Genomic DNA, 57671 nt, shown 5'->3' with positions numbered 1-57671 from the left:
TCCCGTGCGTGCCTTCGTGAATCGGATTGAGGCGATTGTCGCGATAGAGCCGCTCGACCGCGTAGTCGCGCGTGTAGCCGTAGCCGCCGTGCACCTGGATCGCGAGATCGTTCGCGGCGAGGCACCACTGCGACGGCCAGCTTTTCGCGATCGGCGTCAGGATGTCGAGCAGGCGCGTGGCATTGGCGCGCACCGCCGCATCTTCATGTGCGCGCCCTTCGTCGACCAGCTTCGCGCAGTAGAGAATCAGCGCGAGGCCGCCCTCGACATAGGCCTTCTGCGCGAGCAGCATGCGCCGCACGTCCGGATGCTCGACGATCGGCGCCTGCGGCGCGGCCGCATCCTTGCCGGCCGGCCCGAGCGGACGCCCCTGCGGCCGGTTGCGCGCGTAGTCGAGCGCGTGCAGATAACCCGTGTAGCCGAGCGCCACCGCACCTGCACCGACACCGATGCGCGCCTCGTTCATCATGTGGAACATGTAGGCAAGGCCGTGGTTCGGCTTGCCGACCAGATAGCCGATCGCGCCCGCACGCCCTTGCGGACGATAGCGCGTGCCTTCGCCGAAATTCAGCAGGCAGTTGGTCGTGCCGCGATAGCCCATCTTGTGGTTCAGTCCGGCGAGCACGACATCGTTGTGTTCGCCGGCGGCGCCGCCGTCGGTTCCCGGCAGGTACTTCGGCACGATGAACAGCGAGATGCCGCGCGTGCCGGGCTGCAAGCGGCCGTGTTCGTCTGGAATCTTCGCGAGCACGAGGTGGACGATGTTCTCCGCCAGCTCGTGTTCGCCGCCGGAAATCCACATCTTGTTGCCGGTCAGCCGGTAGCGCGGGCCGAGCGGCGAATCGCGTTCGAAATCCGCGCGAGTCGCGATGTCGGACAGCGACGAACCGGCTTGCGGTTCGGACAGGCACATCGTGCCAAGGAAGCGCCCTTCCAGTTCCGGGCGCGCGAACGCGTCGATCTGTGCCGCGCTACCGTGCGCGACGAGCAGGTTCGCGTTGGCGACGGTCAGGAACGGATAAGCGGCGGTCGCGATGTTCGCGGCCTGGAAGAACAGGAACGATGCGGCTTCGACCAGCTTCGGCAACCGCATGCCGCCGAGCGCCTCGTCGTGACCCGCGGCGATCAGCCCGGCGTCCGCAAACGCTCGCACGGCCGGCTCGACTTCCGGGATCAGCGTCACACGTTCGCCGTCGAAATGCGGTTCCTCACGGTCGGCGCGCGCTGCGTGCGGCGCGAACAGGTCGGTCGCAATCCGCTCGCTGGTGTCGAGCACCGCATCGAAGGTCTCGCGGCTGTGCTCCGCATAACGCGGCAGCGCGACGAGCGCTTCGGCATCGAGCCAGTCGTACAACAGGAACGCGAGATCGCGTCGCGACATCAACAGGCTCATCGTGCTGCCTCCCGGGTGCCGGCCTTGTCAGCCGAATGAATGGATCCGTGGTTGCAAGTGCTGGCAGGAATTTAGCACGGTCGTTCGCAAACAACAACGACGGACGCGCTACGCCGCGTACCCGGGATTACGCCGATCGAGCCGGCGCAGCAGCCCGGGCCAGACGAGCGCCCCGGCGCCCATCCCTCGCGTGACCGCGGCGATCTGCTGCTTGATGCCGTCGAGAATCGGTTGCGCGACCGGCAGCAGCGCCGAGCCGCCTGACTGCGCGCGGACCTGGATCATGCACGCCGCTTCGAAGAAGTACATCGCGACGAACGCGTCGGCCGGCGTGGCGCCGACGGTCAACAGCCCGTGGTTGCGCAGCATCAGGTACGTGTTGCCGCCCAGGTCGCGCACGAGGCGGGATTTCTCGCCCTCGTCGAGCGCGATGCCCTCGTAGTCGTGATAGCCGAGCGATGCCAGCACGCCGAGCGACTGCTGCGACAGCGGCAGCAAGCCCGCTTCCTGCGCCGACACGGCGACACCGTTGATCGAATGCGTATGCATCACGCACAGCGCATCGTCGCGGGCCGCATGCACCGCGCTGTGTATGGTGAAGCCGGCCGGATTGATCTCGTACGGCGACTCGGACACCTTGCGTCCGTCGAGATCGACCTTGACCAGCGACGACGCCGTGATCTCGTCGAACATCATCCCGTACGGGTTGATCAGGAAATGGTGCTCCGGGCCAGGCACGCGTGCGGAAATGTGGGTGAACACCAGATCGTCCCAGCCGAACAGCGCGGTGAGGCGATAGGCCGCCGCCAGGTTGACCCGCGCATCCCATTCGGCGGCAGACACCGCCTGCTTCAGGCTGACATCGGATGAGGCCACGTCGACACTCCTTGTTTAGGGATTGCTTCGAACCGGGCCGCACGATGCGGCCCGGCGTGGGGGATCGCGTCAACCCGCCTGCCGCTTCGCGAGCTGATCGGCGACGGGCAGGCTGCGGATGCGCGTGCCGGTCGCCGCGAAGATCGCGTTGGTCAGCGCCGGTGCGACGGGCGGCAGGCCCGGCTCGCCGACACCGCCAAGCGGCGTCGCGAAGTCGTCCGGCGCGACGAGATGCACGCGGATCTCGCGCGGCGCCTCGTTCATTCTCAGCACCTGGAAGCCGTTGAAGTTGCTCTGCTCCGGATGGCCGTCCTTGAACGTGATCTCGCCGTGCAGCGCGATGCCGAGCCCCATCACCACCGCGCCCTCGAGCTGCGAGCGTACGCGCTCCGGATTGACCTGCGGCCCGCAGTCGATCGCGATGTCGACGCGCGGCACCGAGATCTTGCCGTCCGCGCCGACCTGCACCTCGCACACCGCGGCCGTGTACGACACGAAGCTGCGATGCGCGGCGATTCCGAGCCCGTGTCCCTTCGGCAGCTTGCGTCCCCAGCCGGCTTCGCGCGCGACCGTCTCGACCACGCGCCGCAGTCGCCCGGTATCGACCGGATACAGCGCCGGATCCTCGCCGTAGTTCACGTTCTTCACCGTGATGTGCGGTTCGAAACGCCGTGCGGGCCCGATCAGCTCGAGCAGGAAATCCTTCGGGTCGCGGCCGGCCGCGTGCGCAAGCTCCGACACGAAGCTCTGGATTCCGAACGCATGCGGAATGTTGTAGACCGAGCGGAACCAGCCGATCCGCGTGTGCGCTTCCGCGGCCGGATTCTCGATCCGCACGTTCGGAATCGCGAACGGCAGATCCGCGATCCCTTGCGCAAGCTCGCCCGGCTGCTCGTGCACGACACCCGCCCTGAAGGTCGACTGGATCGACGGCGCGACCGTGCGATGCTGCCATGCGACCACCTTCCCCGACGCATCGATCCCGCCGTCGAATGCTTCGAGCGACACCGCGTGGAAATAGTCGTGCGCGATGTCGTCCTCGCGCGTGAACGTCAGCTTGACCGGCGCGCCGACCGCCTTCGACAGCAGCGCTGCCTCCACCACGTAGTCCGGTTTCGACTTGCGGCCGAAACCGCCGCCGAGCAGCGTCACGTTGACCGTCACGTGCTCCGTCGTCAGCCCGAGCGCCTTCGCGATCTCGTCGCGCGTGGTCTGCGGCGCCTGCGTGCAGGTCCAGACTTCGCAGCGACCGTCGGCCACCCGCGCGACGGCCGCGGGCGGCTCCATCGTCGCGTGCGCGAGATGCGGGATGTAGTACGTCGCGCGCACGCGTTTCGCGGCGCCGGCGAGCGCCGTGGCCGCGTCGCCGTCGTTGCGGATCACGTCGCCCGGCTGCGCGGCGGCCGCTTCGAGCGTCTTGCGATACGCGGCCGAGTCGTAGTTCGCGTTGGGCCCGTGCTTCCAGTCGATCTTCAACTTCGAGCGCGCCTGGATGGCCGTCCACGTATCGCGCGCGACGACGGCCACGCCGCCGAGCGGCTGGAAGCCGGACGGCAGTGGCGGCGACGCGAGCTGCACGACCTTGACGACGCCCGGCAGCTTCTCTGCGGCCGATGCGTCGAACGACCCCACCGTGTCACCATAGGCCGGCGGTCGCGCGACGACCGCATACAGCATGCCGTCGAGCCGCGTGTCGATCCCGTAGTGCGCGCGGCCGCCGACGATGTCGCGGCCGTCGATCAATGCGGTTTTGCCCTTGCCGATATAGCGGAATTCGGCCGGCGCCTTCAGCATCACGGTGGCGGGATCCGGCACCGGTAGCGCGGCCGCTTTCGCCGCAAGTTCGCCGAAGCCGAGCTTGCGCCCGCTCTTCATATCGACAACCTCGTGCACCATCACCTTGACCTGGCGTGCATCGACGCCCCACGCCGTCGCGGCGGCCTGCTCAAGCATCGTGCGCGCGGCCGCGCCCGCGCGGCGCAGCGCGGCGAAGCTCTGGCGCAGGCTGCGCGAGCCATCGGTATTCTGGTTGCCGTAGCGCGGCTCGTCGCCAACCGCCTGCGCGACCTTCACACGCGCCCAGTCCGCGCCGAGTTCATCGGCCACCACGAGCGCGACGCTCGTGCGAACGCCCTGCCCCATTTCGGAGCGGATGCATGTCACGGTGACGGTGCCGTCCGTTGCGATCGCAACAAACAGGTGCGGATCGTCGCGCAGCCCGTGCGGCATCCCGGCGCCACCATATTTCGGATTCGCGCTGACGGGCGGCTGAACCGGCGCGGCCGCGCGCGCGAGCGACGGCACGCCGAAGGCAAGCAACAGCCCGCCGGATGCAAAGCCGAGCAACAGCGCGCGGCGGCTTTCGTTGTGGACGGAGAGTTCGGATACGCTCATGCGGCACCTCCGCGGCGCACGGCCAGCCGGATCGCCGCGCGAATGCGCGTATAGGTGCCGCAGCGGCAGATGTTGTCGGACATCGCATCGTCGATGTCGGCGTCGGTCGGACGCGGATTCGTCTTCAGCAGCGACGCGGCCTGCATGATCTGCCCGGACTGGCAGTAGCCGCATTGCGCGACGTTCAGTTCCTGCCATGCCTGCTGCAGCGGGTGCGTCAGGTCCGTCGACAGTCCCTCGATCGTCGTCACGCGCTTGCCGGAAGCGGTCGCGACGGGCGTGATGCACGAACGGATCGCGACGCCGTCGAGATGCACCGTGCACGCGCCGCACAGCGCCATGCCGCAGCCGAACTTGGTGCCGGTGTAGCCGAGGACATCGCGCAGGTACCAGAGCAACGGCATGTCGGGATTGCCGTCGAAATGCTGTTCGCTACCGTTGACGGTCAGCGTGATCATCGTTCACCTCCTGGTTGCGACGCCCGCGTCGGACAGGCATCGAGTGGGGATTCGAACGGCGCGGCGCACATTCCGAACAACCAGGCAGGCGTGGCGCCGTTTCGTGGACCGTGTCGCCCGCAGACACGATCGGGCCGATGCCGCAAACGAGGCTGTCGTCCGGTTGCCTTCGCAACATTTCGATGACATCCCGGTCAACCGCTCGTCCGCATGGATCGCCGATCGCATTATCGAACCATTTCGAATTTGCCGTCGGATCGAGGCGATTCGAGAGTTTTAGGCAATCGGGGAAGGACGTTCAGCCGGGAATGGAGTGTTGCGACGGGTCATGCCTGTCGGTGATGTCGCCGGTGGCTTGCGTGTCGGCGTCTCGATGCGCGGCGGAAGGCGTTTCTTTCTCGTTCTCGCACGCCGCCCAGAGCGATCGACGGGCCGAGGAACGGGAAATTGTCGATCGCGAAATCACGTAAATGCAAAGGTCCGGCCGGCCTCCCGGCCGGACCGGACCCTCGCACGACCGCACCGAACGGTTCGGACGTTACCGCGCGATCACGTTCATCGCGACCGCAACGCCTGCAACCCCAGCGTAAGCGCGTTATGCGGCATCTCCGCGGCACCCATCGAAAAACTCGTCGTCTTCGCGGTCGCCCCCGGCGTACGCATCAGCGCGTGAACGATCCGCTCGCTCGCATGCCCATCGCCGTACGGATTGCTCGCGCGCGACATTTCCCCGTATGCGCTCTCGTTGTCGAACAGCCGCGACGCCTCCCAGACGATCCGCTCCTGATTGGTTCCGACGAGCCGCGCGGTGCCGGCCTGGATCGCTTCGGGCCGCTCTGTCGTATCGCGCGTGACGAGCACCGGCTTGCCCAGCGCCGGCCCTTCCTCCTGAATGCCGCCCGAATCGGTGATGATGAAATGCGCGCGGGACATCAGGAATACGAACGACAGATATTCCTGCGGCTCGATCAGGTAAATGTTCGGCAGGCCGCCGAGCAGCGCGCGCGCCGGCTCCCGCACGTTCGGGTTCATATGCAGCGGATAGACGAACTGCGCATCGCGATAGCGGTTCGCGAGCGTGGACAACGCCTCGCAGAAATGCCGGAACGGCTCGCCGAAGCTCTCGCGGCGATGGCCGGTGATCAGCACGACACGACGCGACGGTTCGAGGAACGGAAAATTCGCGGCAACCTTCTTCGTCAGCTCGGTGTTGTGGTCCAGCATGCGCCTGACCTCGTGCAACGCATCGATCACGGTGTTGCCGGTCAGCACGACCGAGCCCGCCGGCACGCCCTCGCTGAGCAGGTTGTCGCGTGCTTTCCCGGTCGGCGCGAAATGCCACGACGATACCGCGTCGGTCACGCGGCGATTCAGTTCCTCCGGCCACGGCGACCAGATGTCGCCGCTGCGCAAGCCGGCCTCCACGTGCCCGACCGGCAGGTAGCGGTAGAACGCCGCGAGACTGACCGCGAGTGTGGTCGTCGTATCGCCGTGCACCAGCACGACGTCCGGGCGCAATTCATCGAAGACCAAGCCGATCGCCTGAAGAATACCGGTCGTCACGTCGGTCAGCGTCTGACTTTGACGCATCAGGTTGAGATCGTAGTCGGGCTTGATGTCGAACAACGTCAGCACCTGGTCGAGCATTTCCCGATGCTGTGCGGTCACGCATACTTTCACGTCGACATCCGTTTGCGCCTTCAGCGCGCGCACCAGCGGCGCCATCTTGATGGCTTCCGGCCGAGTCCCGAACACAAGCAAGATCTTTTTCATCGTTATCCTCGTTTAGCCGCCTCGCGCCGAATGACCCTGCTCGTGGCGCGAAGCATGTATTCAGGCGGCGCCTCCCGTACTCGCACGCGGTGCAGCGGTGTCGCGGGGCGAGCGCGCCGTCCTGTCCGCGCGGTCTCCGCCACGCGAATCGTCGTACTACCGGCGTCCCGTCGCACTTGATCGGTCACGTCATGAGTCGTTCCTCGCAGCGTCGAGCCTCGCGTCTGTTCGTCACGTCACTACGACTACAGCAATATTCAAACCAGCCGCCCTGCGGCCGGGTTCGGTTCGCACGGTGCGCGAGGTGCACATGCAGCGAGTTTCGGAATGTTTCACAACTGCTACGAGCTCGCATCGCCCGGCGAGCTCGACATCGACAAACATCCGGTCGGTTGCGCGATCCATCCGGCACGTCGTCCGATCAATGACGAATTCATTTCGGGCGTCAATTGCGCGTCGGACCTCACGCATCTTTCGAAACGCTTTGCGTCGCCTCGGTTCGCTACTTTTTCCGTGCAGCGCGCGGCACGCGATCGACCGCGTGGCTCGGGTCATACACGAAGGGTTTCCCCGATACGCGGCGTCGTTCGCGTCACACGAATCGACGGACGCGAAATGTTGCGGATCTGAAACGCAGATTCGGCACCGGGCGGCTGCATCGGAGTCCGCTCCATCCGGTGCATGCGGCAGCGGGACCCTCCCCGGCGTCCCGGCCAACGCACATGCAACGCACGACACATAACGCGCCGACCATGCAAAGCCGCGCCCTGCAAGGCGGCACGGGTTCGGCGGGAAAATCGCTCGCCGCATGGCGCGTGCAGGCGCGACATCGACCGCGCGCGGTCGCACCGCCCGCACACGAGCTGATTCGTCGGTGAATCAAAAAACGCCGCCTCCGCCCGGGCCGCACTCGCAGGCAGCTCCCCCGCTCCTTGCTGCACGGCGCATCGCGGCTGATGGCTCACACCTTGCTTAATGCAAGACAGGTGTGTCCCGAAGTACTCGCACGACAGCGGACAGACGGAGGCGCCAAAGCAACGAAGCCGGGAGGCGACGCGACGCGTCCGCCTGGGGCAAAAGACAGCCGCCCCTGCGCGACGAACCTGCCGTCGTTTCCCGCTGACATCCGCGCGATCCGCGGGCCGCCTTCGAGCGCTCATGCGACGAACCGGCTCGTGAGCGCGAAAACGGCACCAGCCTCACGTTCACCAGCGCCAGGGTGCACTGAGCCACAACGTCGACACGCTCGCCAGGCGCGACGCGGCCAACGCCGCACCCGGCGACGATTGCGAAGGACCACCCGCGCAGGAGCCCCCGATCATGAACCGGCCCGCGCTGTTCCCGGCCGCACGCGCATGCGTGGCGACCGCCGCCCGGCTGCGCCGCCTGTGGCGCGTCGCCTGCTGTGTCGCCGTGTGCGGCTTCGCGCTGCACGCGAGCGCCGTCGAGCTCCAGCTCAGCGGGCTGTACCAACGCCCCGACGGGGCGATCACCGTACGCCGGAACGGTGCCGGCATCGATCCTTATTTCGCGGCGAAGGCGCTGCTCGCCGCCTCCGACGCGCGACTCGACGCGCGTCAGGCCGCACTCGCGTGGATCGCCTGGCTGTTGCCGCGCCAGCGACCGGACGGCGGATTCGATCGCTACTGTGTGAAGAACGGCCAGTACAGCGCTTGCGCCGAAGCGGACACCGACGACGCGATGATGGCGACCTGGATCGAACTGCTCGCCCGTTTCGCGCCGTCCGACGGCATGCCCGCCGCATGGGAACTCAGCCTGAGCCGCGCAGGCGCGCATCTGGACACCCTGCTCGACAAGCCTGCCGGCGTCTACCAGATCTCGTCGTCGCTGCACGTCGCGCTGCTGATGGACAACGTCGAGGTACACAGCGCATTCCGGGCGCTCGCGGCCTACTACTTCCGGCGCGCCGACTACATGCACGCAGGCCCGTGGAGCCAGCGCGCCGACCAGCTCGAGTCGGCGATCCTGAAGGTGTTCTGGCTCGGCGCGCAATCCGGTTTTCGCTCAAGCACGCAGCGAATCGGCGGTACGAGCTTTTATCCGGAGAAAGTCGCACAGATCTTCCCGCTTCTGTCCGATATTCAGGTTCCCGAACAATCCAACAAGACAATCTACGCGCAATGGATGCAGAAGTACGGCAAGACGTGGCAGCACCTCGCCGGCACCGATTATCCGTGGGGCTTGATCGCGCTCGCCGCATTCAAGATGAACGACTGGAGCACGGTCGCATGCTGGCATGCGCGATCCGGTCCGTACCGCCACGGCGCACACTGGAACGTACTGGAGGAGTCGCTGTATCTGGCATTCGAAAGCAGGATGGCCGAGCCCGTCACGCCCGCTCAATGCGGATTCACGACGGCGACGGCAACGCCAACGGCAACCGCGTCGCGCTGATGCAAGGGCGCACGCGGTCCATGATGATCGACATGGAAGGAGACATGTAATGTGTGGCATCGTCGGCGCGGTCGCGCAACGGGACATCGTCCCGATTCTGATTGAAGGTTTGCGTCGCCTGGAATATCGCGGCTACGATTCATGCGGCGTCGCAACGGTCGTCGACGGCCAGGCGCGCCGCGAACGCAGCGTGTCGCGCGTCGCCGATCTCGACGCACACGTGCGCAGCACCGGCCTGACCGGCAGCACCGGCATCGCGCACACCCGCTGGGCGACGCATGGCGCACCGGCAACGTGCAACGCGCATCCGATTTTCTCGCGCGACGAGATCGCGCTCGTGCACAACGGCATCATCGAGAACCACGAAACGTTGCGCAAGCAACTTTCAGACGAGCACTACGAGTTCGACGGCCAGACCGACACCGAGGTCGTCGCTCACCTGATCCACAGCAAGTATCGCGGCGACCTGCTCGCCGCCGTGCGCGATGCGACGTCGCAGCTTCACGGCGCCTATGCGATCGCGGTGTTCAGCAAACACGAGCCGCAGCGGCTGATCGGCGCGCGGGCCGGCTCCCCGCTCGTCGTCGGCGTGAAGGACGGCGAATGCTTTCTCGCGTCCGACGCGCTCGCGCTCGCCGGCATCACCGACCGCTTCATCTTTCTCGAGGAAGGCGACGTCGTCGAGTTGACGGCAGGCGGCGTGCGCGTGCTCGATCGCAGCGGCGCGCCGGTCGAGCGCGCGATACAGACCGTCTCCTCAGTGCAAGGCGTGGTCGAACTCGGGCCGTACCGGCACTTCATGCAAAAGGAGATTTTCGAGCAACCGCAGGCCGTGGCCGCGACCATCCCGGATGCGGGCCTGTTCGATCCGGCCGTATTCGGGCCTGACGCCGCGCGGGCGTTCGAACAGATCGACAACGTGCTGATTCTCGCGTGCGGCACGAGTCACTATTCCGGCCTGACCGCGCGCCGCTGGCTCGAAACGATCGCGCGCGTGCCCGCGCAGGTCGAAATCGCGAGCGAATACCGTTACAGCGACGCGCTCGCCACGCCGAACACGCTGGTGGTGAGCGTGTCGCAATCCGGTGAGACCGCCGACACGCTCGCCGCGCTCAAGTACGCGCAAGCGCTCGGCCATATCGACACGCTGGCGATCTGCAACGTGCCGACCAGCGCGATGATGCGTCAGACCGGCCTGCGGTTCCTGACGCGGGCCGGCCCGGAAATCGGCGTCGCGTCGACCAAGGCGTTCACGACGCAGCTCGTCGCGCTGTTCATCCTCGCCGTGACGCTCGGGCGGCTGCGAGGTTACGTCGACGACGCACAGCTTGCGCGCTACACGATGCAGTTGCGACGGCTGCCCGACGCGCTCGACGACGTGCTCGGGCTGGAGCCGCAGATCGAGCGCTGGGCGGCGGAATTTGCGCAGCACGAGAATGCGCTGTTTCTCGGGCGCGGGCTGCATTACCCGATCGCGCTCGAAGGCGCGCTGAAGCTGAAGGAGATTTCGTATATTCACGCGGAAGCGTATCCGGCGGGCGAGCTGAAGCACGGGCCGCTGGCGCTTGTGACCCATACCATGCCCGTCGCGACGATCGCGCCGAACGATGCGCTACTCGAGAAGCTGAAGTCGAACATGCAGGAAGTGAGGGCGCGCGGCGGGCAGCTTTATGTGTTCGCCGATGCCGATACGCGGATCGATAATAGCGAAGGTGTGTCGGTGTTGAGGATGCCGGATTATTACGGGCTGTTGTCGCCGATCCTGCATGTGGTGCCGTTGCAGCTGCTTGCGTATCACGCGGCGTGTTTGCGCGGTGCTGATATCGACAAGCCGAGGAACCTGGCGAAATCGGTGACGGTGGAGTGATGGGGTTGTGTAACACGGGGCGGGTGGCAATCTGGATTAGAAGCGTTTACACGTAAACGCTTCTACCCCGTAAGGAACCAGTTTTCGGCTCCAAACGCTTGTTTTTTCGACGTAAAGGGCAACGCCACCTGTTCAGCCGCGCGAGCCAATATGACATTGGCCCTACAGCGGATCGGGTCATGGGATACCGGAGGCCATACCTCCCGCACAGCAGCAGACCAGTTAGCACCCGATTTTCGGGGCGCGTGCTCCGCGTTCAGCTCGCGATACACTTGTTGCTTCAGCATCCGACTGCACGTGCAAAGATGGGCGTTATCTATCTTGATCACAACTTCGTCTCCGACATTGCGGGGCATACTCGCGTCGCCGACGCGGATGCTGAACGCGCTCGCGCCACGGAGATCGTCAGGACGGGAGAGCATCGTTTCGCGGTATCGGTCTGGAACATGTACGAGACTGCGCGGGCTGGCCGTCAGGAAACGAAGGACGGCTGCATTGAGTTCATCACGGACGTCCGGCCGCTCTACTGCGCAAACCCGCGTCTCGTTCAGGTGCAGGAGGTCGTCGGATATGCGGCCCACCGGTACAACGATCACCCATACCGCATCGAGGAGGTCAGTCCATTCTTCGACACGCCCGCACAAATGTGGTCGACCTTCGCCAGCCCCCGCACCCCCGCGACCCCTTTCGTAGGCGAGAGCTTCCGCGACGGTGTGGAGATGATGACTCGTTCCGACCTTCGCCGACATCTTGACGCCGAGCTTGATGATGGACCAGCAGCAGCTGAGGCTGACCGTCAAGCGTTCGTCGAAGGCGTTGTAGAACGCGATGAGCAGTTGATCGACCGGCAGTGGTTGATGGAACTGCTTCCCGAGCGGAATCAGGCCGACAACGCATGGATCGATCAGCGGCGACGCGAAGCGTTTGTCAGCTTCCTCCTTGCGCACATCGACGACGCGTACCTCCACTGCCCGGCGTTCCACGCAGAGGAACAAACCTATCGGCATCGAGTCGCAAGTCAGCGCAGGCTCAGGCGATCGGACGGCATTGACGTTCAGTTTGGCGTGCTGGCGGTCGCTTACTGCGATGTGATCGTCACCTCGGACGGGGCCTTCCGGGAGATGCTTGTCGCCGTAGCCGCGAGGATCGGTTCCCCGTGCAGGGTACTTTCGCGACTGGCCGAGATATAGGCCGATTGACTTGACAGCAACACGCTTGAATGCCGTGCTGCACGGATCACTACACTTGCGCCGCCAACAGAAAAAAGGGGACAACCTTGACGACGGACGCGCATTTTTTTCAGATCACACAGACAGCCGCACTCATGTGCGAGCACCTACCTATTCCCGACAGCGTCGATTTCGTCGCGTTCGTCGACCGGTGGCAGACTCTCATCGGCGCGTTCGTTGGCGGCATGCTCGGCGTGGTGGCCGCGTTCATCGTTGCATTCAAGCAGACGCACCGCGAATGGTTCATAGCGGCTTCGTCGGTCCTACCTGAACTGATGAGCCTTCAGGCCACCAACGACGGCATCCAGCACGTTCTCGCGACAAGCCATCAGACGAAGCGCCAAAACAAGCGGACTACTTGCCGCCTGCTCCTCAAGCAAAAGCCGACTCCGACCGTGTTGCACAGCCCGACCGTCCGGCAGCTTTACGACATCGACTCCCGCTTGTATGCCCACCTTTCGCACTGCGCCATGATCCACGAGCAGCTTGAACATGCGCTGGACGTGTTCAAGCAGGTCGACAACGATGCCAAACGGCCCCACATGTCGATAGACGAAGTCGTCGCTGCGGAGGCTGCCCTTGACGTGCGAACATACGTGGCAACCTTGGCGTGGGACTACTGCGTAGAGCACGCCTCTCTTGCAAACTACTATCTCGACCGCTTCGTATTCAGGCGCTGGCCGATGTGGTTATTCCAGTTGCGAATGCGCGTTCTGCCAAACGATCTCGACCAGCGCTCGGCGTACCTGCTCAAGAACGGCAAACTCTGGAGCGAATCGAAAGAAGAAGCGAAATCTGCACTCGACGAGAACACGCCGATCTAGGCAACTGCGGATTCGATGTTCGCGAGCGTGACAAACTGCACGTCGTCGCGACGGAATTGCTGTGCCGCAGCATGTCCTCGCGGGAATGGCTTCGTCAGCGCTAAGAACTGTCAAGCGGGCACGGTCGAAGCTGACAGGCTACGCATGCGAGCTTGCAGGCGGCGATGAAAAAATCGGTCCGCCCCAAACAATCTAGGAGGCCCCCCGGTGATCGGAAATGCCTACACGGCGCCTACACATCGCCCGAAGACAATATTGCCCGCCACGGGATTTCAAACTAACCCATTGATTCCATTGGCCCGCCCTACACGATTCGAACGTGTGACCTACGGCTTAGAAGGCCGTTGCTCTATCCAACTGAGCTAAGGGCGGTCGAGGAGAAAAGACACGGCCTGACGCGGACCGCATTCGGCACGGGGCTTTGAGTGAAAATAGCAGCAACGACACCACCCAACCCAACGCCCCGAAACAAAACGGGCCCGGCATGAAACCGAGCCCGAAATTATACCCGATCATCGCGTCACATCACGCGAGACCGGCCATCGCAGCATCAAACCGGCTGCGGATGCAGCATGAACCAGCCGAGGCAGAACACGCCGGCGATCACGCAATACACGCCGAACGACGCGAGCCGGCCACGCCCTTCGAAATAGCGCATCAGGAACCGCACGCTCAGGTACGCGGCGATCGCCGTCAGCACGCCGCCGAGCAGCGCATCGGCGAGCTGGTCACGCGCGTGGAACAGCTTCGGCAGTTCGAGCACGCCCGCCGCGAAGATGATCGGCGTGCCGAGCAGGAACGAGAACTCCGCCGCCTTCTCCGCCGTCAACCCCGCAGCATTGCCGGCGATCATCGTCAGCCCGCTGCGCGAGAAGCCGGGAATCAGCGCGCCGATCTGCGCGAGGCCCACGAAGAACGCCTGCTTGAACGTCATCTTCTCGGGTGCCTGATGCGCGCGGCTGCGCTGGATGCGATCGCCGAGCCACAGCAGCACGCCGTTCACGATCAGCGCGATCGCGACGATCCGCAGATCGTGAAACACGCGTTCGATACGCTTCTCGAGGAGCAGCCCGACGATGCCGGTCGGGATCGTACCGATGATCAGCGCCCACATCAGGTGCCCGTCGTCGTTCTTGCGGCCGCCGAGCTGCGCGAAGAAGCCGCCGATCAGCGCGACCCAGCGCGCGCGGAAGTACCACAGCAGCGCCAGCGCGGTGCCGAGGTGGAGCGCGACGAGGAACGGCAGCAGTTGCGGCGCGTGCTTGTCGATATGCATGCCGAACAGCGCCGGCACGAGCAGCGTATGGCCAAGGCTGCTGACGGGGAAGAGTTCGGTGACGCCCTGCAGGACGCTCAGGAATACCAGAAACCAGAGACTCACGCGTCGGTCCTTTTAGTGGAGATTAAGCGGGAAGAAAGACGGACGACGCAATGCGCGTCCGAAAAAACGCGCCCCGATTATGCCGAGCCAGGATTACTGCGCCAAGGCATTTGGCCGGATATTGCGGCAATGCACACAAACGCTTGCAATTTGTAAGCGCTCAGAAAGCAAAAAGCCCGCCATTTGCATGGCGGGCCTTTCGACTTCGGCAGGAATTGCCGTCAGCGGCCGAGCTGATAGAAAAATAATACCGTGCTGCCGGTGAACATGCCGAACAGTGCGAGTCCCATTGCCATTGCCAGATCCATGGCCCCCTCCACGAAGTGTCATGACCCGGCAACATCACCGGTTTAGACGCATTATCCAGACCGTTGACAATGTTAAAAACTCGCAATTTCCCGAGAAGGGTTTTCCCCGACCGGCCGCGGCCCGATAATGGAGCGCACCGTGTCCCGTCCACCTGCCCAACCCGATTCGCCATGCCGATCTTCCAGCAACACGACATTCACGAACTTCACGCCGGCCCGTCGCTCGTCCGGGTCGCCCCGCAATTCGGCGGCCGCCTGCTGTCATGGCACGTCGACGGCGAACCGGTCATCTTCTGGCCGGAAACGGCCGACTGGAGCAACCTCGCGCGCGTGCGCGGCGGCAATCCGCTGCTGTTCCCGTTCCTCGGCCGCCACCGCGTCGACGGCGAGCTCGGCCGCTGGCGCGACACCGCCGGCGTGGTCCGCGACCTGCCGATGCACGGCTTCGCGCGCGATCTGCCGTTCGCGGCGCATCCGTCGGCCGACGGCGCCGCCTTGTCGATGACGCTCGACGCGAACGACGCGCTGCGCGCGAGCTACCCGTTCGATTTCCGGTTCGAAACGACCTACCGGCTGGCCGACGCGCATACGCTCGAGGTCGCGCTCACGACGACCAATCGCGGCGACACGCCGCTGCCCTACTATGCGGGCCACCACTTCTATTTCGCGTTGCCGCACGGCGAACGCGCCGACACGACACTCGAGCTGCCGCCGACTCGCATCTGCCAGCAACGCGCAGACGGCTCGATCAGCCCGCTCGAACCCGGTGAAGCGCGCTACCGCCTCGACGATCCGGACATCCTCGATCGCTTCCACTGCCTCGACGGCGAGCCGTCCGCGCCGGTGCGCATCGTGATGCCGGGCCGCCGCCGCGCGATCGAGATCGCGCTCGACGTGCCGGGCTCGATCCCGTGGTACGCGGTCACGACCTGGACCGAAAAGCCGGATTCGGACTTCTACTGCGTCGAGCCGTGGCTCGGCCTGCCCGATGCGATCCACAACGGCCTCGGGCTGCGCATGCTCGCGCCCGGCGCGACCGAAACGGCAACGCTGCGAATCCGCGTGATCCCGCTCGCAGGCTGAAACGGCGCGCGATGGCGTCGACCAAGGCCCCAAACTGCGGTGCGCGGGTCGAACCCGTTAAAATCGGACGTTTTGTGTTGCCTGCCGCGTCGTGCGCGGCAGGGTCTTGCGAGGTTCAATGTTCGGAACAACAACGAAGCGACTCTTCGCAGCCGCCTGCGCCGCCCTGCTCGTCGCGTGCGGCTCCGCGCCCGTCGGCCCCGGGTTCTACCGCGTCGAGCGCGGCGATACGCTCTACAAGATCGCGCGCGACAACCGCACGTCGGTGCAGAACATCGTGCGCTGGAACCAGATGACGAACCCCGATGCGATCGAAGTCGGCCAGGTGCTGCGCGTCGCGCCGCCGCCCGGCACGACTACCGCATCGACGCCGTCGACCACCGGCACCGGCAGCGCGGGCCGCGCCCGCCCCGCGCCTTCCGCGCCGGTCGAATCGACCGTCAAGCCGGCCACGAGCATTTCGCTGGTCTGGCCGGCGGCCGGTAATGTGGTCCGCCCATTCGACGGCTCGAAATCCAAGGGTATCGACATCGCGAACTCGCCGGGCACGCCGGTGATCGCGGCCGCGCCGGGCGTCGTGGTCTATGCGGGTAACGGGCTGCGCGGCTACGGCAACCTGATCATCCTGAAGCACAACGCCGACTACCTGACCGCGTACGCGCACAACCGCGCGCTGCTGGTGAAGGAAGGCCAGTCGGTCACGCAGGGGCAGTCGATCGCGGAGATGGGCAACAGCGACAGCGATCGCGTCGCGCTGCATTTCGAGTTGCGCTACGGCGGCCGCTCGATCGATCCGTCACGCTACCTGCCGGCGCGCTGAGCGCACGACAGCCGGCACGCGATGCCGGTGTGCATCGCGTGCCGTCTCGGGCAAAATCGGGAAGGTCGAATCAGCGCTTGCGCAGACGGCCGGTAAACCGGCCGGACAGCGGATCGACGTGACGGGCAAACTCCACCAGCACGCCGATTCCGATCAGGCTGAACCCCGCAGCAATCAGAAGCAAATCCATGGTCCTATCACTGTTGTGTCGTGATCTTATGCGTCATTGTGGAATCGTGCACTGAGCCGTGGCAATTGGACGAGTCCGAACATTCCCTATCAGCAGTCACCATTGTCGATTCGTCTGCATGAAACCCTGATGTAATCCGTGTGCCCGACGCCACGCTCGACACCCAGGAGACAACCCGATGCTGCCCGCCGCCGACCACTACGACGACCTGCTCTCCCGCTTCCGGTGGGCCGTTCCGGCCCGCTACAACATCGGCGTGGACGTCTGCGACAAATGGGCCGACGGCAGCGGACGGCTCGCACTGATCCACGAAACCGCGCAAGGCGACGTGATTCGACTCACGTTCGACGACCTGAGGAATGCTTCTAACCGGCTCGCGAACAGCTTTGCGCGCGCCGGCCTGCGACGCGGTGACCGGATCGGCATCTTTCTCGCGCAGGGTCCGGAAACGGCCATCGCGCATCTTGCCGCATACAAGCTCGGCGCGATCGCGGTGCCGCTCTTCACGCTGTTCGGCGTCGATGCGCTCGAATACCGGCTCGCGAACAGCGAGGCATCCGCGCTCGTCACCGACGCGGCCGGCTACGCGAAAATCGCGCCGCTGCGCGCGCAACTGCCGGCACTGCATACCGTCTACTGCATCGGCGACGATGCACCCGACGCGCCGGGCGTGCTGCGCTACGACGCGGCGCTCGCCGCCGAAACGCCCAACTTCGAGCCGGCCGACACGGCCGCCGACGATCCGGCGGTGATCATCTATACGTCCGGCACGACCGGCAAACCGAAAGGCGCGCTGCACGCGCATCGCGTTCTGCTGGGCCACCTGCCGGGCGTCGAGATGTCGCAGCAATGCTTCCCGCGCGACGCGCGCCTGTTCTGGACGCCCGCCGACTGGGCATGGATCGGCGGCCTGCTCGACGTGCTGCTGCCGTCCTGGCATCACGGCGTGCCCGTGCTCGCCCGCCGCTTCGAGAAGTTTGACGGCGACGCGGCGTTCGCGCTGATGGCACGGCATGGCGTGACCCACGCGTTCCTGCCGCCCACCGCGCTGAAGCTGATGCGTGCCGTCGCGGCGCCGCGCGAGCGCTACGCGCTGTCGCTGAAATCGGTCGCGAGCGGCGGGGAATCTCTCGGCACCGAGCTGACGGCCTGGGGGCGCGACGCGCTCGGCGTGACGATCAACGAGTTCTACGGGCAGACCGAATGCAACATGGTGCTGTCGTCGTGCGCGGCGCTGTTCGATGCGCGACCGGGCGCGATCGGCAAGGCGGTGCCCGGTCATGCGGTCGCGATAGTCGACGCCAACGGCACGCCGCTGCCGCCCGGCGTCGAAGGACGCATCGCGGTGCGCCGCCCCGACCCGGTGATGTTCCTCGAATACTGGCGTAATCCCGGCGCGACACGCGACAAGTTCGCGGGCGACTACCTGCTCACCGGCGATACGGGCGTGATCGACGCCGACGGCTTCGTGCGCTTCGTCGGCCGCGACGACGACGTGATCACGAGCGCCGGTTACCGGATCGGGCCGGGCCCGATCGAGGACTGCCTGCTCACGCATCCGGCGGTGCGAATGGCGGCCGTCGTCGGCGTACCCGACGCGACGCGCACCGAGATCGTCAAGGCGTTCGTCGTGCTCAACCCCGGCCACGTCGGCGACGATGCGCTCGTCAGCGCACTGCAGGCCCATGTGCGCACACGGCTCGCCGCGCACGAGTATCCGCGCGCGATCGCGTTCGTCGACAGCCTGCCGATGACCGCGACGGGCAAGATCGTGCGCCGCGCGCTGCGCGACGCGTAAGGCGCCCACCACCCGCTCGGCCCGCCAGGCCGGATGGTTTATAGTGGCGCCACGCAGTCTTTCCAAGAAACCGATGTCCTCTGAACGCCAATCCGCCGCGGGCGCGTCGCACAGCCCGCTCTACGCCAAACTCCTCGGCGAGACCGCCAAGATCGACTGGTGCGATCTCGAGCGCTTCTTTGCGCAGGGCAAGCTGCTGTCCGTCGCGCGCGACCTCGATCTCGTGAGCGTCGCGGAAGCGATCGCCGGCGACGAAGCCGAACAGGTCACGCGCTGGCTGTCTGCCGGCCTCGTCGCGCGCATGCCGGCTGAAACCGCCGCCGACTACGCGGCGCGCAACCCGGAGCTGTGGGCGGTCGTCGTGTCGCCATGGGTCTGCGTGCAGGAACGCGCCTGACGCGTCCGCCATGTCCGAATCCGCGTTACCGCACGGGGCCGCCACTGGCTCGGCCACCGTCACGCACCGGCGCGTCCTCGCGCTCGCCTTCCCGATCGTCCTTGCGAACCTGACCCAGCCGATCCTCGGCGCCGTCGACACGGCCGTCGCCGGCCACCTCGACGGCGCGCAGTATCTCGGCGGCGTCGCGCTCGGCGGGCTGTTCTTCAATTTCGTGTTCTGGGGCTTCGGCTTCCTGCGGATGGGGACGACCGGCCTCGTCGCGCAGGCGCACGGCGCCGGCGATGATGCAGGCATCCGCCTGAACCTGCTGCGCGCGTTGATCGTCGCATTCGCGCTCGGTGCCGCGGTGCTCGCGCTGCAGGTGCCGCTGCTGTCGTTCGCGCTGAGCGCGCTCGGCGGCAGCGATGCCGTCCGCGCGACGGCCCTCGCGTACAGCCACGCACGAATCTGGAGCGCACCGTTCGCGCTCGCGAACTACGTCGTGCTCGGCTACCTGCTCGGCGTGCAGCGCGTCCGGCTCGCGCTCGTCGCGCAGGTGTTCATCAATGCGGTGAACATCGGCGCCGTGCTGCTCTACGTATATGGCTTCGGCTGGGGCATTGCCGGCATCGGCGCCGCGACCGCCACCGCGGATGCGTGCGGCTTCGCGCTCGGCGCGTGGATGCTGTGGCGGCTGCGGCCGCGCGGCCTCGGGCCAATCGCCGCGCGTGCGCTCGCCGACCGCGCGGCGCTCAAGCGGCTGATCGCGCTCAATCGCGACATCTTCCTGCGCACGCTGTGCCTGCTCGGCGCATTCGGCTGGTTCGCGCACCTCGGTGCGAAACAGGGCGACGCCACGCTCGCGGCGAACGCGCTGCTGCTGAATTTCCAGACCTTCATGGCGTACGGCCTCGACGGCTTCGCGCATGCGGCCGAGGCGCTCGTCGGCGCGGCTGCCGGCGCGCGCGACCGCCGCGCATTCCGGCAGGCCGTGCGCGTCACGCTGTTCTGGTCGGCACTCGGCGCGCTGCTGTTCGCGCTCGTTTACTGGGCCGCCGGCGGCTGGATCGTCGCGCGCCTGACCGATCAGGCCGAGATCCGCGCAGTCGCGCTGCGCTACCTGCCGTGGGCCGCGATCTCGCCGGTCGTGTCCGTCTGGGGCTTCCTCCTCGACGGTGTGTTCATCGGCGCCACGCAGACGCAATCGCTGATGCGCGCGATGGTCGTGTCGTTCTCGATCTTCATCGCGGCCACGCTCGCCGCCGTCGGCACGTTCGGCAATCACGGCCTCTGGTTCGCGCTGCTGCTGTTCATGGCCGCGCGCGGCGCGACGCTCGCGCGCTACCTGCCGGGGCTGTTGCGGCGCATGGGCGCCGACGCGCACGCCGCACCCGCGGCCCGCGCCTGACCGTCGGCCAGGCCGACCGTTACTGAGTCGGCTTCGGCGGCGGCGCGTCGAGCATCGACGGCGGCGTCATGTCGGTCGGCACGCCGTGATAGTCGGCCGGATCTTCCGGCGGGTGGCCGCGGCGAGCCTGACGAGGATCGGTGGTGCAGCCGGCGAGAAGCGCTGCGGCCAGCACGGCCAGCATGAAACGGGGCATCGGGTATCACTCCGGAAATCGGCGCGCCCATCGCGCGCCAGGACCGCGCCGAGTCTAGCGGAAATCCGGTTTCGGGGTCGCGCCGCGCATGTCCTACTATGTACGCATGGCGCTGTGCCGTGGAAAGGAGGCTGCCATGTCGTCTGAGGAAATTGCGGGCCTGATCGGCCTGTTTATCGGCCTGATGGTGCTGGCCGCGCTGTCGTACTTCGAGGCGCGCGAATACAAGCGCAGCCATGACGGCGAAGGGATGATCCACCACTGGATGGCGGAACACCACCTGCTCGACTGGCGGCGCAAGCACTGAGCGAGCCGCCCTGCCATCCGGTCGGCGTCGAACCCGAGCCGTTTGCGAACGTGCCGCCCCGTGGCACGGCAGGAGTCGCGCATCGTCGAAATTAACAGGGCCGGATACACTCACGTTGACTGAATACACGAACGCCGTCGCGCGACAGACTGCTGCGCGACGGCGTTCGCATGTGCGCGCCCAGGACGGGCGCGACGCGATTCAGACGGCTCAGCCCAGGAAGTGGCGGGCGTAGCGCGCGTTGATGTCGGACAGGCGGAACAGCGTCAGGAAATCCGCGCAGTTGAAATCGGGATCCCAAGCCGGCGCGCCGCAGATCTTCGCGCCGAGGCGCAGGTAGCCCTTGATCAGCGGCGGCGGCGCCACGACGGTGCCTGTCTGCAATTCGTCGACCGGCAGTGCGGTATGCGGGAACGCGCGGTACTCGGGCGCCGTCAGCGAGCTCGCCGACAGCGACTGGTACAGGTTTGCAGCATAGTGGCCGCCGTCGGCCATCGACACGCTCGCGCAGCCGAGCATCGTCTCGTAGCCGTTCTGCATCATGTACGCGCCGAGGCCACCCCACAGCGCCATGATGACGGCGCCGCTACGGTAGTCGCTGTGCACGCACGAGCGGCCGACCTCGACCATCTTGCCGCGCAGGTGCGTGAGGCGCGACAGGTCGAATTCGCCTTCGGCATACAGGCGGCCGACACGCGCCGCCTGGTGCGGCGGCAGCACGCGGTACGTGCCGACGACCTTCAGCGTATCGAGATCGCGAACCAGCAGGTGGTCGCAGTACGCATCGAACGGATCGACGTCGAGACCGGAGGGGCCGCTGACCTGCGCGCCCATCTCTTCAGCGAACACGCTGTAACGCAGGCGTTGCGCTTCGCGCAATTCGTCTTCCGTGCGGGCCCACGCAGCGCGCAGGCGATACTCCGATGTGACGGTTTCAGCAGCGCGCGGCAGGTGGCGCCGCGACGTGTCTAGGGGCAGCGAGGCAAAGGGGAGCGTAGGCGTCGGCAGTTCTCGCATTAGGCTTTCCTGGTCGTAAGGAATAGGACGACATGCCCGCCAATGTAGTAATCGGCCGTGACCGTTATGTGGCACGACCGTGTCCTTTCAATGACGTGTCGCCGAATTGACTTTAGCAGAAAGCTTGCGAAACCGTCTGATGAATCCCTTTAACCCCCGTCAGGCCTGCTTCACACCAGTTCCGGCGTCAATACCGCCCGCAGCACGGCCTGCCGGCTGCCGTCACGCGTGCGGCTCGCGAGCCACACGATTGCGCCCTTCTTGATACTCCAGCTGTCGTCGCTGCCGGCGATCAGTTGCGCGGCGACGCTGCCGAGCGTCGGCTGGTGCCCGACGATCACGACCGTCGGCGCGATGCCTTCCGGCCAGCCGGCTGCCGCCAGCACGTCGTCGACGCTGCCGCCCGGCGCGAGCGCGTCGACGGTCCGGTACTGGTCGGTCAGCGCCTCGGCGGTCTGCACGGTGCGGGCCGCCGGGCTCGCGAGGATCATGGCGTTCGTCTCGAGCCGGCCACGCAGCCATTTGGCCATCGCCTGCGCGTCCTTGCGGCCACGGACGGTCAGCTGGCGCGCGAGATCGCTCGTCGCGTAGTCTTCGGCTTCCGCGTGGCGCCACAGGATCAGGTTCATCATGATGTTCTCCTTGCTTCGGCGAGCGGCCCCGCGCACGTGCGTGCGGGCCGGCCGATCATCGTGCGAATTGTCGCAAATCGTGGCCGGTTCACCGCCGCGGCATTTACCCGCATATCGCGATTGACCGAATCAGTAATTAGACGATACAATCTTTGGCTCGTCGGAGCGTAGCGCAGCCTGGTAGCGCATCTGATTTGGGATCAGAGGGTCGTAGGTTCGAATCCTATCGCTCCGACCAAAGGAATCAAGGGGTTAGCTGATGCTAACCCCTTTTTCTTTGGGTTCCGTCGGGCCATTGCTACTATCTTGCTACCATCTAGGGCGATTTCCATAAGAGGAACCGCGCCCGATGGCTGCCCGTCTTGTCCCCGCCCAGCACCATCTTTTCATCGCCCGCGCCGACTGGCGCAATGCCGAACAATATCCCAAAGCGACCCTCCGCGATCCATCCATCTGGTCTTGGGAACTGAACCGCGCCGGGAATCGTGGAGGCTGGTTGGTTTAAGTTAATGCAGGCACGTCAGCGGTATTTCTGAGTTGCCTGTAGTAGTTTGCCTCAGCCTCAGCGGGCGGGATATACGATCCTGTATTGGTTTGAGACCACCTTGATATCGACGACGCTCAGCTCGTCGTTCAGTGGAGCACTTTGCACACCAATGACCAGCTAAGGCCGAAGCAGCCGTGGCCTCAAACTTATGGCCTGCGGCACAGACGAAACGGTAATTCGCGCGCTTTCCGCGATACCGCTTACTCAGGCACCAGCCTCCAGCCGAGCTAGCAGTCTCGTGGATTCGGGTCATCGTCTGCTCAACCCAGCATTGACGACATCGCAGTGGGCCGCGCGTCCCACGGATAAGGCGCCAAAGACTTGCTCCTGACTGAAAGGAAACGTGATTGTTCTTGCAACGGAACCGGTACTGACTAGGCGCCCCCTGCCACGCACGAGTTAACAGCGTGAATCCTGCGGTTGCGAGGTACTCGCGAATATTTGAGATACGATCTTGCCGGTTTCCATTCATCGATAATCAAGCGTTGCATGCGTCAAAGGCGATCTACTGCACGACCAAATTCAAACAGTCAACTGGAATCCAAAACACTGCGGCACACCCCGTGTTATGTCAGTCAAGGCTTGAAATCAAATGGCAACCACATGTACCAAGATGCCCCTGTCGCGCAATCGGAACACCATGATCCTTGATATTCGGATCACCCTCTTCGATTACGTTCGGATCAACATCGGGATGTAAAGGGCACGTTATTTTATCTCCCTTTCTTGCAACCCCTCTTCCATTTATTGCCACAACCCGCGACGCCTCAACAACTTCCCCGCCGTGATCAGTTGAATCCCCAATTCGAATAGCATTCAGCACACCCCCACTCCTTAGTTGAAAAATATCACAAGATATAAATCGAGAAACATCTTCACCTATCCTTATACCCTAAAAATTACTCAGTCCGACCAGTCAGTTGCGAACATTCCTTGATTGGCGAAATTTTTCCAACTTGCTTCTCGTACACAATACACAGCGGCTTCTTTACGCTAGCCGCCAATCTCCGGCCACCACATGCCGAATCAGCGGTTATCACTCCACCCTTATCAACACACACGCTCCCGGACTGCACAAGATGAATTTCGCTTTGCAAATTTACTCTTCCATCGACCACCTTATAAACCCTTCTCCACAATCCGTCGGCCTGTTCGAAATCAAAGAAATACTCCGCCTTCCCAACATAATCTGCCCCAACGGGCAAATATCCAGCGAATGTCGCCTTGCCAGCCTGCAGCGCGTAGACATTCATCTGGGCATTATTCCCCAACCTTCCAGGATTAATCATAACCAGCGTTACATCAGATTCAGCCAAGTGATCTACGCCCCACTCCGCCCCAGCGCAGTTATCCGAATCGTCCAACTTCTGATCAATCAATGCATCGGCTTCTCCACCAACCTTATCACCAGCGAACACCTTAATTTCGGGTCGATCGACCTCACAGACAAATTTAAAAAAAGCACCGCCCGATTTAGCCAAAACACTGACATCAGACGGACTCGCAGCCAAAACTCCGCGCAATCCTACAAGAAAAAGAACCGCCAAAAACAAAAATTTTGATCTCAAGATAAAACCCCCTTAATCCTATTCGTCTCCGACAACCTTTGAGGAAAATGTGCATCAGCAGGAAAGTCTGCCGCTGTAGATGCATGATCCCCTCTAATTTTATTTGTCAAAGTTATTGCATCATCCCTGTCAGCAATACCAAGCAGCGAATTTATCGCCCAAAAAAATCCTGCCGTATCAATACAAGCATAGGCATCATCCGACACAATATTTGGATTTGAAATTATTGCCGGCCTCAAGGTCGAAATCAATTGAGAAACAGTCGCTGCATTTTGAATCGGCAGCAAATTCTGATGTTGAGCCGGATGATACGGAGGTGTGAACCCCCACCAGCGAGCATCAGTCCACCACACCTCTGCGAAGGAGGATTTTTGCAACCACCCTCGATAAACAAAATATTTAGAATAATTTCCTCTTCCGGTCAGCTGCTTGAAACCTCTACCCATGAATTTCCCACCATCATTCCACTCCACATTACCAAGCCACCCCCTATAATTCTTGGCTTTTTCATATTTTCTGAAATATTCGAATAGATCACCATTGTAAAGCTCCGCCATATAACGAAGTTGACCCGACTCAACGGATGCCTGGCCAAAGAAGTGAGACAACCTGAGTGTAGTCGTAAAACAATATTTAACCAAAGCCTTATTGATGTTTACTCGGTATCTCTGAACCGAGCTCGTGGAAGCAGATGGATAAATTTGTTTAAACTCGCCCTCACTAAACCATTTACATTTCATGAGGTGACGAATAAACTCCGTAGGCGGCCAATGCCAACAGTCATCAGCCGCCGGCTTCTCGCCTTGAATTTCTTCCCAAAATGCCAAAGCGTGAACATGTCCTTCAAACAACTTGAAATCGTCATCGGACAGAGGTGAACTCAATGCCTCATGTTCAGTCTTTAACCAACCGTAGAGTTCGTCCAAATTGCTAGCAGACCACTCGGTAGAAAATCGACATACCACTTGCGTAAGACGCTTTCTGAGAGCTGCATTCTGCAGCGCCCCCACCATTCCGGCGTGATCAATTTGCGCTTCCCCAGAAGCATCCAGCAACCATTTCCTTAAGGTTGGCGAATCACAAAGATTAGTCTTCGTCGAATCGTCTTGAATAAAATTCCAGCCCGCCCATTCTGGAAAATCTGCATCACTATATGCCTGCACCCCTTGGCTAGAGAGGTTGATCCACCCCTGACCGGCAGGAGTATTCACTTTTCGCCAATGGTTAAAATTCGCATTAGCCTGTTCATTTATACATCGCCCGAAACGCAATACCTCAAATATTGCGCTGATCGACGGAGGTGTTCCTTGAGAATATTTTTCGCTGAGTTTCTCCGATCGCTTATAAAGATGATCTTCATCATCCTGCTCCGGCGGCATTTCAGCGCAAACTTCCCAACTACCATCGGCGGTGCATTGATATGTTGTCAGGGTACATCCCCGGTCATAGCGCATCCGTACAGAAAGCGGACTCGCCGTCTGAGAAATTGCAACCTGCGGTGCCGTTCCACCTATCGAAACACCACCATCGCTCTGAGCAGGATGTGGCTCATTCGAATATAAATTCGCTCCAGCCGGAACATAAAACCAAATATCTCCATAGATCGCATCAGTGCGGCCCGAACTCCCCACTGGCCCCGGGGTACGTCCAAGCAACTTCGTCATGTTCTGACTGTCACATACAATTTCGAAATGGATGCGCCCCGGTCGACTATACACAATCCCCGGTAAGCCTAGCTTATCCTTGCGGTGTACTTTTTTTCCCACTGTCAGTGGCTCGACACTTTGCAGATGCATATACACAGAAAAGAAGGTGATCTTTGATTGCGCGCCGTCTCCGATCTCCGTGTCGTGCCGAATGACCACACAGCCGTCGTCAGTCCGTACGCCGGCATAGTTCAATTCAGGCTTGTTCTTCGTATCCGTTGCACGAACGAACACAATCGTACCGTCTGCGATCGCTCTAACCGGAAGCAGATGCCCTTGACTGTCGACCGGAGCTTCCAGATGCGCTCCGCCGTGCCATCCGAGATTAAAGCTAACGGGAAATGCCCCATTCCCGGGACCACACTCCAGCATAGGGAATGAATCCCGCGCAGGATCAACGTTCGGGTCGCTATCGGGCTGAGCCAAATTCACAAAAGGTGGACTAATAATCATAGCGATTCTGTCAGATAAAATTACAGGGAATGGAGGTATGTGTTTGCGACTTCGCCCGAAGAGAACGACGGCATAGGTACTTGTTTTGAATCAGCAGCTTCAACGTCCCAGGATGAGCATCGCTCCCTGATTTGTCCTACCGTACCGTTCTCGATACCCGACGATGTGATGCGAATATACGAACCGCCCACATAGAGTCCGATTTCCTGTGCTGCAGCAATCACGACTTTCCCGCCCACGCTTTTGATTGAGAGGTCCTTCTGCGACGCCATGTCCAATTCGGCTCCCTGTGCCTGAATTTCCACCCTCCCTTTGGCTGCAAACAATTTCATCCCTGCGTTCTGCACAAACAGGCTTATCTTCTCCGCGACGCTCGCCACCAACGACTTTCGACTAGCGATAAATGTGCTCTGCCCGCTAACAAGATTGGTTTGCTGATCACTCGCGATATGGACCGATTGCGGCGTCGACAGCGCAATCCCAGACGGGCTTGCGAACAACATGACGGGGGTCTTGAACGCGTTCGCACTGCCCTTGCCACCGTCTCCTGTCCTGCCACCTGATTGCGAGCCCTGTACGGTGCCCTGAGTCGCATTGGTAAATGTCTTCAAGGCATCGCGGCCGGCACCGAGACTTTCTGCTTGGTGTTGCTGGCTCGCCTGTGACATAGCCTCAATGGCGCCCTCAGCTCCAGTGAGCTGCTGCTGCGCCTCACTCACATCGAGTTGGTGGCTATTTGCCGGCTTCTGATACGTAGTGACATACAGCCCCTGCGCCGCACGTACTGCGCCAGACAAGTCCGTCTTCAGATCGAAGCCTGAACCAATAAATGCACCGCGCGTGTTTCCGTGTTGCTCAATCAAATATCCGAGATGAAGCAGGCTACTCCCTGTACTGCTGAACAATCTGGCTCGATTCTGTCCTGTCGCGTCGTCAAGGACCATCTCGTTATAACCGCTCCCCGAATACTCCTTCGAACGGTAGCCGGACAAGATGCCGTTGCTATGCCATTGCGGCTGAACGCTACCGTTGTAGACACGATGCAGGACGATAGGCCTATCACAATCTCCGCCTATGTAGCCCACTAGGACTTCCTCACCGACTCTCGGAACGTGCACGCTTCCGTAGCCGCCGCCTGTGTCTGACTGCGCGACTCTCACCCAGCACGAGGCATTTGCGTTACCCGAGTTCTGTCGGTCCCAAACGAACATGACCTTTACGCGGTTCAGTGCATCCGTGTACACCTCTTCGCCCTGTGGCCCAACAACGATTGCCGTCTCTAACTCCATCGCTGGCTTCTTGTGCTCGAACGGGCTCCTATACGGAACCGTCACGCGCTGCGCCTCGACTTCGACCAGATAAAAACCAGCCGAGCCATCTTCGTGAGTGACGACCTCTCCCGTTTGTTCGAACTTCGCCTGCGCTAGTTCGCTCTGCAAGCTATACGGAAAGTTCGCTTCGTGATTCGATAACGGCAGGTTGTTCTCAATGTACCGACGCACTTTGATCGCAGCGAATTCTCGCTGCCCGGCTTGATCATGATCGTGCTCAGGATGGCCAGTCAGCATGAACCGACGGCCGGCATCGATAGCCCGAACACCTCCGATACCAAGGAATCGCTTTGCCCTCGACTCCCATTCTTCTAGGTGAATCTTCGAAAGACGCTCACCGCGATCCTGGTTCAAATACGTGTAGGCACCGGTATATTCGTAGACTTCAGTCTGCTCCGGCAAATTTCCTTGACCGGCCATCGTCGGCAACGTCGTACCTTTGGGATTGGCCAGAGAGGACGGCGCCTTATAGTCGAACGTGCGCGTCGTGTACACGGTACTCTGCAACGTCCGCGACCCTGCCCATTGCGTAAATGCGCCCGTTTCGCTACTTGTGCCCGACCTGGAGAATCCGACCTGTTTGGGCAAGACCTCATCAAGCGAGTAAATGTCGTCGGTCACGACGAACCTATGCGACTTCCCCTCGTTGTCCTGACGCCAAAAGCCGAACAAGCCTTCTTCTTCCATCAATCGATGGACAAAATTCCAGTCCGTCTCACTCTGACGGCAGTACGAGCGCGAGGGTAACGTCTTCAGCAAGGCGAATTCGAATTGCCCTCGCGCTTGTGGATGCGCATTGAATACATCGGTGAGGATGGCGTCAACGCTCTTGTCCTGCCAGTACCGCATATCGCTGCGGAACTTTAGGAAGTGCATCCATGAAGCGAAAGATAATTGGTAACTTGAAAGGCTTCCATCAGCACCAAGTCTACGAGCTGTATGGATGTATCCGTTGATCGGTAAATAAGACTTGTTCGCTTGCTGCAGCCAAAGGGTCATCGGCTGAGCGATCAACGTTTTGAGCTCAATATCGCCTGCTGTAGATACCATGTCGAGCGTGACACTGAAGTCACGGCCAAGCTCGGAATAAGTCGCGGCTCGGCGAGGAACAAGCGCGTTCTCCGGCAGAGATGGGATGCTCGTCTTGAGCAGGCGATCTTGCTGGATCAGGCCGCCACGAATCGCCTGAGCCACTTCGGTCATGTTCATTCGTTATCCATCTTCTTGTTTTTTTGCAGGCTCAACGGCCCACGCTCTCACGGGAACGGCTTCCCCGCTATATCGCCGCAATTTTAGCGACGTCGACAGGTCATGAGAATGTACCTTGGTCGAGAAAACCACAATATGGTCTGACAAAAATTCATACCCCATCTCTCAGGCGGTCGGGTTTGACGTGGCCAGGACCATCGGGAATTTTGCTTCCCAACAAATTCCGTTCGGTTTTATTGGGCGACTGGAAGCGCAGCCAGCAAATGTTTCTTCTCATCCCCGCCTGCCACGACCCCATCGTGCGACGTAGGTCGTGCAGCCGAAGATCGGCAATGCCGGCCTTATCGAGAATGATCTTCCACGCCTTCTTCGGCGAAACAAGATGCCCCACCTCGCCGGAGCCCGGAAACACGAACGGAGAGTCTCCTCGATCTTTATCCCGCGCTCGCAGAATAGCCACCACATCCGGAACCAGCGGAACACTTTGCGGCGTTCCATTTTTCGTATCCGGGATACGCCACTCCGCTCGCTCGAGGTTCACCTAATCCCAACGCATCGCGACAACATTCCCCCTGCGCGCACCGGTCAGCAGGCTTACCAGGATATAGTCCCGCACCGTGGCATTCGGATACGCCAACACCTCTTCGAAGAACTTCGGCAGCTCGTCCGGCTGCAGGAAGCGATCCCGGCTGACTTCGCTATGTTTGCGGATACCGTGGCATGGGTTGACCCGGCTCCAGATTCCCCATTCGATCGCCTTGCCAAAGATACTGCTGACAAGCGCAAGCACCCGGTTCGCCATCACCTTGTGATCCTTGCTGATCTTGGTGAACAGTTGAGCAACCGTCGCCTTCGTGATCTCCGATAGCTGCCGCGACGCGAGGTTGATACCGTCCCCATTACTGGAAAGGTATTTCTCGAATTTCTGCTTGTCTTCCGCTGCCGTCTTTTTGTGCGGGACGCTGTGATTCTCGTAGTACTGGTCAAACAGCTCGCCAAAAGTCATCTCCGCGCGGCGGGCACGCTTCAACTCGGCTGGATTCGTCCCACGGGCGATGTCTGCGATCGGGGTCAGAGCTTGCGTCCTCGCCTTATCCACCGTCAGATCGGGATAGCGCCCAATCTTGATCCGCTCCGGCTTACGATTGACTTTCCGATAGAGAATGAACGTCTTGACGCTGCTCGGGCCGATGCCGATCGCTAGACCGCTCACCTTCGTGTCGTAGTAATACTTCCAGCCCTTTTCTGGCATCGGCAACGCTTCGATCGCCGCTTTCGTAAAATTCAGGGCGTCCTTGCCCGCCCGCCGCTTTTTCTCGCTATCGCTCATCGTTGCTATCATTTTGCTACTACGTGTAGCGTTGTGAGTCGGTACACAAAATCGCAATGAGCTTAAATTCCACATCAAATCAATGGCTTATAATTTTCATCGATCGCCAACGACGTTGAAAATAGCAGGGGCACCCGATTTGGGATCAGAGGGTCGTAGGTTCGAATCCTATCGCTCCGACCAAAGGAATCAAGGGGTTACGGTTAACACCGTAATCCCTTTTTCCGTTTCTGGATCCTTGAACCGGTCGTGCGGATTCCCGGCTCACGGAAGTCCGGTTCATAGCAGGGATCAATTGGGCGTCCAGGCGACAACGCGTCGGCCTCTGCCGTATCCCGGCGCTCACGGCGCATCGCCTCAACTATGGCGCGGCAGATCGCGACCGCAAGCCAGGCTACCGACGACGCACACAGCAGCCCGCGCACGGCACTTCCGGGAACACGCGATAATGCGCGTGAACAACCCGCATCTGCGCATGAAAAACAACATTCTCAAGATCGCCCTCTGCGCATCGCTGCTCGCGCTCGCGACCACCGGCACCGCGTCCGCGAAGGCGCTCGACGACGCGCTCGACTGTCATTCGACCGGCCACAAGTTCGTCGCGCCGCTGCTTGCCGCCGGCGACATCCAGTCGGAGCCGATGCACGTCGAATCGAACTCGGTCAACGCGTTCCGCACGAACCGCTCGCTGACGGCGTACGGCTTCGGTGTCTATGTCGTACTCGGTTACCAGGCGAACGACCCGATCTTCCGTCCGGGCGACGGCACGCCGATCGGCGAATGGGCCTACGGCGTCGTGGTGCGCGGCACGAAGAGCGCGGTGGAGGAAGCCGTGCGCAAGGCCGGCAGCGACGCGACCGTCAAGCAGGCGTTCCCGTTCCTGACCGCGATCGTCTGCTCGTCGGATTGAGCGGGCGTCAGAACGATCATGCGGCACGCCTGAGGGCCGCAACCGCACGCCCCCGCCCGAGAGCCCGTCCGGGCCCCGCTATCGGCCTGTTACGCGCCGGTATACACCACGCGATACGGGATACCGACCTTCTCCCACTCGGCAGCCTCCTGGCTGAGACTGTAGTCGGTCAACGGGTTCTGCTCGACCCACGCGCTCGGCAGGCGCACTTCATACCCGCCCTTCTTCATCTGCGAAACGGAAATGTCGGGCAACCCCGCATCGGTCCGGCGCCGGCACAGCAGTGCCGCGAGCCGCAGGCAGAACAGCAGCGGCCACTCGACGTCGCGCGCCTGCGACAGCTTGCCGAGCTTGCCCGCGTGACCGAGCACGAGCGCGGCGAGCCGCGCCTGGTCGGTGCGCGAAAAACCCGGCATGTCCGCGTTGCTCGCGATATAGGCCGAATGCTTGTGATAGGAGCTGTGCGAGATCGACAGGCCGATCTCGTGCAACGCGGCCGCCCAGCCGAGGAACATCCGGCCTTCCTCGCGCGCTTCGTCGTCGGCTTCGTCGAGTTCGTCGTAGAGACGCGCCGCGAGCGTGCCGATCCGCTCGGCCTGCGCACGATCGACGCCGTAGCGACGAGTAAAGCCCTCGACGGTCACCGCACGCATGTCTTCGTGTTGCGTGCGGCCGAGCAGGTCGTACAACACGCCGAGACGCAGCGCACCGTCGGTCGTATCGACATAATCGACGCCGAGCTCCTCGAACACCGCGAGCATGATCGCGAGGCCGCCCGCGAGCACCGGCACGCGGTCGGGCTTCAGCGCGACCAGCTTCAGCCGGTTGACGTTCTCCGACTTGATCAGCGCGCGCTTCAGGCGCTCGAGGCCGCCGCGCGAAATACCGTGCGCGACGCCCGGATCGTTGAAGCCGTTCGCCTCGACGAGCTCCGCGAGCGCGCGCGCGGTGCCTGACGAACCGATCGCCTGATCCCACCCGGCCTTCTTGTATTCGCTCGAAATGATCTGGATCTCGCGCTTGGCCGCGAGTTCGGCTTGCCGCATCGTGTATTCGTCGACGTTGCCGGCCGGAAAGAAGGCACGGCTGTGGCTCACGCAGCCGATATAGAGGCTCTCCATCACGATCGGCGTGTAGTGCGAGCCGATGATGAATTCGGTCGAGCCGCCGCCGATGTCGACGACGAGCCGCTTGCCGGCGCTCGCCGGCACCGAGTGCGCGGCGCCCGCATAGATCAGCCGCGCTTCTTCGCGGCCCGCGATCACCTCGATCGGGAAACCGAGCGCCGCTTCGGCCTCGCCGAGAAATTCGGCCGCGTTCTTCGCGACGCGCAGCGTGTTGGTCGCCACCGCGCGCACATGATCGGGATGGAAATCGCGCAGGCGCTCGCCGAACCGCTTGAGCGCCTCCCAGCCACGCTCCTGCGACGCGCGATCGAGCATCTTGTCGCTCGACAGGCCGGCGGCCAGCCGAACGGGCTCGCGCAGCGCGTCGACGGGATAGATCTGGCTGCCTGCCGGCGTTTCCTCGACGCGACCGACGATCAGCCGGAAGCTGTTCGAGCCGAGATCCACGGCAGCCAGCAAGTGGGGGGTCGTTACCATCAGATTGGGGCTCCGTGCGCGTTCGCCCACGGCAGCCGGTCCGGCAACACGGGGCAGTCAATCAAAGGCGACATTTTAAGCGTGGAACGCTTGCCATTGCCACGCTTCACGGGCATGCACACCGCTCGCGTGTATATGGCCGAAACATTTATGCGACGAATCGGTTACAGCGTAGAATTTGCCGATATAAATACATTCTCGTCATCAGCACGTCATCGTACCGTGAGAGTTTCCGAGCGTCCTTTCGAATCATCGCCTGAATCATCCCCTACTCTGCCGATGTCCGTCCGCTACCCGCTTCTCAATCGTGAACTCGGCATCCTCGGTTTCAACGAGCGCGTGCTGGCCCAGGCAGCCGATCCGCAGGTTCCGTTGCTCGAGCGCCTTCGCTTCATCTGCATCACCAGCAGCAACCTCGACGAATTCTTCGAAGTCCGGATGGCCGGCCTTCAGGAGCAGATTCGCGACAACCCCGGCGCGCTGACGCCCGACGGCATGTCGTTACAGCATGCTTACGATCTCGTCGTCGAACGCGCGCAACGGCTCGTCCATCGACAGTACACGATGTTGCACGAAACCGTGCTGCCCGCGCTCGAACAGGAAGGCATCTACTTCCATGCGACCGACTCGTGGAACGACGAGCAGCTCGAATGGGCGCGACACTACTTCCTCGATGAACTGCTGCCCGTGCTGACGCCGATCGGCCTCGATCCGGCCCACCCGTTCCCGCGCGTGCTGAACAAGAGCCTGAACTTCGTCGTAGAGCTCGAAGGCCGCGACGCGTTCGGCCGGCAGGCCGTGATGGGCATCGTGCAGGCGCCGCGCGCGCTGCCGCGCGTCGTGCGCATGCCGCACGCGCTGTCGGGCTTCGAGCACGGCTTCGTGCTGTTGAGCTCGTTCATGCAACGCTTTGTCGGCGAACTCTTCCCGCAACTCGTCGTGAAGAGCTGCAACCAGTTCCGCATCACGCGCAACAGCGAGCTGTTCGTCGACGAGGACGAAATCACGAACCTGCGCGTCGCGCTGCAGGGCGAACTGCCCGCGCGCCACCTAGGCAACGCGGTGCGCCTCGAGGTGTCGGCCGACACGCCGACGCACATCGTGCGGCGCCTGCTCGAGGAAAGCGAACTCGGCGACAAGGATTGCTATCGCGTGACCGGGTCGGTGAACCTCGTGCGCCTGATGCAGATTCCCGATCTCGTCGACCGCCCCGATCTGAAATTCGCACCGTTCACCGCATCGACCCCGGCCGCGATCGCGAACGCGCCGACGATGTTCGATGCGATCGACGACGGCGACATCCTGCTGCACCACCCGTACGAGAGCTTCCAGCCCGTGCTCGAACTGCTGCAGCAGGCCGCGAAGGATCCGAGCGTCGTCGCGATCAAGCAGACGATCTACCGCACCGGCACCGATTCACCGCTGATGGACGCGCTGATGGAAGCTGCGCGCAACGGCAAGGAAGTGACCGTCGTCGTCGAGCTGCTCGCGCGCTTCGACGAGGAAACCAACATCAACTGGGCGTCGCAGCTCGAAGCCGTCGGCGCGCACGTCGTGTACGGCGTGGTCGGCCACAAGTGCCACGCGAAGATGATGCTGATCGTGCGGCGCGTCGTGCAGGCCGGCAAGGCGACGCTGCGCCGCTACGTGCACCTCGGCACCGGCAACTACCACCCGCGCACGGCGCGCCTCTACACCGACTTCGGGCTGATGACGGCCGACCAGAAGATCTGCGAGGACGTCCATCACGTATTCCAGCAACTGACCGGGATCGGCGGCGAACTCACGCTGCACGAGCTGTGGCAGTCGCCGTTCACGCTGCATCCGCGCATCGTCGAATCGATCCGTGCGGAGATCGACAATGCGCGTGCCGGCAAGCGCACCCGCATCGTCGCGAAAATGAATGCGCTGCTGGAGCCGACGGTGATCGCCGCGCTGTACGAAGCGTCGCAGGCCGGCGTGAAGGTCGACCTGATCGTGCGCGGCGTCTGCGCGCTGCAGCCCGGCGTGCCGGGTTTGTCGGAAAACATCACGGTGCGCTCGATCGTCGGCCGCTTCCTCGAGCACCACCGGATCTACTATTTCCACGCGGGCGGCGCCGAGGACGTCTATCTGTCGAGCGCCGACTGGATGGACCGCAACCTGTTCCGCCGCGTCGAGGTCGCGTTCCCGATCCGCGAGCGCAAGCTCAAGCGGCGCGTGATCGCCGAAGGCCTATCGGTGTGCCTCGGCGACAACCAGTCGGCCTGGCAGATGCTCAGCGACGGTCACTACCGCCGGCGCCGCGCAGGCAAGACGATCCGCAACGCGCAACTCGGGCTGCTCGCGAAATTCTGCTCGTGATCCCGCGGCGCGGCGCGAGTCGCGCACCGCTCGACCAATAAAAAAGCGCAGCTCACACACGAGCTGCGCTTTTTTATTACCTGACGCGCCACCGCCCGCCGAACGAGCGATGGAAGCGTTACGCGATCATGCCTCGTACGCGGCCGGCCGGATCGCGATGATGCGCGAGCCCGGGAACCGCGCGGTGAACGTGCTGCCGCGCCCTTCCTCGCTTTGCACGTACAGGTGCGCGTCGTGCCGCTGCAGCACGTGCTTGACGATCGCGAGCCCGAGCCCCGTGCCGCCCGTATCGCGCGAGCGGCTGCGGTCGACGCGATAGAAGCGCTCGGTCAGCCGCGGCAGGTCCGCGGCCGGAATGCCGAAGCCGCTGTCCGTGACGGAAAACACGCCCTGCGCGCCTTCGCGGCGCCACGACACGACGATCTTGCCGCCGTCCGGCGTATAGCGGATCGCGTTCGTGACGAGATTGGCGAACGCGCTGAACAACTCCGTCTGCGCGCCCGTGACGCCGAGCGTCTCGTCGATCGAGAACGCGATGTCGTGATGCCCGTTCGACAGCGTCTGCGCGTCCTCCTTCAGATGGTCGAACACGGCACGCATGTCGATCGCGCGATCGACCGGCGGCTTGCTCTCGCCTTCCAGCTTCGCGAGCACCAGCAGGTCGGTGACGATGTGCCGCATCCGCGACGCCTGCTGCTCCATCATCTCGAGATAACGCGTGCGGTCTTCCTCGTTCAGCGGCAGCTCGCGCATCGTCTCGAGGAAACCCGACAACACGGTGAGCGGCGTCTTCAATTCATGCGACACGTTCGCGACGAAGTCGCGCCGCATCGCGTCGGTACGCTCGAGCTCGGTGATGTCCTGCGTGAGCAGCAGCTTGCGGTTCTCGCCGTACGGAAACACCTGCACGGCCAGCACGTTCTGCCGCGCACCGCCCATGCCGCGCATCACGAGCGTCTCGTCGTAATGCTGCGCGTTCAGGTAACGGACGAAATCGGGATGGCGCACCAGGTTGGTAACGTGCTGGCGCAGGTCGCGCTTCGCATCGAGGCCGAAATGGACCTCTGCAATCGCGTTGCACCACTCGATCTGGTCGTGGTCGTCGAGCATCGCGACGCCGTTCGGCGACGCCTGGATCGCCTGGATGAAGCGCGAATGCTGCTGCTCGACCTGCCGCACCTGCGCATGCCACTGCTTCGCGAGCTTGTGCAGACGGTAGTAGATCTCGCCCCAGATGCCCGGCGCGCTCGGCACTTCACCGTAGACCGGCGCATCGAGCAACCGCCACAGACGCTGCGTATGGAAGGTGCTGAAAAAGCCCTGCGCGATCAGCATCACGGCCACGAACACGAGGCCCGCGGTCGGGCCGGCAAAGACGCCGACCAATACGCCGATCAACACGAGCAGCACGAGCGACACGAGAAAGCGCGCCCAGATGATGTTCATGATTCAGCGTCCGAAAGAATGAACGGCATGCCGTGGCACACGGCATGCCCGGATACGTTACGCGTGCTTGGCGAGCCGGTACCCGCTGCCGCGCACGGTCTCGATCATCGCATCGCAGCCGGCCGGTTTCAAGGCCGCGCGCAATCGTTTGATGTGCACGTCGACGGTTCGCTCTTCGACGAACACGTGGTCGCCCCACACCTGGTCGAGCAGTTGCGTGCGGCTGTGCACGCGCTCCGGATGCGTCATGAAGAAATGCAGCAGGCGGAACTCGGTCGGGCCGAGATCGAGCTTGATCTCGCTGCCTTCCGCATGCGCGGCGACGCGATGCGTGGCCGGGTCGAGGCGCAGCCCGTTGATCGACACGACGTCCTCGGTCAGCTGCGGCGCGCGACGGCGCAGCACGGCCTTGATGCGCGCCATCAACTCCTTCGGCGAGAACGGCTTCGTCACGTAGTCGTCCGCGCCGATCTCGAGGCCGAGCACCTTGTCCTGCTCGTCGCCGCGCGCGGTCAGCATGATGATCGGGATGTGTTTGGTCCGTTCGTTGTTGCGCAGGTCGCGCGCGAACGCGATACCGGACTTGCCCGGCAGCATCCAGTCGAGCAGCACGAGATCGGGCAGCACGTCGCTGATCAGGTTCTGCGCCTGTTCGGCGTTGTACGCGCGGATCGGGCAGTGACCGGCGTGCTGGAGATTCACCGAGATCAGTTCGGAAATCGCGGGCTCATCTTCAACGACGAGAATGTTGCTGGGCATCGGCACCTCTTTTCTTCCTGTACGTTGTCGCGTTAACTGTTGGCTTCGCGGTCGAGCGTGTCGCGCGGCTGGTGCCGCACGTCCGTGCCCTTCACGATGTAGATGATGAATTCGGCGATGTTCTTCGCGTGGTCGCCGATCCGTTCGATCGCCTTCGCGATGAACAGGTAATCGAGGCCGACCGAGATCGTGCGCGGATCTTCCTGCATGTACGACACGAGCTTGCGCACGAACGCGCGGAATTCCATGTCGATTTCCTTGTCGTCCTTGACGATCTGCGCAGCGGCCACCGTATCGAGGCGCGCAAACGCGTCGAGCGCGCGGCGCAGGATCGTCACGGCCATCTCGCCCGACACCTTGATCTCGGCGATGTTGACCGCGCGCGCGGCCGGCTCGTCGACCAGGCGGCGCACGCGCTTCGCGATCTTCTCGGCCTCGTCGCCGGCGCGCTCGAGGTTCGTAATCGTTTTCGAAATCGACATCAAAAGACGCAGGTCGCGCGCGGCAGGCTGCCTCCGCGCGATGATGTTGCCGCATTCCTGGTCGATGTCGACTTCCATCGCGTTCAGCGTTTCCTCGGCCGTGATCACCTTCTCGGCCGCATCGCGATCGAATTCGTTGAGTGCGCGCATCGCGCCGACGATCTGCGACTCGACGAGCCCGCCCATTTCCAGCACTTTCGACGACACGGCATTCAGGTCCGCGTCGAACTGGCTCGACAGATGTTTATCCGACATGGCTGTTGTTCTCCGTCATCAGCCGAAGCGGCCGGTGATGTAGTCTTCCGTTTCCTTGCGCACCGGCTTGATGAAGATCTTCTCGGTTTCACCGAACTCGATCAGCTCGCCCAGGTACATGTAGGCCGTGTAATCCGAGCAGCGTGCGGCCTGCTGCATGTTGTGCGTGACGATCACGACCGTGTAGTCGCTCTTCAGCTCCGCGATCAGTTCCTCGATGCGGCCCGTCGAGATCGGGTCGAGCGCCGAGCACGGCTCGTCGAGCAGCAGCACTTCCGGACGGATCGCGATGCCGCGCGCGATGCAAAGACGCTGCTGCTGGCCGCCCGAAAGACCGTAGCCGCTCTGGCCCAGCTTGTCCTTCACTTCGTTCCACAGCGCGGCCTTCGTGAGCGCCCACTCGACGCGGTCGTCCATTTCCGAGCGCGTGAGCTTTTCGAACATCTTCACGCCGAACGCGATGTTGTCGTAGATCGACATCGGGAACGGGGTCGGCTTCTGGAACACCATGCCGATGCGCGCGCGCAGCAGCGAGATGTCGCGCTTCGTCGTCAGCAGGTTCTCGCCGTCCATCAGGATTTCTCCTTCGGCGCGCTGCTCCGGATAGAGCGCGAACATCTTGTTGAACGTGCGCAGCAGCGTCGACTTGCCGCAACCCGACGGGCCGATGAACGCCGTCACCTTCCCTTCGGGAATGCGCAGGTTGATGTTCTTCAGCGCATGGAACTTGCTGTAGAAGAAGTTGAGGTTGTTGACCTCGATCTTCGCGTTCAGCGGCGCGAGCGGGCGATCGTTCGCCGCGTCGTGCGTGCCGACGGGCGCTGCGGTGCGCGCGACGGGATTCAGGTGGCTCTCTGCCATATTCATCGGATTGCTCCGCCGTTACTTTTTCGAGAAGACCGAGCGCGCCAGGATGTTGAGTCCGAGCACCCCGAGCGTAATCAGGAACACGCCCGCCCATGCGAGCGACTGCCATTCCGCGAACGGGCTCATCGCGAACTTGTAGATCGTCACGGGCAGGTTCGCCATCGGCTGGCTCATGTCCCACGAGAAGAACTGGTTCGACAGCGCGGTGAACAGCAGCGGCGCCGTTTCGCCGGCGATCCGCGCGACCGCGAGCAGCACGCCCGTGATGATGCCGCCCACCGAGGCGCGCAGTGTGATCTTCAGCACCATTCGCCACTTCGGCGTGCCGAGCGCGAAGGCTGCTTCGCGCAGCGCGTTCGGCACGAGCTTCAGCATGTTCTCGGTCGTGCGGATCACGATCGGGATCTGCAGCAGCGCGAGCGCGATCACGCCGGCCCACCCCGAGAAGCGCCCCGACTTCGCGACGACCAGCGCGTACACAAACAGGCCGATGACGATCGACGGCGCGGACAGCAGGATGTCGTTGATGAAGCGGATCGTGCTCGCCAGCAGGTTCTTCTGGCCGTATTCGGCGAGATAGACGCCCGCGAGGATGCCGATCGGCGTGCCGACCAGCGTGCCGAAACCGCACAGCAGCAGGCTGCCGACGATCGCGTTCGCGAGACCGCCGCCTTCTGTGTTCGGTGCCGGCGTCGATTCGGTGAACAGTTGCAGCGACAGGCCGCCGATACCGAGGTGCAGCGTCGTGTACAGGATCCACACGAGCCACAGCAGGCCGAACGCCATGGCGCCGAGCGATGCGGCGAGCGCGATCGCGTTGATGGCCTTGCGCTTGCGCTGCAGGCGCTCGCGCATCGCTTCGAGCACGGCGCCGTCCGGCCCCGGGAAATTCATGATGGGCTCGCTCATTTCTTGCCCTCTCCCTTCTCGAGACGCAGCAGCAGCAGTTTGGAGATGGACAGCACGATGAACGTGATCACGAACAGGATCAGGCCCAGTTCCATCAGCGCGGACGTATGCAGACCCGGTTGCGCTTCCGCGAATTCGTTTGCGAGCGCCGACGTGATGCTGTTGCCCGGCGCGAACAGCGACACGCTGTCGAGCAGGTTCGTGTTGCCGATCACGAACGTCACGGCCATCGTTTCGCCGAGTGCGCGGCCGAGGCCGAGCATCACGCCGCCGATCACGCCGGTCTTCGTATAGGGCAGCACGACCTTCCACATCACTTCCCAGGTCGTGCAGCCGATCCCGTACGCCGATTCCTTCAGCAGCACGGGCGTGACCTCGAACACGTCACGCATCACCGATGCGATGTACGGGATGATCATGATCGCGAGAATCACGCCGGCCGCGAGGATGCCGATGCCGATCGGCGGGCCGGACGTCAGCGGCCCGAGCACCCACACGTCCTTGAGCAGGCGGCCGAGCGGCTTCTGGAAGTATTCGGCGAAGATCGGCGCGAACACGAGCAGCCCCCACATGCCGTACACGATCGACGGAATCGCGGCGAGCAGCTCGATCGCGATGCCGAGCGGACGGCGCAGCCACACGGGCGACAGCTCGGTGAGGAACAGTGCGATGCCGAAGCTGACGGGCACCGCGATGACGAGCGCAATGACCGACGTCACGATCGTGCCGTAGATCGGCACGAGTGCGCCGTAGATGTCCGAGTTGGGATCCCACTCGGATTGCCACAGGAAGCCGAGGCCGAACTTCTGGATGGTCGGCATCGACGCAATGATCAGGGAAACGATGATCCCGCCCAGCAGCAGCAGGGTCACGATCGCGGCGAGCCGTGCGAGGCCGCCGAACACAACGTCCCCGAGACGGCTCGGCGCGCGTTGCGATGCACCGTCGGCGGACCGTGAGGACGTATAGGAAATCTCAGACATGGTTGCCTGCTTTTGAGTGCCGGGCGCCGTGACGCCCGGCTTTACCGCACACACTGCCCGACCGGCGCGGCCGGGCAGTGAACCGCTGCATTGCTTACTCGGCGGCGACCGGCTTGCCCGACGCGTCCGTCACCTTCGTCTTCCACTGCTTGCGGATTTCCGTCTCGACCGTCGCCGGCAGCGAGATGTAATCGAGGCTGTCGGCTGCCTTCTCGCCGTTCTTGAACGCCCAGCTGAAGAACTTCAGCGTTTCCGCGCCCTGCTCCGGCTTGTCCTGCTTCGCGTGCAGCAGCACGAACGTCGCGCCGACGACCGGCCATGCGTCCTTGCCCGGCTGGTTCGTCAGGATCTGGTAGAACGACTTCGACCAGTTCGCACCGGCAGCAGCGGCCTTGAACGTTTCCGTCTTCGGCTCGACCACCGTGCCCGTCGAGTTCTTCAGCGCGGTGTAGGTCATGTTGTTCTTCTTCGCGTACGCCCACTCGACGTAGCCGATCGCGCCCGGCAGGCGCTGCACGAAGGCCGCAACGCCGTCGTTGCCCTTGCCGCCCGTGCCCGTCGGCCAGTTGACCGTCGTGCCTTCGCCGATCTTCGACTTCCACTCGTCGTTGACCTTCGACAGGTAGTTCGTCCAGATGAAGCTCGTGCCCGAGCCGTCAGCACGGCGAACGACGGCGATGTCCGTATCCGGCAGCTTGACCTTCGGGTTCAGCGCGGCGATCGCCGGATCGTTCCACTTCTTGATCTTGCCGAGGTAGATGTCGCCGAGCACCGGGCCCGACAGCGTCAGTTCACCGGCCTTCACGCCCGGCACGTTGACGACCGGCACCACGCCGCCGACCACCGTCGGGAACTGGAACAAGCCTTCCTTCGCGAGCTCTTCATCCTTCAGCGGAGCGTCCGAACCGGCAAAATCGACCGTCTTTGCATTGATCTGCTTCAGGCCGCCCGACGAACCGATACCCTGGTAGTTGACCTTCGCGCCGCCGGACTGCTGGTAGTCGGCAGCCCATTTCGTATAGATCGGCATCGCGAACGTGCTGCCTGCGCCCGTGATGTCGGCAGCTTGCGCGGCAACGGCGAAAAGCGCGCCAGCCAGGCCGGCAATCGCGGTTTGCATCAATTTCATGAGACCTCCAGTGTGTGAGCGGATGACTACGGCACCGCGAAGGTTAGGGGCTCCTCATGACGGTAATGTGACAATCGATGAAACTGGCGTGACAGTAACATGACTGGTTGAAAGGGAGTATCGGGTGCGGCGCGGGCGGCGCCTGGGCGGCACCGGAACGGCGATGGCGGCAAAAATTGCCTGCTAGGCGAGGACGGGGCGAACACCCGTTTTTCAGGTACGCCGGCGGATCGTAGCGCAGCGTCGGCGGCACGGGAAGCCCCTGTCCGCTGCGGGTCAAATATCAGGGGTCGGAAGAAAACTTCTGTCCGGCAATGCGTTGGTCGACGCGACACACTATAGGTAGCGCAAACCTTTGCGTCTGACGAAATTGCGGCGCCCCGAAGCCGCCGGATACCGATTCACCGGAGAACCGGCGCGCGGACGGCAGGCCGCCCCGCGCCGATATCGTGCGTCAGGTCGTCGCCGCGCGCACCGCGTCGGCGATCGTCTCCGCATGGCGGACCGCATCGGCCGCCTGCTGCGCTTCGACCATCACGCGCAGCACGGGCTCGGTGCCCGATGCGCGGATCAGCACGCGGCCGCTGCCGGCGAGCGCGGCTTCGGCTGCGTCGATCGCGGCGCGGATCGACGTGCTGCCCTTCCAGTCGGCGCCCGGCTTCATCCGCACGTTGATCAGCTTCTGCGGAAACAGCGTGACGCCATCGAGCATCTGCGCGAGCGTTCGGCCGCTGCGCTTCAGTGCGGCCAGAACCAGCAGCGCCGACACGATGCCATCGCCGGTCGAATGCCGGTCGAGCGACAGAATATGGCCCGAGCCTTCCGCGCCGAGCTGCCAGCCGTGCTCGCGCAACTGCTCGAGCACATAGCGGTCGCCGACCGCCGCGCGGACGAACTTCACGCCCTCGCGCTGCAGCGCGACTTCGACGGCGAGGTTCGTCATCAGCGTGCCGACCGCACCTTCGACCTTGCCGTCGGTCGCGATCCGGTCCTTCACGAGCACGTAGAGGAGCTCGTCGCCGTTGTACAGGCGGCCGGTCGAATCGACGACCTGCAGGCGGTCCGCATCGCCGTCGAGCGCAATGCCGAGATCGGCGTGGTTCGCCCGCACCGCGCGCACCAGTGCGTCGGGCGCGGTTGCGCCGACGCCGTCGTTGATGTTGAAGCCGTTCGGCGCGACGCCGATCGGGATCACGTCCGCGCCGAGCTCGTGGAACACGTGCGGCGCGACCTGGTACGCGGCACCGTGCGCGCAATCGACCACGAGCTTCAGCCCGCGCAGGTTGAACGCGGCCGGGAACGTGCTCTTGCAGAACTCGATGTAGCGGCCGGCCGCGTCGTCGAGGCGGCGCGCCTTGCCGAGGCCGTCGGACGACGCGCACTCGAGCGGCTTGTCGAGCCACGCTTCGATCGCGGCTTCGGTGTCGTCGGGCAGCTTGTTGCCGTCAGCGGAGAAAAACTTGATCCCGTTGTCGTGATACGGGTTGTGCGACGCGCTGATCACGACGCCGGCCGACAGGCGCAGCGCACGCGTCAGATACGCGACACCCGGCGTCGGCATCGGGCCGGCCAGCATCACGTCGACCCCGGCCGCCGAGAAGCCGGCCTCGAGCGCGGCTTCGAGCATGTAGCCCGACACGCGCGTGTCCTTGCCGATCAGCACGGTCGGACGCGAGCCTGCCGCGACGTCGGCCGAGCTGGCCAGCACCTTGCCGGCTGCATAACCGAGGCGCAATACGAAATCCGGCGTGATGGGCGCCTCGCCCACCGTGCCGCGAATGCCGTCCGTGCCGAAATATCGACGTCCCATAGCGAATCTTCCTCCTTCGTCTTCTGACTTATCGTTGCCGCGCGGCTTCGCGCACGGCATTCCAGACTTTCAGCGCATCGACCGTCGCCGCGACGTCGTGCACGCGCACGATCGCCGCACCGCGCTCGACCGCGCACAACGCGGCCGCCACGCTCGCCGCGACGCGCTCCATCGGCGGTTTGCCGCCGATCACCGCGCCGAGCATCGACTTGCGCGACATGCCCGCGAGGATCGGATAAGCACGCCCGTCGGGCCGCGCGGGCGCCGTCTCCGGCAACGCGGCCAGCAGCGCATAGTTGTCGTCGACGACCGCCTTGCCGAACCCGAAGCCGGGATCCACGCAGATCCGCTCCGGCGCAATGCCCGCGTCGCGCAGCGCCTGCGCGCGCGCGGCGAGAAAATCGCGCACGTCGGTCACGACGTCGCCGTAGTCCGGCTCGCCGACCTGCATCGTCTGCGGCTCGCCGAGCATGTGCATCGCGCACAGCCCGCAGTTGCCGTCGCGCACCGCGTCGATCGCGCCCGGCTGGCGGAACCCCCAGATATCGTTGATCAGGTCCGCGCCGGCGGCCAGCGCCGCGCGCATCACGGCCGGCTTGTAGGTGTCGATCGACAGCGGCACGTTCAGCGGCCGCAGCGCCTCGACGAGCGGAATCACGCGCGCGAGCTCCTCGTCGAGCGGTACGGGCGGCGCGCCGGGGCGCGTCGATTCGCCGCCGATATCGAGGAGGTCCGCGCCTTCGGCGATCATGCGCTCGGCCTGGTGCAGCGCATCGTCACGCGCGAGGAAGCGGCCACCGTCGGAGAACGAATCGGGCGTGGCGTTGAGAATGCCCATCACGAGCGGGCGCTCGAACGTCAGTGCGAAGCGGCCGCACTGGAGCGGCGCGGGAATGGATGGAGTGACAGCGGAATCGGACACGAGCGACTGGCGTGGTTGAATGCAAAACGGGCCGGTGTGAAGCCACACCAGCCCGTGAACGGTGCTAAAGCGGAGGTTATGCCGCCGGCGAAGCAGGCGCCGGCGCGTTGCCGGGCTTGACCTCGGCGCTGCTGCCACCGCCCGACGAATCGCCGCCGACGGCCGGCGAGCTCTTCGGCGAGCGCGGCGGACGGCCTTCCATGATGTCGTTGATCTGATCGGCGTCGATCGTCTCCCACTCCATCAGCGCGGCCGTCATCGCTTCGACCTTGTCGCGGTTCTCTTCGAGCAGGCGGCGTGCGAGGTTGTACTGATCGTCGAGCACGCGGCGGATTTCCGAATCGACCTTCTGCTGCGTCGCTTCCGAGATCGTGCGCGTGAAGCCGCGGCCGAACGGCGACGCATCGTTCTCGTCGTCGACGTAGACCATCGGCCCGAGCGCATCGGTCATGCCGAAGCGTGCCACCATCGCGCGCGCCGTCTGCGTTGCCTTGTTGAAGTCGTCCGATGCGCCGGTGCTGACGAGGTTCATGAACAACTCTTCCGCCACCCGGCCACCGAACAGGATCGCGAGGCGGTCCAGCAGGTAGTCCTTCGAATACGTCTCGTTGTCATGCTCCGGCAACTGCCACGTGACGCCCAGCGCACGGCCGCGCGGAATGATCGTGACCTTGTGCACGGGGTCGGCCTTCGGCAGCAGCTTCGCAACCACCGCGTGGCCCGACTCGTGGTAAGCGGTCGCGCGCTTCGCTTCCTCGCGGATCACGGCCGACTTGCGCTCCGGACCCATGAAGATCTTGTCCTTCGCGTCCTCGAAATCCTGCATCTCGACGATGCGCTTGCCACGGCGTGCCGCGAACAGCGCAGCCTCGTTCACGAGGTTCGCGAGATCGGCGCCCGAGAAGCCCGGCGTGCCGCGTGCGATGACGGCCGCATCGACGTCGTTCGCGATCGGTACCTTGCGCAGGTGCACGCGCATGATCTGCTCGCGGCCGCGGATATCCGGCAGACCGACGTAGACCTGGCGGTCGAAACGGCCCGGACGCAGCAGCGCCTTGTCGAGCACGTCGGAACGGTTGGTCGCGGCGATCACGATCACGCCGGAGTTCGCCTCGAAGCCGTCCATCTCGACCAGCATCTGGTTCAGCGTCTGTTCGCGTTCGTCGTTGCCGCCGCCCATGCCGGCGCCGCGATGACGGCCGACCGCGTCGATTTCGTCGATGAACACGATGCACGGTGCATGCTTCTTCGCCTGCTCGAACATGTCGCGCACACGGGCCGCGCCGACGCCGACGAACATTTCGACGAAGTCCGAACCCGAGATGCTGAAGAACGGCACCTTCGCTTCACCCGCGATCGCGCGGGCGAGCAGCGTCTTGCCGGTACCCGGCGGGCCGACGAGCAGCACGCCGCGCGGAATGCGACCGCCCAGCTTCTGGAACTTCTGCGGATCGCGCAGGAAGTCGACGAGCTCGGACACTTCTTCCTTCGCTTCGTCGCAGCCCGCGACGTCGGAGAAGTTCACCGCGTTGTTGTTCTCGTCGATCAGCCGCGCTCGCGACTTGCCGAACGAGAAGGCGCCGCCTTTGCCGCCCCCCTGCATCTGCCTCATCATGTAGAACCAGAACACGATGATCAGGATCGTCGGCCCGAGGTAGTACAGCGCGGACATCAGCGCGTTCGGCTCGTCGTCGGCCTTGCCGCTGACCTGCACGCCGTACTTCATCAGGTCGCCGACCATCCAGATGTCGCCGGGCGACACGATCTGGTATTTCTGGCCATCAGCCGGAGTGACGGTGAGGTTGCGCCCCTGAACGATGACGTTCTTGACCTTGCCGTTCTTGGCGTCGTCCATGAACTGCGAATAGGACACGCCTTCCTGAACGCGGGGCTTGTCGAACTGCTTGAACACCGTAAACAGCACCAGTGCGATCACTAACCACACCGCTGCCTTCGAAAACATATTGTTGTTCAAAGCACCACTCCTTCACTCGTAGACGAGCGCCTACATTTTCCTTGCGGCGCCCCTCGGTCATTCTAATCCAGTCCGACCACCCTCGCCATAAGCATTGACAACCGCCGCGATAGCGCTTCGCTTGTCCGGCAAGGGCCGGAGCCCGTTTGCGGCACCCCGCTCCGCATCAGCGCGGATGCTTCAGATGCCGACCCAAAATGAACGTTTCGGACGATTTGTCGCGGGACGCCTTGGGCTTGCGCGGCGCGACGGTCTTAAACTGCTGTTTGAATTTCTCGACGATCTGGCTGTAGCCGCTGCCGTGAAAGCATTTCACGAGCAGCGCACCATCCGGCTTCAGATGGTTCTGCGCGAACTCGAGCGCCAGATCGCAGAGATGCTCGATGCGCGCCGCGTCCGCCGAGGCCACGCCGGAGAGGTTGGGGGCCATGTCCGAAATAACAAGGTCCACCGCACGACCTTCGAGCACTTCCTCGAGCTGGTGGAGGACTTCGTCCTCGCGGAAGTCGCCCTGGATGAAATGGACGTCGGCGATCGGCTCCATCGGCAGCAGGTCGAGCGCGACGATCGTGCCGTCGATGCCGCCTTCGCGCTCGGTGTCGCGCTTCTTGCCCTGCGCGAGCTTGTTGCGGGCATACTGGCTCCAGCTGCCCGGCGTTGCGCCGAGATCGACGATCACCTGGCCCGGACGGATCAGCTTGTCCTGCTCGTCGATTTCCTTCAGCTTGTACGCGGCACGCGCGCGATAGCCCTCCCGCTGCGCCATTTTGACGTACGGGTCGTTGATGTGGTCGTGCAGCCAGTGCTGGTTAAAGCGGTTTTTTGCCATTCGAGAGAGAGATTGCTGCCATTTGCTTCGTGAAGCCGCGCTTTTAGCGGATAATACGCGTCTTCTTCGCGCGGCTGCGGCCCCTTTTCAGGCCCAAGCCGCGATTTTACGTGGTTTCGGCGCACGGCTGACGCGGTAACTTCCCGCGATCGCTTTTCAGGCCGCGCGCCCTTATTTAGATTTCGACATTTCCATGCCCGCCCTTTCGCTTTCTCCCGCCGAGCGCTCCGCGCTGCGCTCCCAGGCCCATGCGCTCAAGCCCGTCGTGCTGATCGGAGCCGAAGGGCTGACCGACGCCGTGCTCAAGGAAATCAAGGTGCACCTCGCCGCGCACCAGCTGATCAAGATCCGCGTGTTCGGCGACGAACGCGACGAACGCGTCGCGATCTACGACGAGATCTGCGACCGCCTGAGCGCGGCGCCGATCCAGCACATCGGCAAGCTGCTGGTGATCTGGAAACCCGAAGCCGCCGCAGCGGCCCCGGCCCGCGGCCGTCGCGCCGGCACGCTGCCGAGCGCGGCCGAAGCCGCCGACGACAGGAAAGGCCGCGCACCGCGCACCGTCAAGGTCGTCAAGGTGTCGCCGAACGCGAGCCCCGTGCGTCGTCCGAAGCCGACGAAGGTCGTCGTGCGCGGCAACGAGCGCGTGACGGCGGGCGGCAACGTGAAGCGTGCGAAAAAGCGTCAGGCAAGCACCAAGCGGCCGTTCCAGGACAAGTAAAAAGCGTACGCGGCACGGTCACGCCGTGCCGCGCTCAGGCGTCGCGCGCCGGCAGACGCCAGATCAGCATCAGCCCCAGCACGCTCTCGACGAGATAGAACACGCTCGAGACGCCGTGCAGCATCCCGAAGCGACTCGCGTACGGCGAGTTCGCGATATCGGTGCCCGCGTCCATCGCGGCCACCCGCAGCGCGTTCATGAACGGCTGCAGTGCGAAATACCCGGCCAGCACGCACACGACCATCGCGGCGACGATCCAGCGCACGCTGCGATATTCGCTGCTGCCGCGCCGCACCTGCTGGTTCGACAATGCGAGCAGCAGCACGCCGCACACGACACCGAGGATCGCCTCGATACGGAACAACTGGGCGGCGACCGAACCGGCCGTCATCCGCTCCAGCGTCTTGAACAGCACGGGCGCGACCGCATACCCGATCGTCAGCAGGCTGCCGACCCACACGGCCGACAGCAGACGGAACACGCGATGCGGCATCACGTCGCCCCGCTTCAGATGTAGCTGACCGAGATGATTTCGTATTCGCGCACGCCGCTCGGCGCCTGCACGGCCGCGACGTCGCCTTCGGACTTGCCGATCAGCGCGCGCGCGATCGGCGAGCTGACCGAGATCAGGCCGTGATCGATATCGGCTTCGTCGTCGCCGACGATCTGGTATTTGACGGTGTCGCCCGACTCGAGATCCTCGAGTTCGACCGTCGACGCGAAGACCACGCGGCCTTCGGCATCGAGCACGGTGGGATCGATGACCTGCGCGGCCGACAGCTTCGATTCGATTTCCGCGATACGACCCTCGATGAAGCCCTGCTTTTCCTTCGCGGCATCGTATTCGGCGTTTTCGGACAGATCGCCCTGTGCGCGAGCCTCCGCGATCGCGTTGATCACGGCCGGCCGCTCGACGGATTTGAGGCGCTGCAATTCATCGCGCAGTTGCTCTGCGCCACGCTTTGTCAACGGAATGGTGCTCATAAACGGCTCAATCGCTAAAAACGGCTTTAAAAAAAATCACCGCGATTAAGCGCGTTTCCGGCGAACCGGAAACACCGCTTAACCGCGGCACGTATTGCTTCGACAGGAAACTGACCGCTTAGTTTAGGCGAGCGTGAAGACCTTGTAAATCATAGACTTCCAGATCCTTCAGGTAGCGCAAGCCTTCGACGGCCGCGCGCGCGCCCGACATCGTAGTGTAGTACGTGACCTTGTGCGCCTGCGCGCTCATGCGGATCGAACGCGAATCGGCGATCGCCTGGCGCGTCTCGTCGACCGTCGTGAACACGAGTGCGATCTCGCCGTTCTTGATCATGTCGACGATGTGCGGACGGCCGTCCTTCACCTTGTTCACGACCTTCACCGGCACGCCGGCCGCTTCGATCGCGGCAGCCGTGCCCTTGGTCGCGACGATCGGGTAGCCGAGGTCGTGCAGCATGCGCGCGACTTCGACGGCCTTCGGCTTGTCGGCGTCCATCACGGTCAGCAGCACCGTGCCCGACTCCGGCAGGCGCGAACCGGCCGCGAGCTGCGACTTGAACAGCGCTTCGCCGAACGTCTGGCCGACGCCCATCACTTCGCCGGTCGAACGCATTTCAGGCCCGAGGACCGGATCGACGGTCGGGAACTTGACGAACGGGAACACCGCTTCCTTCACGCTGAAGTACGGCGGCTCGACTTCCTTCGTCACGCCCTGCTGCGCGAGCTTCTGGCCGACCATCGCGCGCGCCGCGATCTTCGCGAGCGGCAGGCTGGTCGCCTTCGACACGTACGGCACCGTGCGCGACGCGCGCGGGTTCACTTCGAGCACGTAGATGATGTCCTGCTTCGAACCGTCCGCCTGCGGCACCTGCTGGATCGCGAACTGCACGTTCATCAGGCCGACCACGTTCAGCGCCTTCGCCATCGCGCCCGTCTGGCGCTTCAGCTCGGCCACGGTTTCCTTCGACAGCGAGTACGGCGGCAGCGAGCATGCCGAGTCGCCCGAGTGGACGCCAGCCTGCTCGATGTGCTCCATCACGCCGCCGATGAACACGGCTTCGCCGTCGCAGATGCAGTCGACGTCGCACTCGATCGCGTCGTTCAGGAAGCGGTCGAGCAGCACCGGCGAATCGTTCGACACCTTCACGGCCTCGCGCATGTAGCGCTCGAGGTCGCGCGGCTCGTGGACGATTTCCATCGCGCGGCCGCCCAGCACGTACGACGGGCGCACGACCAGCGGGTAGCCGATTTCCTCGGCGAGCTTGAGCGCTTCGTCTTCGGCGCGTGCGGTGCGGTTCGGCGGCTGGCGCAGGCCGAGATCCTGCAGCAGCTTCTGGAAGCGTTCGCGGTCTTCGGCCGCGTCGATCATGTCCGGCGACGTGCCGACGATCGGCACGCCGTGCGCCTCGAGGTCGAGCGCGAGCTTCAGCGGCGTCTGGCCGCCGTACTGGACGATCACGCCGACCGGCTTTTCCTTGTCGACGATCTCGAGCACGTCTTCGAGCGTCAGCGGCTCGAAGTACAGGCGGTCGGACGTGTCATAGTCGGTCGACACCGTTTCCGGGTTGCAGTTGACCATGATCGTTTCGTAGCCGTCCTCGCGCATCGCGAGCGCCGCGTGCACGCAGCAGTAGTCGAACTCGATGCCCTGGCCGATCCGGTTCGGGCCGCCGCCCAGCACCATGATCTTCTTGTTCGTGGTCGGCTGCGCCTCGCACTCTTCCTCGTAGGTCGAGTACATGTACGCGGTTTTCGTCGCGAATTCGGCCGCGCAGGTGTCGACGCGCTTGTAGACCGGGCGCACGTTCAGCTCGACGCGACGCTTGCGGACGTCTTCCGGCGTCGCGCCGAGCAGCTTCGCGAGGCGGCGGTCGGAGAAGCCGCTCTGCTTCAGGTAGCGCAGCTCGTCGAACGTCAGCGACGCGAGCGTGCGGCCCGCGAGCGCCTTTTCCTTCAGGATAATCTGCTCGATCTGATGGAGGAACCACGGGTCGATCGCGGTTTCCGCGAAGATTTCCTCGGCCGTCATGCCGATCCGGAATGCATCGCCGACATACCAGATGCGGTCCGGGCCCGGCTCGTGGATCTCGATCGCGATCTCGTCGCGGTCGGTCGACTTCTCGTCGAGACCGTCGACGCCGACCTCGAGGCCGCGCAGCGCCTTCTGGAACGATTCCTGGAACGTGCGGCCGATCGCCATCACTTCGCCGACCGACTTCATCTGCGTCGTCAGGCGCGAATCGGCTTCACGGAATTTCTCGAACGCAAAGCGCGGGATCTTCGTGACGACGTAGTCGATCGTCGGCTCGAACGACGCCGGCGTCTGGCCGCCGGTGATTTCGTTCTTCAGCTCGTCGAGCGTGTAGCCGACCGCCAGCTTGGCGGCGACCTTCGCGATCGGGAAGCCGGTCGCCTTCGATGCGAGCGCCGACGAACGCGACACGCGCGGGTTCATTTCGATGACGACCATGCGGCCGTCCTTCGGGTTGATCGAGAACTGCACGTTCGAGCCGCCCGTGTCGACGCCGATCTCGCGCAGCACCGCGAGCGATGCGTTACGCAGGATCTGGTATTCCTTGTCGGTGAGCGTCTGCGCCGGCGCGACCGTGATCGAGTCGCCGGTGTGCACGCCCATCGGGTCGAGGTTTTCGATCGAGCAGACGATGATGCAGTTGTCGGCGCGGTCGCGCACGACTTCCATCTCGTATTCCTTCCAGCCGAGCAGCGACTCCTCGATCAGCAGTTCGCGCGTGGGCGACAGGTCGAGACCGCGCCTGCAGATTTCCTCGAACTCTTCGCGGTTGTACGCGATGCCGCCGCCCGAGCCGCCGAGCGTGAACGACGGACGGATCACGACCGGGTAGCCGCTGCCGCCGGTGCCCGCCATGATCTCGGCGTGCACCTTGGTCGCTTCTTCCATCGAATGCGCGATGCCCGACTTCGCGGAGCCGAGACCGATCTTGGTCATCGCTTCCTTGAACTTCTGGCGGTCTTCCGCCTTGTCGATCGCTTCCGGCGACGCGCCGATCAGCTCGACGCCGAACTTCTCGAGCACACCGTGGTGATGCAGGTCGAGCGCGCAGTTCAGCGCGGTCTGGCCGCCCATCGTCGGCAGGATCGCGTCCGGGCGCTCCTTCTCGATGATGCGCGCGACGACTTCCCACGTGATCGGCTCGATGTAGGTCACGTCGGCCGTGTTGGGGTCGGTCATGATCGTCGCCGGGTTGCTGTTGACGAGAACGACCTTGTAGCCCTCCTCACGCAACGCCTTGCAAGCCTGCGCGCCCGAATAGTCGAACTCGCACGCCTGGCCGATGATGATCGGGCCGGCGCCGATGATGAGGATGCTCTTGATGTCTGTGCGTTTTGGCATGGCTTGTGAATTCAATAAGTAATCGTTGTCGTGGGTCGGCCGGCAGCGCTCAGCTCATGGTCGCGAGCGCGAGCTTCACCGAGAATCCGATGAACAGGCCGCCCACGCTGCTCGCCGCGCCTGCCGCGAGCTTGCGGCGACGGCGGAAGTGCTCGGCGAGCCGCGCCCCCGCGAAGATCAGCGTGCTCAGGTACAGGAAGCTCGCGCTTTGCGCGATCGCCCCGAGCACGACGAACGACAGCGCGGGATGCGGAAATGCCGGGTCGACGAACTGGATGAAGAACGAGATGAAGAACAGGATCGCCTTCGGATTCAGCAGGCTCACGATCAGCGCCTTGCGAAACGGCCGCTCGCCGTCGACCGCCTGCGGCGCCTCGGCGGGCCCGCCCGCCGGCGCGCGCAGCTTGCGCCACGCGCTGCGCAGCATGCCGGTGCCGATGTAGAGCAGATACGCGGCGCCGCCGTACTTGACGACGGAGAACAGCAGCGGATTCGCCTTCAGCAGCGACGCGACGCCCGCGGCCGACAGCACCATCAGCACCGTGTCGCCGACGAACACGCCGCAGGCCGCGCGATAGCCGGCCTTCACGCCGCGCTGCGCCGCGAGCGACAGCACGTACATCGAGTTCGGCCCCGGCAGCAGGATGATGAAGATCACGCCGAACACGTAGGTCCAGATATCCGTGATGCCGAGTGCGTGGCCGAACATGATGCGAATCTCCCGTCCTTCGGTTGCGTCGGTTGCGTTAGGCGTTGCGCTGCTTCGCCGCGTCCATCAGCGCGGTGAAACGGTCGAACAGATAGCCGATGTCGTGCGGGCCCGGCGACGCTTCCGGGTGGCCCTGGAAGCAGAACGCCGGCTTGTCGGTCAGCTCGAAGCCCTGCAGCGTGCCGTCGAACAGCGACACGTGCGTCACGCGCGCGTTGGCCGGCAGCGAATCCGCGTCGACCGCGAAGCCGTGGTTCTGCGACGTGATCACGACACGACCGTCGCCGAGATCCTTCACCGGGTGGTTCGCGCCGTGGTGGCCCGTCTTCATCTTCAGCGTCTTCGCGCCGACCGCGAGGCCCATGATCTGGTGGCCGAGGCAGATGCCGAAGGTCGGCACGCCGCGCTCGATGAATTCCTTCGTGGCCGCGATCGCGTAATCGCACGGCTCCGGATCGCCGGGGCCGTTCGACAGGAAGATGCCGTCCGGATTCAGCGCGAGCGCATCGGCCGCGCTCGCCTGCGCCGGCAGCACCGTCACCTGGCAGCCGCGTTCCGCGAGCATGCGCAGGATGTTGTACTTGACGCCGAAATCGTAGGCGACGACGCGGTACTTCGGCGCTTCCTGCATGCCGTAGCCGCTGCCGAGGCGCCACTCCGTCTGTTTCCACTCGAACGGCTTCGTGGTCGATACGACCTTCGCGAGATCCATGCCCGCGAGGCCCGGGAACGAACGCGCGAGCTCGATCGCCTTCGCCTCGTCATCCGAACCGGCCAGGATGCAGCCGTTCTGCGCGCCCTTGTCGCGCAGGATGCGGGTCAGCTTGCGGGTGTCGATGCCGGCGATCGCGACGACGCCTTCGTCGCGCAGGTAATCGCCGAGCGTGCGGTCCATGCGGAAGTTCGATGCGAGCGTGGGCAGATCACGGATGATCAGGCCGGCGGCATGGACTTTCGTGGCTTCGACGTCTTCGGCGTTGACGCCGACGTTGCCGATATGCGGGTAGGTGAGCGTGACGATCTGGCGCGCGTAGCTCGGATCAGTCAGGATTTCCTGATAGCCGGTGATCGCGGTATTGAACACGACTTCGCCGATCGTATGGCCTTCGGCCCCGATCGAATAACCACGAAAGACCGTGCCGTCGGCGAGTGCAAGCAAGGCGGGAGAAAAAGACGGCAACACGGGAGGCTCCTTGGGGAACACCCTGCTGCCGACCTGTTTACCCTGCCGCGCGAGCGCCGCGCTGCGTGGGCGCGCGTAGTCGCTAGCTGGACGCGGCCTGCGTTGTCGAGACGCGAACCCGGCGCGTGGCGCACGAGGCTTCGCGGCATCGCCCGGCAGACGGCGTGCGGCGGATGAACGGGATGAATGAGGTAGGCGCTAGGGTGCGAGGTTGATCAGCACAAACTTTCAAATTATAGCCCGAAAATGGCCCTATCTTCAATCGATATGGCCGTCCGATCATGCGCGCGCCGCCACCGGCAGCGCCGTACGGCACACGCGCCACGACGCACGCTCGACATGCTGCGGCCCCGTTTCCGCAGCCGCCCCACCCATCAGCGTACCGCCGGATCAGTGCGCTTGGCCAGCGCCGCGCGCGGGCCACACGTACCAGACCGCGCTCGCGAGCTGCAGCGCAAGCAGCACGCCCCACGCGGTGAAGTGCGCGGCCGCCGGATAACGGCCGTCGAGCGCGGGCCAGTGCGACAGCACCGCGCCGACACCGATCTGGAACGCAAAGATCAGCAGGAAGATCACCAGCGTGAGCGTCGTGTTCGCGCGGCCGATCAGGTGGGCGGGAAAGTGTCCGGCCATCACCGCGTAGGTCAGGATGCCGACGCCGCCGAACATCCCGTATGCGGCCCACAGCACGGCCGGCGGCAACGGCATGCGCGCGACGATCGCGACCTGCGTCGCGACGAACAGCGCCATGCCGACGCCGCAGAATGCGTAGACGGACACACCGCGCCGCTCGAGCACGCGCGCCGCGGCGCCGAAGCCGACGCAGCCGGCCATCATCGCGAAGCCGAGCACCGATACGAGGCGCGCGGCATGCGGCGCATCGAACCCCGCGACGTCGCGCAGGTACGGCCCGACCCACAGCGACTGCATCGCGTAGAACACGCCCTGCGTGACGACCGAGAACGACGAGATCTTCCAGAACGCGCGGCTGCTCAGGATGTGCCACGTGCCCTTGAACTGGCTGACGAGCCCGCCCTGGTGGCGCACCTGCTTCGCTTCGGGCGCGCCGAAGCCGATCGAGGCCGCGACGATCACCGTCAGCACCGCGAGGCCGAAACAGATCGCGCGCCAGTTCGTCCAGCCGAGCAGCCAGGTCAGCGGCGAACCGACCACGACGCCGCCGAGGCCGCCGACCGCCATCACGAGGCCGTTGACGAGCGGCAGCCGGCCGACCGGGAAGTGCTGCGCGAGCGCCTTGAACGCCGCGCCGAGACACACCGACACGCCGACGCCGATCAGCAGCCGGCCGATCATCATCGTTCCGATGCCGTGCGCGGCGCCGAACACGGCAGCACCGGCCGCCGCGAACAGCAGCATGCCGGCCGTCACGCGGCGCGGGCCGAAGTGGTCGAGCATCACGCCGGCCGGGATCTGCGCGCCCGCGAAGCCGAGGAAATAGAGACTGGTGAGCAGGCCGAGATCGGCGGCCGACAACCCGAGCTCATGCGTGACGAACGGCGCGAAACCCAGATTGACGCCGCGAAACACATACGACACGAAATACCCGATCGAAAACAGCGCGAGCACCCTCACCTGCACCGACGACATCGCTTCCCCTTGTTATATGAAGACTGTCGAAGCGGCCCCCACGCCGCGCACAAACGAAAACGCCGTCACCTCGGTGACGGCGTTTCGTCGCAATTCGTCGGATGATAGCGCAATCGCGCGACCCGGACCGGCCGCCCGCCGCGCTGCGCAGCCGCGTTACTTCTTCTTGCCCTTGTGCGCGGCAGCCTTGGCCGGCGCGGCCTTCGCGGGTGCAGCTTTCGCCGATTTGGCCGCCGGCTTTGCCGCGCCGCGCTTCGCGCCGTGCGACTTGCCGCCCACCGCCAGGCTCGCGCGCTCGATATGCGCACCGCCGACCGACGTCGCGATCCGCTCCGGACCGGGTTCCGCCGGCATCGAACGACCGACCGGCACGTGCAGAACGAGCGCCTGGCCCGGCATCGCGAGATCGCGGTGCGTGCGGTTCCATGCCTTGAGCTGGCCGACCGACACGCCGTAGCGGCCGGCGATCGCCGCCATCGACTGCTTGCGGCGCACGCGGATCAGCATCTTGCGCGTGTCGGGTACGTCCGGCTCCATCGCGAGCGCGCCGTTTTCGGCGACGTCGGCGCTGATGTCCTCGTCGTCGTCATCGCCGCGCGGCACGACGATCGTCGAGCCCGGCTTCAGGCGCATGCCGGCGGGAATCTTGTTGACCGACATCAGCGTATCGGCGTCGACGCCGATCTTCTCGGCGATCGCGGCCGGCCGCGCACGTTCGCTGACCGTATAGGTGGTCCACGTCGAAAGCTGGCCGTTGTATGCCTTCAGGTTCTTCTCGAACGCGGACGCGTTGTCGAACGGCAGCAGGATCTGCGGTTCGGTCGCGCCGAGGATCACCGGCTTCGAGAACGACGGGTTCAGCGAGCGGAATTCGTCGAGCGACAGGTTCGCGAGCTTCGCGGCGACCGCGACGTCGATGTCGCGCGACGTCGTGACCGTCACGAAATACGGGTGGTTCGGGATGTCCGGCAGCGTCAG

48 protein-coding genes and 2 tRNA genes (2 of these 50 running past the window's edge) are annotated in these 57671 nt (G+C 63.8%); 15 read left to right on the top strand and 35 right to left on the bottom strand.

Annotated elements, in window-relative coordinates:
* From OEJ37_RS24660 to wecB, 5 genes are all read right to left on the bottom strand, one after another.
* Positions 1 to 1393, bottom strand: the 5' portion of a protein-coding gene (locus OEJ37_RS24660; protein WP_263346426.1) for an acyl-CoA dehydrogenase. The gene continues 437 nt to the left of window position 1, outside the view; 1393 of the gene's 1830 nt are visible here — the first part of the coding sequence; its start codon is at positions 1391 to 1393; its stop codon lies off the left edge, out of view.
* 108 nt (positions 1394 to 1501) lie between these two features.
* Complete coding sequence (locus OEJ37_RS24655; protein WP_263346423.1) at positions 1502 to 2269, bottom strand: class II aldolase/adducin family protein; 768 nt, start codon at positions 2267 to 2269, stop codon at positions 1502 to 1504.
* Between the two features lie 69 nt (positions 2270 to 2338).
* Positions 2339 to 4663: a xanthine dehydrogenase family protein molybdopterin-binding subunit gene (locus tag OEJ37_RS24650; RefSeq protein WP_263346419.1), complete on the bottom strand. Its 2325-nt coding sequence runs from the start codon at positions 4661 to 4663 to the stop codon at positions 2339 to 2341.
* Positions 4660 to 5121 (bottom strand): (2Fe-2S)-binding protein, encoded by a 462-nt coding sequence (locus OEJ37_RS24645; protein WP_263346415.1) that lies wholly within the window; start codon positions 5119 to 5121, stop codon positions 4660 to 4662. Before OEJ37_RS24645 ends, OEJ37_RS24650 begins: the two co-directional genes overlap by 4 nt.
* A gap of 555 nt (positions 5122 to 5676) precedes the next feature.
* Positions 5677 to 6894: a non-hydrolyzing UDP-N-acetylglucosamine 2-epimerase gene (gene wecB, locus OEJ37_RS24640; protein WP_263346410.1), complete on the bottom strand. Its 1218-nt coding sequence runs from the start codon at positions 6892 to 6894 to the stop codon at positions 5677 to 5679.
* A gap of 1320 nt (positions 6895 to 8214) precedes the next feature.
* Here wecB and OEJ37_RS24635 point away from each other — a divergent pair.
* The 4 genes from OEJ37_RS24635 to OEJ37_RS24620 all read left to right on the top strand — a co-directional run bounded on the left by OEJ37_RS24635 (position 8215) and on the right by OEJ37_RS24620 (position 13229).
* Positions 8215 to 9309 carry a hypothetical protein gene (locus OEJ37_RS24635; RefSeq protein WP_174420836.1) on the top strand — a complete coding sequence of 365 codons (1095 nt, stop codon included), beginning with the start codon at positions 8215 to 8217 and terminating at the stop codon, positions 9307 to 9309.
* Positions 9310 to 9358: 49 nt separating this feature from the next.
* The gene (gene glmS / locus OEJ37_RS24630; protein WP_152858769.1) at positions 9359 to 11176 is read left to right on the top strand and encodes a glutamine--fructose-6-phosphate transaminase (isomerizing); all 1818 of its coding nucleotides are present in this window, start codon (positions 9359 to 9361) and stop codon (positions 11174 to 11176) included.
* A 305-nt stretch (positions 11177 to 11481) separates the two neighbouring features.
* The gene (locus OEJ37_RS24625; RefSeq protein ID WP_263346405.1) at positions 11482 to 12366 is read left to right on the top strand and encodes a hypothetical protein; all 885 of its coding nucleotides are present in this window, start codon (positions 11482 to 11484) and stop codon (positions 12364 to 12366) included.
* A gap of 86 nt (positions 12367 to 12452) precedes the next feature.
* A complete protein-coding gene (locus OEJ37_RS24620) occupies positions 12453 to 13229 on the top strand; it encodes a hypothetical protein (protein WP_263346402.1) in 777 nt (258 codons plus the stop codon).
* Positions 13230 to 13524: 295 nt separating this feature from the next.
* Here the strand turns inward: OEJ37_RS24620 and OEJ37_RS24615 are convergent.
* Together OEJ37_RS24615 and OEJ37_RS24610 are read right to left on the bottom strand one after the other, a co-directional pair.
* Positions 13525 to 13601, bottom strand: a tRNA-Arg gene (locus OEJ37_RS24615).
* Between the two features lie 178 nt (positions 13602 to 13779).
* Positions 13780 to 14610: an undecaprenyl-diphosphate phosphatase gene (locus OEJ37_RS24610; RefSeq protein WP_011351628.1), complete on the bottom strand. Its 831-nt coding sequence runs from the start codon at positions 14608 to 14610 to the stop codon at positions 13780 to 13782.
* Between the two features lie 479 nt (positions 14611 to 15089).
* Between OEJ37_RS24610 and OEJ37_RS24605 the strand changes: the two genes are divergently transcribed.
* The 5 genes from OEJ37_RS24605 (at position 15090) to OEJ37_RS24585 (ending at position 20596) form a co-directional block, all read left to right on the top strand.
* Positions 15090 to 16001, top strand: a complete 912-nt coding sequence (locus OEJ37_RS24605; RefSeq protein ID WP_175945478.1) for an aldose epimerase — start codon at positions 15090 to 15092, stop codon at positions 15999 to 16001.
* Positions 16002 to 16119: 118 nt separating this feature from the next.
* The gene (locus OEJ37_RS24600; RefSeq protein ID WP_263346395.1) at positions 16120 to 16821 is read left to right on the top strand and encodes a peptidoglycan DD-metalloendopeptidase family protein; all 702 of its coding nucleotides are present in this window, start codon (positions 16120 to 16122) and stop codon (positions 16819 to 16821) included.
* Between the two features lie 368 nt (positions 16822 to 17189).
* The gene (locus OEJ37_RS24595) at positions 17190 to 18809 is read left to right on the top strand and encodes an acyl-CoA synthetase (protein ID WP_175945480.1); all 1620 of its coding nucleotides are present in this window, start codon (positions 17190 to 17192) and stop codon (positions 18807 to 18809) included.
* Positions 18810 to 18882: 73 nt separating this feature from the next.
* Positions 18883 to 19206 carry a DUF2288 domain-containing protein gene (locus OEJ37_RS24590; RefSeq protein ID WP_034183291.1) on the top strand — a complete coding sequence of 108 codons (324 nt, stop codon included), beginning with the start codon at positions 18883 to 18885 and terminating at the stop codon, positions 19204 to 19206.
* A gap of 10 nt (positions 19207 to 19216) precedes the next feature.
* Entirely contained in the window at positions 19217 to 20596 is a 1380-nt protein-coding gene (locus tag OEJ37_RS24585; protein ID WP_174419117.1) for an MATE family efflux transporter, read from the top strand.
* 19 nt (positions 20597 to 20615) lie between these two features.
* Here OEJ37_RS24585 and OEJ37_RS24580 read toward each other — a convergent pair whose 3' ends face one another.
* Positions 20616 to 20792, bottom strand: coding sequence for a hypothetical protein (locus OEJ37_RS24580; protein ID WP_263346391.1), 177 nt, complete (start codon positions 20790 to 20792; stop codon positions 20616 to 20618).
* 136 nt (positions 20793 to 20928) lie between these two features.
* On the opposite strand from OEJ37_RS24580, the gene OEJ37_RS24575 reads away from it, so the two are divergent.
* Positions 20929 to 21099: a hypothetical protein gene (locus OEJ37_RS24575; RefSeq protein ID WP_174419115.1), complete on the top strand. Its 171-nt coding sequence runs from the start codon at positions 20929 to 20931 to the stop codon at positions 21097 to 21099.
* Between the two features lie 210 nt (positions 21100 to 21309).
* Here the strand turns inward: OEJ37_RS24575 and OEJ37_RS24570 are convergent, their stop codons facing one another.
* Together OEJ37_RS24570 and sixA are read right to left on the bottom strand one after the other, a co-directional pair.
* Entirely contained in the window at positions 21310 to 22116 is an 807-nt protein-coding gene (locus OEJ37_RS24570; protein WP_096472976.1) for a GNAT family N-acetyltransferase, read from the bottom strand.
* 170 nt (positions 22117 to 22286) lie between these two features.
* On the bottom strand, positions 22287 to 22748 hold the full coding sequence (gene sixA, locus OEJ37_RS24565; RefSeq protein ID WP_174419114.1) for a phosphohistidine phosphatase SixA: 462 nt from the start codon (positions 22746 to 22748) through the stop codon (positions 22287 to 22289).
* Positions 22749 to 22909: 161 nt separating this feature from the next.
* Between sixA and OEJ37_RS24560 the strand changes: the two genes are divergently transcribed.
* Positions 22910 to 22986 (top strand) — tRNA-Pro (locus tag OEJ37_RS24560).
* 111 nt (positions 22987 to 23097) lie between these two features.
* A complete protein-coding gene (locus OEJ37_RS24555) occupies positions 23098 to 23253 on the top strand; it encodes a hypothetical protein (protein ID WP_174419113.1) in 156 nt (51 codons plus the stop codon).
* Positions 23254 to 23866: 613 nt separating this feature from the next.
* Here OEJ37_RS24555 and OEJ37_RS24550 read toward each other — a convergent pair.
* The 6 genes from OEJ37_RS24550 to OEJ37_RS24525 form a co-directional block, all read right to left on the bottom strand.
* A complete protein-coding gene (locus OEJ37_RS24550) occupies positions 23867 to 24118 on the bottom strand; it encodes a PAAR domain-containing protein (protein ID WP_263346384.1) in 252 nt (83 codons plus the stop codon).
* Positions 24119 to 24194: 76 nt separating this feature from the next.
* Positions 24195 to 24863, bottom strand: a complete 669-nt coding sequence (locus tag OEJ37_RS24545) for a hypothetical protein (protein ID WP_263346379.1) — start codon at positions 24861 to 24863, stop codon at positions 24195 to 24197.
* Positions 24860 to 27022 carry a M23 family metallopeptidase gene (locus tag OEJ37_RS24540; RefSeq protein ID WP_263346377.1) on the bottom strand — a complete coding sequence of 721 codons (2163 nt, stop codon included), beginning with the start codon at positions 27020 to 27022 and terminating at the stop codon, positions 24860 to 24862. Before OEJ37_RS24540 ends, OEJ37_RS24545 begins: the two co-directional genes overlap by 4 nt.
* 20 nt (positions 27023 to 27042) lie before the next feature.
* A complete protein-coding gene (locus OEJ37_RS24535; protein ID WP_263346375.1) occupies positions 27043 to 29562 on the bottom strand; it encodes a type VI secretion system Vgr family protein in 2520 nt (839 codons plus the stop codon).
* Between the two features lie 151 nt (positions 29563 to 29713).
* Complete coding sequence (locus OEJ37_RS24530) at positions 29714 to 30103, bottom strand: hypothetical protein (protein WP_263346373.1); 390 nt, start codon at positions 30101 to 30103, stop codon at positions 29714 to 29716.
* Positions 30104 to 30892 carry a tyrosine-type recombinase/integrase gene (locus OEJ37_RS24525; RefSeq protein ID WP_263346370.1) on the bottom strand — a complete coding sequence of 263 codons (789 nt, stop codon included), beginning with the start codon at positions 30890 to 30892 and terminating at the stop codon, positions 30104 to 30106.
* 475 nt (positions 30893 to 31367) lie between these two features.
* Between OEJ37_RS24525 and OEJ37_RS24520 the strand changes: the two genes are divergently transcribed.
* Positions 31368 to 31802 carry a hypothetical protein gene (locus OEJ37_RS24520; RefSeq protein WP_263346367.1) on the top strand — a complete coding sequence of 145 codons (435 nt, stop codon included), beginning with the start codon at positions 31368 to 31370 and terminating at the stop codon, positions 31800 to 31802.
* 89 nt (positions 31803 to 31891) lie between these two features.
* Here OEJ37_RS24520 and ppx read toward each other — a convergent pair whose 3' ends face one another.
* Entirely contained in the window at positions 31892 to 33406 is a 1515-nt protein-coding gene (gene ppx / locus OEJ37_RS24515) for an exopolyphosphatase (RefSeq protein ID WP_175918809.1), read from the bottom strand.
* 279 nt (positions 33407 to 33685) lie between these two features.
* Here ppx and ppk1 point away from each other — a divergent pair, with 279 nt between their 5' ends.
* Positions 33686 to 35749 carry a polyphosphate kinase 1 gene (gene ppk1, locus OEJ37_RS24510; RefSeq protein ID WP_263346364.1) on the top strand — a complete coding sequence of 688 codons (2064 nt, stop codon included), beginning with the start codon at positions 33686 to 33688 and terminating at the stop codon, positions 35747 to 35749.
* A gap of 126 nt (positions 35750 to 35875) precedes the next feature.
* On the opposite strand, the gene phoR is transcribed toward ppk1, so the two are convergent.
* From phoR to OEJ37_RS24455, 11 genes are all read right to left on the bottom strand, one after another.
* Positions 35876 to 37195 carry a phosphate regulon sensor histidine kinase PhoR gene (gene phoR, locus OEJ37_RS24505; RefSeq protein WP_152855215.1) on the bottom strand — a complete coding sequence of 440 codons (1320 nt, stop codon included), beginning with the start codon at positions 37193 to 37195 and terminating at the stop codon, positions 35876 to 35878.
* A gap of 57 nt (positions 37196 to 37252) precedes the next feature.
* Complete coding sequence (phoB, locus tag OEJ37_RS24500) at positions 37253 to 37954, bottom strand: phosphate regulon transcriptional regulator PhoB (protein ID WP_027787869.1); 702 nt, start codon at positions 37952 to 37954, stop codon at positions 37253 to 37255.
* Positions 37955 to 37986: 32 nt separating this feature from the next.
* Positions 37987 to 38691: a phosphate signaling complex protein PhoU gene (gene phoU / locus OEJ37_RS24495; RefSeq protein ID WP_174419107.1), complete on the bottom strand. Its 705-nt coding sequence runs from the start codon at positions 38689 to 38691 to the stop codon at positions 37987 to 37989.
* A gap of 18 nt (positions 38692 to 38709) precedes the next feature.
* Positions 38710 to 39558 carry a phosphate ABC transporter ATP-binding protein PstB gene (gene pstB / locus OEJ37_RS24490; protein ID WP_174419106.1) on the bottom strand — a complete coding sequence of 283 codons (849 nt, stop codon included), beginning with the start codon at positions 39556 to 39558 and terminating at the stop codon, positions 38710 to 38712.
* Positions 39559 to 39573: 15 nt separating this feature from the next.
* Positions 39574 to 40467 (bottom strand): phosphate ABC transporter permease PstA, encoded by an 894-nt coding sequence (gene pstA / locus OEJ37_RS24485; RefSeq protein ID WP_034183283.1) that lies wholly within the window; start codon positions 40465 to 40467, stop codon positions 39574 to 39576.
* On the bottom strand, positions 40464 to 41450 hold the full coding sequence (gene pstC / locus OEJ37_RS24480; RefSeq protein ID WP_174419104.1) for a phosphate ABC transporter permease PstC: 987 nt from the start codon (positions 41448 to 41450) through the stop codon (positions 40464 to 40466). Before pstC ends, pstA begins: the two co-directional genes overlap by 4 nt.
* A 94-nt stretch (positions 41451 to 41544) precedes the next feature.
* The gene (gene pstS, locus OEJ37_RS24475; RefSeq protein WP_072435863.1) at positions 41545 to 42579 is read right to left on the bottom strand and encodes a phosphate ABC transporter substrate-binding protein PstS; all 1035 of its coding nucleotides are present in this window, start codon (positions 42577 to 42579) and stop codon (positions 41545 to 41547) included.
* A 454-nt stretch (positions 42580 to 43033) separates the two neighbouring features.
* The gene (gene glmM / locus OEJ37_RS24470; protein ID WP_175918810.1) at positions 43034 to 44389 is read right to left on the bottom strand and encodes a phosphoglucosamine mutase; all 1356 of its coding nucleotides are present in this window, start codon (positions 44387 to 44389) and stop codon (positions 43034 to 43036) included.
* Between the two features lie 28 nt (positions 44390 to 44417).
* Complete coding sequence (gene folP, locus OEJ37_RS24465; RefSeq protein WP_411859285.1) at positions 44418 to 45311, bottom strand: dihydropteroate synthase; 894 nt, start codon at positions 45309 to 45311, stop codon at positions 44418 to 44420.
* A 76-nt stretch (positions 45312 to 45387) separates the two neighbouring features.
* Complete coding sequence (ftsH, locus tag OEJ37_RS24460) at positions 45388 to 47286, bottom strand: ATP-dependent zinc metalloprotease FtsH (protein WP_034183278.1); 1899 nt, start codon at positions 47284 to 47286, stop codon at positions 45388 to 45390.
* Between the two features lie 166 nt (positions 47287 to 47452).
* Complete coding sequence (locus OEJ37_RS24455; RefSeq protein ID WP_174419101.1) at positions 47453 to 48115, bottom strand: RlmE family RNA methyltransferase; 663 nt, start codon at positions 48113 to 48115, stop codon at positions 47453 to 47455.
* A gap of 193 nt (positions 48116 to 48308) precedes the next feature.
* Between OEJ37_RS24455 and OEJ37_RS24450 the strand changes: the two genes are divergently transcribed.
* On the top strand, positions 48309 to 48836 hold the full coding sequence (locus OEJ37_RS24450) for a YhbY family RNA-binding protein (RefSeq protein WP_069745677.1): 528 nt from the start codon (positions 48309 to 48311) through the stop codon (positions 48834 to 48836).
* 34 nt (positions 48837 to 48870) lie between these two features.
* Here OEJ37_RS24450 and OEJ37_RS24445 read toward each other — a convergent pair whose 3' ends face one another.
* The 7 genes from OEJ37_RS24445 to OEJ37_RS24415 form a co-directional block, all read right to left on the bottom strand.
* Positions 48871 to 49329, bottom strand: a complete 459-nt coding sequence (locus OEJ37_RS24445) for a DUF4149 domain-containing protein (RefSeq protein WP_174419125.1) — start codon at positions 49327 to 49329, stop codon at positions 48871 to 48873.
* 14 nt (positions 49330 to 49343) lie between these two features.
* Positions 49344 to 49820 (bottom strand): transcription elongation factor GreA, encoded by a 477-nt coding sequence (gene greA, locus OEJ37_RS24440; protein WP_021163362.1) that lies wholly within the window; start codon positions 49818 to 49820, stop codon positions 49344 to 49346.
* Positions 49821 to 49938: 118 nt separating this feature from the next.
* Entirely contained in the window at positions 49939 to 53193 is a 3255-nt protein-coding gene (gene carB, locus OEJ37_RS24435) for a carbamoyl-phosphate synthase large subunit (protein WP_175918812.1), read from the bottom strand.
* A 49-nt stretch (positions 53194 to 53242) separates the two neighbouring features.
* Positions 53243 to 53902 carry a leucine efflux protein LeuE gene (leuE, locus tag OEJ37_RS24430; protein WP_174419097.1) on the bottom strand — a complete coding sequence of 220 codons (660 nt, stop codon included), beginning with the start codon at positions 53900 to 53902 and terminating at the stop codon, positions 53243 to 53245.
* Between the two features lie 37 nt (positions 53903 to 53939).
* Positions 53940 to 55085, bottom strand: a complete 1146-nt coding sequence (carA, locus tag OEJ37_RS24425; protein ID WP_072435871.1) for a glutamine-hydrolyzing carbamoyl-phosphate synthase small subunit — start codon at positions 55083 to 55085, stop codon at positions 53940 to 53942.
* Positions 55086 to 55475: 390 nt separating this feature from the next.
* Positions 55476 to 56693 (bottom strand): MFS transporter, encoded by a 1218-nt coding sequence (locus tag OEJ37_RS24420; protein ID WP_263346348.1) that lies wholly within the window; start codon positions 56691 to 56693, stop codon positions 55476 to 55478.
* Positions 56694 to 56849: 156 nt separating this feature from the next.
* Positions 56850 to 57671, bottom strand: the 3' portion of a protein-coding gene (locus OEJ37_RS24415; RefSeq protein WP_263346347.1) for a transglycosylase SLT domain-containing protein. It continues 753 nt past the right edge of the window; the window shows 822 of its 1575 coding nt (coding positions 754-1575); its start codon lies off the right edge, out of view; it ends in the stop codon at positions 56850 to 56852.

It is taken from the genome of Burkholderia sp. BKH01 (assembly GCF_025685725.1).
In the GTDB taxonomy this organism is placed as follows: Bacteria; Pseudomonadota; Gammaproteobacteria; order Burkholderiales; family Burkholderiaceae; genus Burkholderia; species Burkholderia pyrrocinia_C.
Note: the sequence above shows the minus strand (reverse complement) of the source record. Positions and strands in the feature narration are given on the sequence as shown.

Bases quoted from the DNA above. Each gene is read 5' to 3' on its own strand.
- phoB (WP_027787869.1), bottom strand. From the start codon at position 37,954: ATGCCCAGCAACATTCTCGTCGTTGAAGATGAGCCCGCGATTTCCGAA.
- OEJ37_RS24580 (WP_263346391.1), bottom strand. From the start codon at position 20,792: ATGCCCCGTTTCATGCTGGCCGTGCTGGCCGCAGCGCTTCTCGCCGGC.
- pstS (WP_072435863.1), bottom strand. From the start codon at position 42,579: ATGAAATTGATGCAAACCGCGATTGCCGGCCTGGCTGGCGCGCTTTTC.
- phoU (WP_174419107.1), bottom strand. From the start codon at position 38,691: ATGTCGGATAAACATCTGTCGAGCCAGTTCGACGCGGACCTGAATGCC.
- OEJ37_RS24645 (WP_263346415.1), bottom strand. From the start codon at position 5,121: ATGATCACGCTGACCGTCAACGGTAGCGAACAGCATTTCGACGGCAAT.
- glmS (WP_152858769.1), top strand. From the start codon at position 9,359: ATGTGTGGCATCGTCGGCGCGGTCGCGCAACGGGACATCGTCCCGATT.
- ppx (WP_175918809.1), bottom strand. From the start codon at position 33,406: ATGGTAACGACCCCCCACTTGCTGGCTGCCGTGGATCTCGGCTCGAAC.
- pstB (WP_174419106.1), bottom strand. From the start codon at position 39,558: ATGAATATGGCAGAGAGCCACCTGAATCCCGTCGCGCGCACCGCAGCG.
- OEJ37_RS24605 (WP_175945478.1), top strand. From the start codon at position 15,090: ATGCCGATCTTCCAGCAACACGACATTCACGAACTTCACGCCGGCCCG.
- OEJ37_RS24650 (WP_263346419.1), bottom strand. From the start codon at position 4,663: ATGAGCGTATCCGAACTCTCCGTCCACAACGAAAGCCGCCGCGCGCTG.
- leuE (WP_174419097.1), bottom strand. From the start codon at position 53,902: ATGTTCGGCCACGCACTCGGCATCACGGATATCTGGACCTACGTGTTC.
- pstA (WP_034183283.1), bottom strand. From the start codon at position 40,467: ATGAGCGAGCCCATCATGAATTTCCCGGGGCCGGACGGCGCCGTGCTC.
- wecB (WP_263346410.1), bottom strand. From the start codon at position 6,894: ATGAAAAAGATCTTGCTTGTGTTCGGGACTCGGCCGGAAGCCATCAAG.
- ppk1 (WP_263346364.1), top strand. From the start codon at position 33,686: ATGTCCGTCCGCTACCCGCTTCTCAATCGTGAACTCGGCATCCTCGGT.
- OEJ37_RS24575 (WP_174419115.1), top strand. From the start codon at position 20,929: ATGTCGTCTGAGGAAATTGCGGGCCTGATCGGCCTGTTTATCGGCCTG.
- OEJ37_RS24635 (WP_174420836.1), top strand. From the start codon at position 8,215: ATGAACCGGCCCGCGCTGTTCCCGGCCGCACGCGCATGCGTGGCGACC.
- OEJ37_RS24590 (WP_034183291.1), top strand. From the start codon at position 18,883: ATGTCCTCTGAACGCCAATCCGCCGCGGGCGCGTCGCACAGCCCGCTC.
- greA (WP_021163362.1), bottom strand. From the start codon at position 49,820: ATGAGCACCATTCCGTTGACAAAGCGTGGCGCAGAGCAACTGCGCGAT.
- carB (WP_175918812.1), bottom strand. From the start codon at position 53,193: ATGCCAAAACGCACAGACATCAAGAGCATCCTCATCATCGGCGCCGGC.
- OEJ37_RS24455 (WP_174419101.1), bottom strand. From the start codon at position 48,115: ATGGCAAAAAACCGCTTTAACCAGCACTGGCTGCACGACCACATCAAC.
- OEJ37_RS24540 (WP_263346377.1), bottom strand. From the start codon at position 27,022: ATGATTATTAGTCCACCTTTTGTGAATTTGGCTCAGCCCGATAGCGAC.
- OEJ37_RS24600 (WP_263346395.1), top strand. From the start codon at position 16,120: ATGTTCGGAACAACAACGAAGCGACTCTTCGCAGCCGCCTGCGCCGCC.
- OEJ37_RS24585 (WP_174419117.1), top strand. From the start codon at position 19,217: ATGTCCGAATCCGCGTTACCGCACGGGGCCGCCACTGGCTCGGCCACC.
- OEJ37_RS24555 (WP_174419113.1), top strand. From the start codon at position 23,098: ATGGCTGCCCGTCTTGTCCCCGCCCAGCACCATCTTTTCATCGCCCGC.
- OEJ37_RS24445 (WP_174419125.1), bottom strand. From the start codon at position 49,329: ATGCCGCATCGCGTGTTCCGTCTGCTGTCGGCCGTGTGGGTCGGCAGC.
- OEJ37_RS24450 (WP_069745677.1), top strand. From the start codon at position 48,309: ATGCCCGCCCTTTCGCTTTCTCCCGCCGAGCGCTCCGCGCTGCGCTCC.
- glmM (WP_175918810.1), bottom strand. From the start codon at position 44,389: ATGGGACGTCGATATTTCGGCACGGACGGCATTCGCGGCACGGTGGGC.
- OEJ37_RS24520 (WP_263346367.1), top strand. From the start codon at position 31,368: ATGAAAAACAACATTCTCAAGATCGCCCTCTGCGCATCGCTGCTCGCG.
- OEJ37_RS24625 (WP_263346405.1), top strand. From the start codon at position 11,482: ATGGGCGTTATCTATCTTGATCACAACTTCGTCTCCGACATTGCGGGG.
- pstC (WP_174419104.1), bottom strand. From the start codon at position 41,450: ATGTCTGAGATTTCCTATACGTCCTCACGGTCCGCCGACGGTGCATCG.
- OEJ37_RS24570 (WP_096472976.1), bottom strand. From the start codon at position 22,116: ATGCGAGAACTGCCGACGCCTACGCTCCCCTTTGCCTCGCTGCCCCTA.
- OEJ37_RS24525 (WP_263346370.1), bottom strand. From the start codon at position 30,892: ATGAGCGATAGCGAGAAAAAGCGGCGGGCGGGCAAGGACGCCCTGAAT.
- OEJ37_RS24595 (WP_175945480.1), top strand. From the start codon at position 17,190: ATGCTGCCCGCCGCCGACCACTACGACGACCTGCTCTCCCGCTTCCGG.
- OEJ37_RS24420 (WP_263346348.1), bottom strand. From the start codon at position 56,693: ATGTCGTCGGTGCAGGTGAGGGTGCTCGCGCTGTTTTCGATCGGGTAT.
- phoR (WP_152855215.1), bottom strand. From the start codon at position 37,195: ATGAACATCATCTGGGCGCGCTTTCTCGTGTCGCTCGTGCTGCTCGTG.
- OEJ37_RS24535 (WP_263346375.1), bottom strand. From the start codon at position 29,562: ATGAACATGACCGAAGTGGCTCAGGCGATTCGTGGCGGCCTGATCCAG.
- sixA (WP_174419114.1), bottom strand. From the start codon at position 22,748: ATGATGAACCTGATCCTGTGGCGCCACGCGGAAGCCGAAGACTACGCG.